We start from the raw sequence: 46,018 nt of genomic DNA, 5'->3' as shown, positions 1-46,018 counted from the left end.
CCCCCCCCCCCCCCCCCCCCCCCCCCCCCCCCCCCCCCCCCCCCCCCCCCCCCCCCCCCCCCCCCCCCCCCCCCCCCCCCCCCCCCCCCCCGGCGCCGTCTCCGGCGCCGGGAACCGGTCACCGCCGCAGGGGGGGGATCCGGACAACCACACACCGCTACGCCTTCCCCGGGCTTCCCCGCGACCTCGGGCGGACCTCGGGGAACAATGGCGGGAACGCCCCGTACCGCGTGCGGGGGAACAGAACGGACCGCCCGGTGGCCGGCGCGAAGTGCGGGGTCGGACCCGGTCCTGTGCGACGGCGACGTGACGGGCGCCTGAAACGGTGTGCCGAACATGCGTAGGGTGCAGACAACCCCACGGGGACACGCGCCGGGAACACCGGGGCGCCGGGCACGGGACGACGGGCGAAGGAGGGAGCCGGAGCGATGGGCGATCACAAAGAACAGCCCCTGCGGGTGGGCGCGGCGGTGCGGCGGCGACGCCGCGCGCTCGACCTCACCCTCGCCGTCGTGGCCGAGCGCAGCGGCCTGTCCGTGCCGTTCCTGAGCCAGATCGAGAACGAGCGGGCGCGACCCAGCCAGAACTCCCTGGAGAAGGTCGCCGACGCCCTGCGCACCACCGCCGTGGAGCTCCTCGCCGCGGCCGACCCGGCGTGCAGCGTCGACGTCGTCCGCGCCGAGGGACCCGGAGGGGCACCGGGGCCGGGGCCGCGGGTGCGCTCCCTGGTGCGCGGCCACCACCAGATGCACGCCTCCGAGTTCACCGGCGATCACGACGCGGGCCGCGAACTCCAGTTCCGCAACGACCAGTTGATGTACGTGGCGGACGGAGCGGTGGAGATCGAGGCGGAAGGGCGCGCCTACCGCCTCGGCCGCGGCGACACCCTGTACCTCACCGGAGGCGTCCGGCACCGCTGGCGTGCCACGGTCCCGGAGACGCGGCTCGTCGTCGTCGCCGTGGCCGAGCACATCGAGGCGGTGCGGGACGGACCGCGCCGGTGAGCGGCGTCCGGGTCGTCTCCCTCGTCCCGTCGCTGACGGAGGCAGTGGCGCTCTCCGCCCCCGGCCTGTTGGCCGGGGCCACCGACTGGTGCACGCACCCCGCGGAACTGGACGTCGTGCGCGTCGGCGGCACGAAGAACCCGGAGGTGGACCGGATCGTCGCCCTCGCCCCCGACCTGGTGCTCGCCAACGAGGAGGAGAACCGCGGGCCCGACCTCGCGGCCCTGCGCGCGGCGGGCCTCGAGGTGCTGGTGACGGAGGTGCGGACGCTGCCGCAGGCCTTCCGGGAGCTGGCCGGGGTGCTCACGGCGTGCGGGGTGCCCTCGCGGCCCCGGTGGCTGGACGAGGCCGAAGCCGCCTGGGACGCCCTGCCCGCGCCGCCGGACCGCCGGACGGCGGTGGTGCCCGTCTGGCGGCGGCCCTGGATGGTGCTGGGCCGGGACACCTTCGCCGGCGACCTGCTGTCCCGGCTCGGCGTCGGGCACCTGTACGCGACCCATCCGGAGCGCTATCCGCGGATCCCGCTCGACGCGCTGCGGGCGGCGGACCCGGACCTCGTCGTGCTCCCCGACGAGCCGTACCGCTTCACCGCGCACGACGGGCCGGAGGCGTTCCCCGGGCTGCCCTGCGCCCTGGTCAGCGGCCGCCACCTCACCTGGTACGGGCCGTCGCTGGCCGAGGCGCCGGCGGTGCTGGGCCGGGCCCTGCGCGCGGCGCGCCGCTGACCGGGCCCCGCGCGGTCGCACACCGCCGCGCGGCCGGCCGGCGCACTCGCGGGGCCCGCGGCCGCAGGGCCGGGCCGGGGAGGGCGGTGACCGGGGGGCGCCCCTCCACGGCGGCATAAGCTGGCCCGATGAGCAGGACGGACGATCACGCCGACGACCGGCCGCCGGCCACCGGGTCCCTGGCCCACCGGGTGCCGGACCTCGGAGCGCTGGAGCTGCTGCTGGCGGTGGCGCGCCGGGGGAGCCTGGGCGGGGCCGCGCGGGAGGTGGGCATCACCCAGCCCGCGGCGAGCAGCCGGATCCGGTCGATGGAGCGGCAGCTCGGGGTGGCGCTGGTGGACCGCTCGCCGCGGGGCTCGCGGCTGACCGACGCGGGAGCACTGGTCACCGACTGGGCGCGGCGGATCGTGGAGGCGGCGGAGGCCTTCGACGCGGGGGCGCAGGCCCTGCGGGACCGCAGGGACTCCCGGCTGCGGGTGGCGGCGAGCATGACGATCGCCGAGTACCTGCTGCCGGGCTGGCTGATCGCGCTGCGCACCGAGCGGCCGGACACGGCGGTGTCGCTGCTCGCCGGGAACTCGGCGGCGGTGGCGCGGCGGCTGCTGGCGGGCGAGGCGGACCTGGGGTTCGTGGAGGGGCTCACCGCGCCGGCCGGTCTGGACTCCGCGGTGATCGCCCACGACCGGCTGATCGTCGTGACGGCGCCGTCCCACGTCTGGGCCCGCCGCGGGCGCCCGCTCGCCGCGGAGGAACTGGCGGCCACCCCGCTGATCCTGCGGGAGACGGGCTCCGGCACCCGCCAGGTCCTGGACGCCGCCCTGGGCGGCCCGGCCCGCCCGCTGATCGAGCTGTCCTCCACGACCGCGGTGAAGGCGGCGGCGGTGAGCGGCGCCGGCCCGGCGGTCCTCAGCGAGCTGGCCGTGGGGGAGGAGCTGGCGATGCGCCGCCTGGTCCGCGTCCCCGTGAGCGGCATCGCGCTAGCCCGGGACCTGCGGGCGGTGTGGCCGACGGGCCACCGCCCCACCGGCCCGGCCCGGGACCTGCTGTCGCTGACCCGGGGGTGAGGGGGCGCCCTCGCCGCCCCGGCCGGCCACGGCGGGGACGGCGCTACCCCCGCGCCGCGCCCCGGCCGGCCGAGGCGGCCTCGACCAGGGCCCGCACCACCCGCACGTCGTCGTCCATCTCCGGGTGCCACTGGACGCCCAGGACCCAGGGGGCCGCCGGGAGCTCGACCGCCTCCACCGTTCCGTCCTCCGCGTGGGCCGCCGGGACCAGGCCCTCGCCCAGGCGGTCCACCGCCTGGTGGTGGAAGGCCGGCACGGAGGTCTCCTCCGGGACGAGCCCGGCGTAGCGCGTGCCGGGCACCGGCCCGACCGGGTGACGGCCGAAGGCGCCCGGCGGCCCGGCGTGGCCGTCGACGTGCTGGACGAGCGTGCCGCCGAGGGCGACGTTCAGCAGGTGCATGCCCCGGCAGATCCCCAGCAGCGGGAGGCCGGCCTCCAGGGCCGCCCCGATCAGCGCGAGTTCCCAGGCGTCGCGCGCCCGCGCGGGCGGCCCGGTGCGCGGGTCGGGGTCGGCGCCGTAGCGGACGGGTTCCACGTCCGGGCCGCCCGCGATCACCAGGCCGTCGAGCCGCGCCACCGCCGCCGCGGCGTGCTCCGGCGCGTCCGGCGGGAGCATCACGGCCAGTCCGCCCGCCCGCTGCACCAGCCGCGGGTAGCCGGCGGGCAGCAGCGCGGCGTCCAGCCGCCACCCGCCCCAGCGCACGCCGGACTCCGCGTAGGTGCTGATGCCGATCAGTGGCCGGACCGCCATGTCGCGCGCCTTTCGTCCGTGTCGGTCCCGGGAGGACGCCGGCCCCCGGCCGGCTCCGCCTCGGCCGCCGCCGGGACCGCGCGGGCCGGCGCCGGCGCGACCGACGGGGGAGAGCGTACTGCCCGGCGCGCGACGGGCCGCAGCGGACAGCGGCATCGGCCTCCGCGGTGCCCCGGGCCGGTCAGCACCCCGCTGCTGCGGGAGCTGCTCGCCCGGGACCCCGAGCGCGCGGCCCGCCGCCCGGTCCACGTCCCGCTCGGCCGGTTCGCCGCGGCCGAGGAGACCACCGCCGTCGCCTTCCTGGCCGGCGACGGCTCCTCCTTCGTCCACGCCACCGGCTTCCCGGTGGACGGCGGAATCCCGGGGGCGCACCCCACACCGCTGTGCGCCTCGCCCTACAGTGCCGGAATGAGCATGACGCCTCCGCCCGGCTGGTACCGCGACCCGCACGCCCCGCACCTGGAACGCTGGTGGGACGGCACGGCCTGGACCGGGCACCGGCGGGCCCCCGGGAGCGCCGGACCGGTGCCGGGGCCCCCGGACCCCGCCGGCGCCACCGGCCGCGCCAGGGCGGTGGCGCTCACCACCGCCGGAGCCGTGCTCGTCGCCGTGGTCGTCACCGCGGCGGTGTTCCTCGGCGGGGACGACGGCGGTCCGCGGGCGGGGACCGGCCCCACCGCGGCCACCTCCGCCCCCGCACCGCGGACCCCGCCCCCCTCGCCGTCCGCCGCCCCCTCGGGGCCCGCGGCCGACGACCCGGCCGTGGTCGAGGACCAGCTCAACGGCATCGCCTTCCCGCTCCTCGACGGCTGGGTCCGGCCGGAGCACGTCGCCGAGGACGACGCCGTCATGACCACCGACGGCACCTACGACTGCCCCGGCGAGGGCACCGTCTGCCGCCGCGGCCTCGTCCTCTCCCGCACGGTGACCGGATCCGACGAGACCTCGCCCGAGCGGCTCGCCGAGGAGGACATCCCGGAGGCGGCCGACGCCGCCTTCCACGAGGACGCCCTCGGCCGCCGCCCCTACGGGGGCCTGAAGTCCCACCGGGTCGTCAAGTCCGGGCCGGTCGCGGTGGCGGGGCGCGCCGGGTACCTCGTGCGCTGGCGCGTGACGACCGCCGAGGGCCCCGGCGGCTACGTGCAGTCGATGGTCTTCCCGTCCAGTACCGGCACCGAGTCGCCCGTCCTCGTCCGGTACGTCTTCGACGCGGGCGAGGACGGGCCCCCGCCGGCCGACATGGACCGCATCACCCGGGGCATCCGCCCCCTCGACGGCGCCGGTCCGGGCGGCGTCGGCAGCAGCATCGGCCCGGCGGGCTGAACGCTCACAGGAACGCGTGCCCCTCGCCGCGGTAGGTCGGCACCGTCGCCGTCACGGCGTCGCCCTCGACGAGGTGCAGCACGTCGAACCGCTCGCACAGTTCCCCCGCCTTGGCGTGCCGGAACCACACCCGGTCGCCGATCAGCAGGTCGTCGGCGGGCGGCCCCAGCAACGGCGTCTGCACCTCGCCGGCCCCCTCCCGGGGGTCGTAGCGCAGCCCCTCGGGCAGGTACGGCACCGGCAGCCGGTCGGCGCCGGGCGCGCCGGACGCCGGGTACCCCCCGCCGAGCACCGTCACCGCCCCCACGCCCGGCCGCCGCACGACGGGCTGGGCGAAGAGGGCCGCCGGACGCCCCGTGAACGACGTGTAGTGGTCGAACAGCCGCGGCACGTACAGCCCCGACCCGGCGGCGACCTCCGTGACCGCGTCCTCCGCGACGGTGTGCTGCACGCTGCCCGTGCCGCCGCCGTTGACGAACTCCAGGTCCGGCACGACGGCCCGCACCGCGCGCACGGCCGCCGCGCGCCGCTCGGCCAGCTCCCGCCGGGCCGCGGCCTGCATCAGCCGTACCGCCCGGGACCGCAGCGGCCGGCCGGCCACCGCGTCGCCGACACCGGCGACATGACCCTCGTACGCCATGACCCCCACGACCCTGAACCCGGGCCGCCGGGCCACCGCGCGCGCCGCGTCGGCGAGTTGCGCGGGGGAGTGCAGCGGGGAGCGCCGGGCGCCGACCCGCACCCGCCCGCCCAGCAGTTTCAGGGAGGTGTCCAACTCCAGGCAGACCCGCACGACTTCGCTGCCGCCGGCCCGCGCGGCGTCGATGAGGTCCAGCTGGGCCGGATCGTCGACCACGACCGTGACGGCGGCGGCGAGCGCGGGGTCGGACGCGAGCTCGGCGTACCGGGCGCGGTCGGCGGAGGGGTAGGCGAGCAGCACGTCGCCGAAGCCGGAACGGGCCAGCCACAGGGACTCGGCGAGCGTGAACGACATGACCCCCGCGAACCCCTCCCGGGCCAGGGCCCGTTCGAGCAGCGCCCGGCAGCGCACGGACTTGCTGGCCACCCGGACCGGCTTGCCCGCGGCCCGGCGGACCAGGTCGTCCGCGTTGGCGTCGAAGGCCTCCAGGTCCACGATCGCCAGGGGGGCGTCGAGGTGGGCGGTGGCCCGGTCGTAACGGGCCCGGTCCGAGGCGCGCGCAGTCATGGGCGCAGCCTGCCAGACGGGATCACCGCAGGGTAGGGGATGTTCCGGGCAGATGCCGCGGCCCCGCGGACCGGTTCCCGTCCGGGCGGGGGCACACCGTAGAGTGACGCGCACGCACGCACGGCGGAGCGGCGCCGGCCGGAGGCCCGGACCGGGATGACGCGCCGCCGGTGCGGGTATCCATGCCCGGGACGCGCCCGTGCCGGGCCCCTGGCAGGAGCACACCGGCCCGCACGTGAGGAACGGCCCGGACACGAGGAAACGGGGGGTGCATGAGCACGGAAGCGCGGCGCGCCTCCCCCCTCCCGCGTCCCACGCCCCCTCCGTCCGCGCCCCCGCGCCCGGCCACGCCTCCCCGCCCGGCCACGCCCCCGCCCCCGGCCGCACCCCCCCGCCCGGCGCATCCGCCGAGGACGGCGCAGGACGGCACGGCCGGTCCGGACCGCCGACGGCACCCCGTCCCGCAGGACCCCTCCCGCACGCCCCCCGCGCAGGGCCCGGTCGCGGGCGCCCCCTGGGGCGACCCGCCGGACGGCGGCGAGCCGGCGGGCCGGACCACGGGCGGGACCGGCGCGTTCGACGTGCGGGGGCCGGCCCGGGCCGCCGGCCGGCACTCCGCGGCACCACCGCCCCCGCGTGCCTCCGCCCGCTTCCCGGACGCGCCGCCCACCGTCGGCCGGGAGACCCGGTCCGCGGACGCCTCCCGCCCGGGCGGCGCCACCGCCGTGCCGCGACAGCCCGGTCACCGCCCCGCCGGGGACCGCACGGACACACCCCCGAAGACCCCGTCGGAGGAGACCACCCGCCTGCGCCCGGTCCCCGCGGACCGCCCGCACCCGTCCTCCGCGCCGGCGCCCGGCGCGCCCCGGCCGGGCGCCGGCGCCCCCGACCCCGCCCTCTCGTGGAGCGCCCCCGCGGCCCCGGGCGGCGCGCACCACGGGACCGGGCGGCCGACCGTGTCGTTCGGGGAGCCGGAAGGGTACGACGCGGACGCGCGGCCGCGTCCGCTCGGACGGCGCGGCCGGTCCCAGGCGGTCGCCGCCGCCGTCTGCCTCGTGCTGGGAGCGGGCCTGATCGGCGGCGCCACCACCGGGAGCTGGCTCGTCGGGGACTCCGGCGGGTCCGGGGACCGCGGCGGCTTCGCCGCCGCCGGGGCCCTGTGGCACAACGTCCCGGTCGACCGGCTCTTCCCGCCCACCGTGCGGGGCGGGGGCGCGGGCCCCGGCGGCGCCGACCGGACCTGGACCCGGATCGCGGTAGCCCCCGACGGCGGCTGCGAGGAGGCCTTCGACCCCCTGCTGCGCAAGGTCCTGGCCCCCGTCGGCTGCGCACGTCTGCTGCGCGCCACCTACACCGACGCCACGCAGAGCCACGTCACCACCGTCGGCCTGCTGTTCACCAAGGCCGACGCCGCCGGCATGGCCTCCCTCGCCCGCCGTTTCGACACCGAGCGCCTGGACCGCCGGACCGACCTGGTGCCCCTGCCGTACGCCGCGAAGGGCACGGCCGCCGCCGCGTTCGGCGCCCGGCAGCGGGCCTCCTGGACGATCTCCGTCCTCACGGACGCCCCCGTCGTCGTCTACGCCGTCTCCGGCTGGGCCGACGGCCGCACCGTCGACGCCCCGCAGCCCGCCGAGGAGGCCATGGAGTCCGACGCCACCACCGCCCCCGCGCAGGCCGGCCTCGGCCACGAGGCGCGGGGACTGGCCGACCGGGTCGAGCGCGGCGTGCGGGGGCACGCCGGCACCGCCACGGAGGGTCCGTCGTGAGGCCGGCCGCCGGCCGGGGCCCCGCCGCGGCCCTCGGCGTCCTGCTCGCCGCCTCCCTCGCCCTCCTGCCCGCCACCGCCGCGCACGCCGACGGCATCCGCGCCCGGCAGTGGGGCCTGGAGGCCCTGCACACCGAGGAGGCCTGGCGGACCACGAGGGGCGAGGGCGTCACCGTCGCCGTCCTGGACACCGGCGTCGAGGCCGACCATCCCGACCTCGAAGGCAACGTCCTCGCCGGCAAGGACCTGGTCGGCTTCGGCGCCGGGCCCGGCGACCGCGCCTGGGCCCGCCACGGCACCGCCATGGCCGGGATCATCGCCGGCCACGGACACGGCCCCGGGAACACCGAGGGCGTCATGGGCGTCGCGCCCGAGGCCAGGATCCTCCCCGTCCGCGTCATCCTCGAGGACGGCGACCCCGCCCGCGCCAAGGCCCGCAGCACCCGCGGCAACGCCCTCGCCGAGGGCATCCGCTGGGCCGCCGACCACGGGGCCGACGTCATCAACCTCTCCCTCGGCGACGACTCCGCCTCCGCGCACGCCGAACGCGGCGAGGACGAGGCCATCCAGTACGCCCTGGACAAGGGCGTGGTCGTCGTGGCCTCCGCCGGCAACGGCGGCGAGAAGGGCGACCGCGTCTCCTACCCGGCCGCCTACCCGGGCGTCATCACCGCCACCGCCGTGGACCGCTACGGCACCCGCGCCCCGTTCTCCACCCGCCGCTGGTACGCCACGGTCAGCGCCCCCGGGGTGGACGTGATCATCGCCGACCCCGACCGCAAGTACTACGAGGGCTGGGGCACCAGCGCCGCCGCCGCGTTCGTCTCCGGCGCCGTCGCCCTGGTCAGGTCGGCCCACCCGGACCTGACCCCGGCCCAGATCAAGCGGCTCCTGGAGGACACCGCCCGCAACGCCCCCGCCGACGGCCGGGACGACTCCCGAGGCTTCGGCTTCGTCGACCCGGCCGCCGCCCTCGAGGCCGCGGCCCGCACGGAACCCGAGGCCCTGGAGCCGGCGTCCTACGGCGAGGAGTACTTCGGCCCCGGCCCGGACACCGGCGCCCCCGACGACGGCACCGCCGCCTGGGCGGCCCCCCTCGCGGGCGGCGCCGGCGGCGTCCTGCTGGTCGCCGCGGTGGTCCTGTGGCGCGGGCGCCGCGCGCACGGCGAGGACCCGCGGGCCTGGGCCCCCGCGGGCGACCGGTGAGGGGGACGCCCCCGTCCGGGCGGGGCACGGGCGGCCGATAGGGTCGGTGACCGTGGCGAACAAGAACATCCCCGACCCCGCCTACCGCGACGACGACGGCTCCGCCGACCCCCGGCTGAGCGCGGCGCTCGCCGCCTGGGCCGAGGACCGCGAGGCCGTCGGCCCCGTCCTCGAGGCGCTCAAGGGCGCCCGGCTGCTCGTCCCGGTGGTGGCGATCCTCGGCGAGGTCGAGGAGGACGAGAACGGGCTGCGCCGCGAGAAGACCAGCGAGATGGCCGTCCCCACCCTCAAGGCGGGCACCCGCACCGCGCTGCCGGCCTTCACCTCCACCGACTCGCTCGCCCGCTGGGACCCGGCGGCCCGTCCCGTCGCCGTGCCCCTGCACCAGGCGCTGCAGGCCGCCGCGCACGAGAAGGCGGACACGGTGGTCCTGGACATGGCGGGGCCGGTGCCCTTCGAACTGACCGGTCCCGCGCTGCTCGCGCTCGCCGAGGGCCGTACCACCACCGACCCGCTCGCCGACCCGGCGGTCGTCGGGGCCGTGCGCGCGGTCGTCGCCGGGGAGCCCGCGGTCCTGCGCGCCCACCTGGGGCCGGGCCGGGCGGACGGCACCCTCGCCGTGGTCCTCGACCCCGCCGTGCCCGCCGCCGACGCCGTCCGTGCCGTGGCGCGGCGGCTGGCCGCCGACGAGACGCTGAGGGCCCGCCTGGTGCGCGGCCTCGACCTGGCGGTCCTGCCGGCCGGGGCGACGCCTCCGGGCGAGCCCCTGTACGTGCGCGCCTGAGACCGGCCCCCCGGGTCACCTGGGACCGGTCCCCGGGTCAGGCGTAGAGGGGACCCGTGTACTTCTCGCCCGGGCCCTGGCCCGGCTCGTCCGGGACCAGCGAGGCCTCGCGGAAGGCCAGCTGCAGCGACTTCAGGCCGTCCCGCAGCGGGGCCGCGTGGAACGAGCTGATCTCGGTCGCGCTCGCGTCCAGCAGACCGGCCAGCGCGTGCACCAGCTTGCGGGCCTCGTCCAGGTCCTTGTGCGTCTCGCCCTCCTCGGTCAGACCGAGCTTCACGGCGGCGGCACTCATCAGGTTGACGGCGACCGTCACGATCACCTCGACCGCCGGGACCTCGGCGATGTCGCGGGCCATGGTGTCGAAGTCGGGGCTGCCGGGGTTCTCGGGGGTGTCCGGGGCGGAGGTGTCACTCATGCCCCACACGATAGGCGTAGGGCGCGCGTCCCCCTGACGGCAGGAGGCCGGCACGGGGCGCGGGACGCGCGGTTAGCGCCCCCCCTCGGGGAGCTGCTAACCTTGTACAACGACCGGTCGGACCCGTATGCCTCACGGCTCGCGAGCCCGGCCCACAAGTGGAGGCTTTCGAACTCCCACCTGGCCGCCCTCAGGGCGGCGGGTCACCGGTCAGGCGGCGCCCTCCTCGCGACGGCGGTCCGCCCGAAAGCGCGCCCCGCGGTCCTCGCGGCGGTGCTCCGGTAGTTCGAGGAGCCCCGCCTGTGATCGTCCGGGGCATTTTTCGTGCTTCGGCGCGGTTAGGTCTAACGAACACAGACGTTACGCGGCTGTCCGCCAGACCGTCGCGTGGTGCTACCGAGGAGGATCCATCAGCGCCGAGCCCCGCATCAACGACCGGATTCGCGTTCCCGAGGTGCGACTTGTCGGTCCCAGTGGCGAGCAGGTCGGCATCGTGCCGCTCGCGAAGGCACTGGAGCTTGCGCAGGAGTACGACCTGGACCTGGTCGAGGTCGCGGCGAACGCCCGTCCGCCCGTGTGCAAGCTCATGGACTACGGGAAGTTCAAGTACGAGTCGGCCATGAAGGCCCGTGAGGCGCGCAAGAACCAGGCGCACACGGTCATCAAGGAGATGAAGCTCCGGCCGAAGATCGACCCGCACGACTACGACACCAAGAAGGGTCACGTCGTCCGGTTCCTCAAGCAGGGCGACAAGGTCAAGATCACGATCATGTTCCGCGGTCGCGAGCAGTCCCGGCCCGAGCTGGGCTACCGGCTGCTGCAGCGGCTCGCGGAGGACGTCCAGGACCTCGGGTTCGTCGAGTCGAACCCGAAGCAGGACGGCCGCAACATGATCATGGTCCTCGGTCCGCACAAGAAGAAGACCGAGGCGATGGCCGAGGCTCGCCAGGCACAGGAGGCCCGCAAGGCGGAGGCGAAGGCCAACCCCGGCCGCTCGCAGAACGCCGCGGACACCGAGGCCGCCCAGGCGGCCGAGGAGCCTGCCGAGGCGTGACTCCCCGGGGCGCGAGCCCCAGGAAGCAACCGAAACAAGAACGACGCTCCACCGTGCCCGGTTTCACGACCGGGCACCGGAGCGCCACCGACGAGGAGAGAACGGCGCTATGCCGAAGAACAAGTCGCACAGCGGTGCCAGCAAGCGCTTCAAGATCACCGGCTCCGGCAAGGTGCTCCGCGAGCGTGCCGGCAAGCGCCACCTGCTCGAGCACAAGTCGTCCCGTGTGACGCGTCGCCTCACCGGCAACGCCGAGATGGCCCCGGGCGACGCCGCGAAGATCAAGAAGCTTCTCGGCAAGTGACGCCCCGGCGCGCGAGCGCCGTCCGTACGTCAGACCGGGACCCAATCGATTTCGGGCCGTGTGAGCACCACCGCGGCCCCGCTACAAGGAGTTAAGAAGTGGCACGCGTCAAGCGGGCAGTCAACGCCCACAAGAAGCGCCGGGCGATCCTCGAGCAGGCCTCCGGCTACCGCGGTCAGCGTTCGCGCCTGTACCGCAAGGCCAAGGAGCAGGTCACCCACTCGCTGGTCTACAACTACAACGACCGCAAGAAGCGCAAGGGCGACTTCCGTCAGCTGTGGATCCAGCGCATCAACGCCGCCGCCCGCGCCAACGGCATCACGTACAACCGCTTCATCCAGGGCCTGAAGGCCGCGAACGTCGAGGTCGACCGCAAGATCCTCGCCGAGCTGGCCGTCAACGACGCCACCGCCTTCGCCGCGCTCGTCGAGGTCGCGCAGAAGGCGCTGCCGGCGGACGTGAACGCGCCCAAGGCCGCGTGACGCCGCATCGGCGTTAGGCCGAGGCAACCGAGGGACCCGCAGGCTCGCATGCTTGCGGGTCCTTCGCTGCGGTCGGTCGGCCGGCCGCGGCTCCGCCGCGCCCACGCGGCGGAGCCGCGTGCCGAAACAGCCCCGCGCCCCCGGGGAGCTGCTGTCCCGTTGCTCGGAACGTGCTGCGCGTTTGCGATCTCCTGAAGGTGAAGAAGAAGATGCCCCCCGTCGGCCCCGAGCTGATCTCCTCCCGCTCCCCCCGGATCCTGGCCGCGCGGAGGCTGGCCAAGCGGAACTTCCGGGGGAAGGAGCGGCTGTTCCTCGCCGAGGGGCCGCAGGCCGTGCGGGAGGCCGTCGCGCACCGGGAGGGGCCCGCCCCCACACTCGTCGAGCTGTTCGCCACGCCCGAGGCCGCCGAGCGGTACGCCGACATCATCGGCGGGGCCCGGGACGCCGGAGCCCGTGTCCACCTCGCCTCCGAGCAGGTCGTCGCCGACGTCTCCACCACCGTCACCCCGCAGGGGCTCGTCGGGGTCTGCCGGTTCCTGGACACCCCCTTCGAACAGATCCTCGCCGCCCGGCCCCGGCTCGTCGCCGTCCTCGCCCACGTGCGCGACCCCGGGAACGCCGGCACCGTGCTGCGCTGCGCCGACGCGGCCGGAGCCGAGGCCGTGGTGCTCACCGACGCCTCCGTCGACCTGTACAACCCCAAGGCCGTCCGCGCCTCCGTCGGCTCCCTGTTCCACCTGCCCGTCGCGGTCGGCGTCCCCGTCGAACGGGCCGTGGCCGGACTGCGGGACGCGGGCGTGCGGGTGCTCGCCGCCGACGGCGCCGGTGACCAGGACCTCGACGACGAGCTGGACAAGGGCACCATGGGCGGGCCGACCGCGTGGGTGTTCGGCAACGAGGCCTGGGGGCTCCCGGAGGAGACCCGCGCGCTCGCCGACGCCGTGGTGCGCGTCCCGATCCACGGAAAGGCGGAGAGCCTGAACCTGGCGACCGCCGCCGCCGTATGCCTCTACGCGTCGGCGCGTGCGCAGCGCGCTGCCGGAGGGTGCCGCCCGGTCACCGGCGGGCCGGGGCCCGCCTGACGGTCGCCCGCACGCCCCGCCGCGTCCGGCGCGCGCTTCCTCCGGGTCCTCCGCGCGGGGGGACCCGGCCGCGTCGCGGGGCCGCCCCGGTGGCTCCCCCTCGCTCCCGGCTCCGCCCGAGCGGGGCCCACGGCGCCGCGGGGCCCGCCCTTCGGGCGGACAACGGGAAATCGCCAGGCGGGCCCTAGTAGGGTGACCAGCTCGGGGACCCCCCCAAGCTCTCGGCCGGGCCCGGGCACGGGGCGCCCCGAGGAAGGTCCGAGAGGCGGGATACGGGGATGAGCGTCGGCACGAGCAGCGCACCGGGAACACGGCGGACGGCACGCCCGCCCGCGCCTCGGCCCGGTGACCACGCCGAGCTCGGCATCGACCCCGACCAGCTGCCCGACGGGCTCGTCGTCGCCGACGAGCACGGGCGGGTGATCTGCTTCAACGCGGCGGCCGTCCGCATCACGGCCGTCCCCGCCGAACGGGCCCTCGGGCAGCCGCTGGAGACGGCCCTGCCGTTAGAGGACCTGGAGGGCCGCCGCTGGTGGCGGCTCACCGACCCCTACGGCGGCCTCGCCATCCGGGTGGGCCAGCCCGAGCGCAACCTGCTGCTGCCCGGCGGACGCGAGGTCCTCGTCTCGGCGCGCTACGTCCGCACCCGGCCCACCGGACCGGTCCACCGCGTCGTCGTCACCCTGCGCGACACCGAGGCCCGGCGCCGCACCGAGCGCAGCCACGCCGAGCTGATCGCCACCGTCGCCCACGAACTGCGCTCCCCGCTCACCTCCGTCAAGGGCTTCACCGCCACCCTGCTCGCCAAGTGGGACCGGTTCACCGACGACCAGAAGCGGCTGATGCTGGAGACCGTCGACGCCGACGCGGACCGGGTCACCCGGCTCATCGCCGAGCTGCTCGACATATCGCGCATCGACTCCGGGCGCCTGGAGGTGCGGCGCCAGCCCGTCGACATCGGCGCCGCCGTCGCACGGCACATCCAGGCGCACGTCGCCGCCGGGCAGCCGACCGACCGGTTCCTGCTGCGGGTCCAGCACCCGCTGCCCGACCTGTGGGCCGACCCGGACAAGATCGACCAGGTGCTCGGCAACCTGCTGGAAAACGCGGTGCGCCACGGCGAGGGAACTGTCAGGATCGACGTCACGCCCACGGTGTCCCCGCGCGACCGGGACGGCGTCGAACACGCGGCCACCTCGGTCACCGTGAGCGACGAGGGGCCCGGCATCCCGGAGGAGTCCATGAACCGCGTCTTCACCCGCTTCTGGCGGGGCAGCAAACGCGGCGGGACGGGCCTGGGACTGTACATCGTCAAGGGCATCGTCGAGGCGCACGGCGGCACCATCACGGTCGGACGCGCCCCCGAGGGGGGCGCCCGGTTCCGATTCACCCTGCCCGTGGGGGCGCCGGCGTATCTCGCCTGACGAACCACGGGCGCATCCGCACACCCCCGCCCCGTTAGACTCGGCCTTTGGCACCTTTGTGTCCCGAAAACCGTGACGAGCCGTCCACGAGTCGGTGACGGGGACCATCAGCCAGCCAATCGGAAGCACGGGAAGAGATGTCGGCACCCAATAAGTCGTACGACCCAGTCGAGGTCGAGGCGTTGAAACCGGAAGAGATCGAGCGCATGCGGGACGAGGCGCTCGCCGCCTTCGCCGCCGCGGACTCCCTCGACGCGCTCCACGAGGCCAAGGTCGCCCACACCGGCCCCGCCTCACCGCTGGCCCTCGCCAACCGCGAGATCGGCGCCCTGCCCCCGCACGCCAAGGCCGAGGCCGGCAAGCGCGTGGGCCAGGCGCGCGGTGCCGTGAACAAGGGGCTCGCCGCCCGCCAGGCCGAGCTCGAGGCGGAGCGGGACGCCCGCGTGCTGGTCGAGGAGGCCGTGGACGTCACGCTGCCCTACGACCGCGTGCCGGCCGGCGCCCGCCACCCGCTGACCACCTTGTCGGAGCGCATCGAGGACGTCTTCGTGGCCATGGGCTACGAGGTCGCCGAGGGACCCGAGGTCGAGGCCGAGTGGTTCAACTTCGACGCCCTCAACATCGGCCCGGACCACCCGGCCCGCGGCGAGCACGACACCTTCTTCGTCCAGGGCCCCGAGGGCGGCACCGAGTCCGGCGTCGTGCTGCGCACCCACACCTCGCCCGTGCAGATCCGCTCCCTGCTCGACCGCGAGCTGCCGGTCTACGTGATCTGCCCCGGCCGCGTCTACCGCACCGACGAGCTGGACGCCACCCACACCCCCGTGTTCCACCAGGTCGAGCTCCTCGCCGTCGACGAGGGCCTGACCATGGCGGACCTCAAGGGCACCCTGGACCACATGGTGCAGTCGCTGTTCGGCGAGGGCATGAAGACCCGGCTGCGGCCGAACTTCTTCCCCTTCACCGAGCCGAGCGCCGAGATGGACATGCTCTGCTACGTCTGCAAGGGCGAGTCCGTCGGCGACCCCGACCGGCCCTGCCGCACCTGCTCGTCCGAGGGCTGGATCGAGCTCGGCGGTTGCGGCATGGTCAACCCGCGGGTGCTCACGGCCTGCGGCGTCGACCCGGAGAAGTACAGCGGGTTCGCCTTCGGGTTCGGCATCGAGCGGATGCTGATGTTCCGCCACAACGTCGAGGACATGCGAGACATGGTCGAGGGTGACGTCCGGTTCACCCGGCCGTTCGGGATGGAGATCTGATGCGGGTCCCGCTTTCTTGGCTGCGGGAGTACGTCGACCTGCCGGCGACGGAGACCGGGCGCGACGTCCAGGCCAAGCTCATTTCGGCCGGCCTCGAGGTCGAGACCGTCGACCGGCTCGGCGCCGACCTCAAGGGCCCCCTCGTGGTGGGGCAGGTCGCCACCGTCGAGGAGCTGGAGGGCTTCAAGAAGCCGATCCGCTTCTGCACCGTCGACGTCGGCCGGGCCAACGGAACCGGTGAGCCGCAGGAGATCATCTGCGGCGCCCGCAACTTCGCCGTCGGCGACAAGGTCGTCGTCGCGCTGCCCGGCGCCGTCCTGCCCGGCGACTTCCAGATCGCCGAGCGCAAGACCTACGGCCGGATGTCGCGCGGCATGATCTGCTCCAGCGACGAGCTGGGCATGGGCGACGACGGTTCCCAGGGCATCATCGTGCTGCCCCCGGAGACCGAGGTCGGCAAGGACGCGGTCGAGCTGCTGGAGCTGGTCGACGAGGTCCTCGACATCGCCGTCACCCCGGACCGCGGCTACTGCTTGTCGATGCGCGGCGTGGCCCGCGAGACCGCCATCGCCTACGGCCTGCCGCTGCGCGACCCGGCCCTGCTCGACGTGCCCGGCCCGAACGCCTTCGGCCACCCGGTGAAGGTCTCCGACCCCGTCGGCTGCGACCGCTTCACCGCCCGCACGGTGACCGGCCTCAGCCCCGAGGCGCGTTCCCCGATCTGGCTGAAGCGCCGGCTGCAGAAGGCCGGCATGCGCCCGGTCTCGCTCGCCGTCGACGTCACCAACTACGTGATGATGGAGCTCGGCCAGCCGCTGCACGCCTACGACCGCGACCTGGTCCGGGGCACCATCGGCGTGCGCCGGGCGGAGCCGGGCGAGAAGCTCACCACCCTCGACGGCGTCAAGCGGACGCTCGACCCCGAGGACCTGGTCATCACCGACGAGCGCGGCCCCATCGGCCTCGCCGGCGTCATGGGCGGCGCCGACACCGAGATCGCCGACCACGACGGCGCGGGGAACGCCACCACCGACGTGGTCATCGAGGCCGCGCACTTCGACGCGGTGTCGATCGCGCGCACGGCCCGGCGGCACAAGCTGTCCTCCGAGGCGTCCCGCCGCTTCGAGCGCGGCGTCGACCCGCAGGCCGCCGCCGCGGCCGCGCAGCGCACCGTCGACCTGCTGGTGCTGCTCGCCGGCGGCACCGCCGAGGCCGGCGTCACCGAGGTCGTCGCCCCGGCCGCGCCGCGCACCATCACCGTCCCGGCGGACCACCCGGACAAGGTCGCGGGCGTCGCCTACGGCCGGGAGACCGTCGTCCGCCGCCTCCAGGAGGTGGGCTGCGACGTCCACGGCCAGGACGAGCTGATCGTCACCGTGCCGTCCTGGCGGCCCGACCTCACCGACCCGAACGACCTGGCCGAAGAGGTCATCCGCCTGGAGGGCTACGAGAACCTGCCCTCCACGCTGCCCCGGCCGCCCGCCGGGCGCGGTCTGACCGGGCGGCAGCGGCTGCACCGCCGGATCGGCCGGGCCCTGGCCGGCGCCGGATACGTCGAGGCGCCGAACTACCCGTTCGTCGCCGAGCAGGTCTTCGACCAGCTCGGCCTGGACGCCGGTGACCCGGCCCGCCGTGTGGTGAAGCTGACCAACCCGCTCAGCGACGAGGAGCCGGCGCTGCGCACCTCGCTGCTGCCGGGCCTGCTCGGCGCGCTGCGCCGCAACGACGGACGCGGCAGCCACGACGTGGCGCTGTTCGAGACCGGTCTGGTCTTCCTCCCCCGCGAGGAGCAGCGCACCGCCGTCCGGCTGCCCGTCGACCGGCGGCCCACCGGCGAGGAGCTCGCCGGACTGGACGCCGCGCTGCCCGACCAGCCGCGGCACGTCGCGGTCGTCCTCGCCGGGGCCCGTGAGCAGGCCGGCTGGTGGGGCAGGGGCCGCCCGGCCGACTGGGCCGACGCGGTGGAGGCCGCCCGGACCGTCGCCCGCGAGGCCGGCGCCGAACTCGTCGTCCGCAAGGGCCAGTACGGTCCGTGGCACCCGGGCCGCTGCGCCGAGCTGCTGGTCACCGTCGACGGCACCGAGCGGGTCGTCGGCCACGCCGGTGAGCTGCACCCGGGCGTCCTGAAGACCCTGGGCCTGCCCGCGCGCACCTGCGCGATGGAGCTGGACCTGGACGTCCTGGAGCAGGTCGGCGACGACACCCCGCAGGCGCCGGGCATCTCCACCTTCCCGGTCGCCACGCAGGACGTCGCCCTGGTCGTCGACGCGTTCGTGCCCGCCGCGGACGTCGAGGCCGCGCTGCGCGAGGGCGCCGGCGAACTGCTGGAGTCCATCCGCCTGTTCGACGTGTACGAGAACGCCGAGCAGCTGGGCGAGGGCCGCAAGTCGCTGGCGTACGCGCTGCGGTTCCGCGCGGACGACCGGACGCTGACCGTCGACGAGGCGTCGGCGGCCCGGGAGGCGGCGGTCGCCCTCGCGGGCGAGCGCACCGGGGCCGTCCTGAGGAGCTAGCGCCACGAGGGACCGCGCCGAGCCGAGGGCACCCCGTGCCCCCGGGGCGGCGCGGTCCCTCGCGCTCCTTCCGGCGGCGCGCGCCCCTCACGTCCCCCCACCGCCGGTCACCTCACTCGTTCGGGTGACAATTCCGGGCGATACGTCCGGATCGGGGCATGTGGTCGACAGAATCGGACCGGCCTTTCCGGGCCGGTCCGCGCTGTCAGGGCCTACAGGGCCGTCAGGGCCTAAATGGGGGGCCATCGGCATGATCCGCTTCAAGGCTGGGACTCCCCGCGGGGTGCCGCCCCGGCCCGTCCCAGGGGCTCCCGCGCCCCTCCGTCTTCCGTTCGGCGCCCGCGCGGCGGGCCACCGTGCCGCCGTCCGGCGGGACGGCCGGCGTCCGCTGCGCCGGGTGCGCGACCTCGCCCTGCCCGTGGCCCTGGGCGCCGGCGCGGTGGCCTACCGGCTGACCTGTCCGCTGGCCCGGGACGACGCCCTCGGCGCGCGGCTCGTCAGCAGCGCCGTGCTGTGCGCGGTCTGCACCGGGCTGGTGCTGCACGTCCGGCACCGGATGCTGCGCGAACTGCGGCAGGCCCGCCGGGTCGCCGATGCCGCGCAGAGCGCGCTGCTGCGGACGCCGCCCCCGTACGTCGACGGACTGGCCGTCGCCGCCGTCCAGTTGCCCGCCGACCGGGGGGCCCGGATCGGCGGCGACCTGTACGAGGTGGTCGCCACCGAGCACGGCGTACGGGCCGTCATCGGTGACGTCCGCGGGCACGGGCTCGGCGCCGTCGGGACCGCCGCCGCCGTCCTCGGCAGCTTCCGCGAGGCCGCGCACGACGAGGCCGAACTGGCCGGGGTGCTGCGCCGGCTGGAGCGGGCGGTGGCCCGGCACCTGCGGGAGCGGGCCGGTGACGGGCACGCCCCCGCGGGCGCCGAGGACCCGTTCGCCGAGGAGTTCGTCACCGTACTGGTGCTGGAGATCCTCCCGGACGGGGAGATGCGGGCCCTGAACTGCGGGCACCCCTGGCCGTACCTGCTGAGCGGCGCCCGCGCCGACCGGCTCGCCCGGGCCGACCCGCTCCCGCCGCTCGGCCCGTTCCCGCTGCCGTCCGACCTCCCCGCCGTGCCCTGCGGACGCCTGCCGCCCGGCGACGTCCTCGTCCTGCACACGGACGGAGCCGAGGAGGCACGGGACGCCGGCGGCCGGTTCTTCCCCCTGGGCGACGTCCTCACTGGCGTCGCACGCGAGCACCCGGTCACCCCCCGGGCCGTGCTGCGGGCGGTCCTCGGGGCGCTGCTGCGCCACACGGTCGGGCCGCCCGGGGACGACGTGGCCCTGCTGGTCATCGGGAACGAGCGTCCGCCCCGGCGCGCCCCCGCCGGGGCGCGGGGGTCCGCGCACCCGGCCGCGGCGGACCTGCCCCCGGCCGGTCACCTGCGGTTCCCGGCGTGACGGGGACGACGGGGCCGTGCGCCGTCCGCCCCGCCACGGAGTGTCGGGCAGGCGGCGGGGCGGACGGCGCGGAAACGGGCCGCCGCACTGTACGAGGGGGAGCCGGCGGCCCGGCCGGCCTCTTTCGAGGCGCCCCAGTCAACCGGCCGGAAGCCCTCCGCGACAGCGCGCGCACGCCGCGGATCCGAGCACTGCGTTCACACCCCGTGTGAACGGGCGGCCACTACTCTGACGGCACCGACCCACCCGGGGGGCCGCATGCAGCCCAACACTCTGCTCGACGCGATCATGGACGAGGCGGGGATCTCGCACGCGGGTCTGGCCGCGCACGTCAACCGGGCCGGACGGGCACGCGGGCTGAGGCTGAGGTACGAGCACACGGCCGTCGCCCGGTGGCTGAAGGGGCAGCGGCCCCGGGGCCAGGTGCCCGACCTGATCTGCGAGGTGCTCGCCGCCCGGCTGCACCGCCCGGTCACCCTCGACGACGTCGGGCTCGGCGTGCCCGGCGGGCCGTCCCCCGCGCACACCGGCCCGCTCGGCGGACTCGTCGAGCGGGCCACCGCGCTGTGGCGCTCCGACCAGCGGCGGCGCCCCCACCTCCTCGACGCGCCCGCGCTCACCGGTACGCCCGCCGTGATGCCCGTGTGGGAGTGGGAGAACCCGCCCGAGGACACGGACGTCTCCCGCGACGGCCGGCACCGGGTCACGCCGGGCGACCTCGACGTGCTGCGCGCCGCCCGCACCCACTACGAGCAGATGTACCGCAAGGCCGGCGGCATCGCGACGCGCGCCCGGATCGTCGGCTTCCTCAACGCCGGGGCCGCCCCGCTGCTGCGCGGCGGGTACACCGACGCCACCGGCCGGCGACTGCACCGGGCCACCGGCGGGCTGGTGGCGATCGCCGGCATCTGCGCGTACGACTCCGACGCGCACGGCCTGGCCCAGCGCTACTTCCACCAGGCGCTGAGGCTCGCGAAGGCCAGCGGGGACCGGGGCTTCGGCGCGTACGTGACGGCGCTGCTGGTCAACCAGTCGCTGTACCTGCGGGAGTACCGGCAGGCCGTCGCGTTCGCGGAGGCGGCGCTGCGCGCGGCCGGCCGGCACGTCACCCCGGCGCTCGCCTCCGACCTGTACGCGATGCAGGCCAAGGCCTACGCGCACCTCGGCGACGGGGCGGGCGCGCTGGCCCGCATCCGGCGGGCCGAACAGGCGGCCGAGCGCATCCGGCGCGGGTGCGAGCCCGAGGAGACCGGCTACGTCCAGCCCGGCCTGGTCAACGTCCAGGTGGCGGAGGCGCTGCTGAGCCTCGGTGAACTGGCGGCGGCCGGCGAGCACGCAGCGGCGGCCGTGGAGACCCCCGCGCACGACCGGGGCCGGGTGCACCGGCTGGCCATGCTGAGCACCGTCGAACTGCGTCAGGGCAACGCCGACAGCGCGGCGGCCCTCGCGGTGCGGATGGCCGAACAGGCCCGCGGCATGGAGTCGCAGCGGCTGCGCGACCGGCTGCGGGCGGTGCGCGAGCACCTGGTGCGCAGCGGCTGCGCCGGCACGGTCGAGGCGGCCGAACTCATCGACGGGGCCCTGCGCGTACCGGTGTAGGGCGGGGCGCACCGCGGGGACACCGGACGCCCGGCCCGCGTCCCCTCCGCGCCTTCCGCCGCACCGCGGGCGGCCTCCCGTGCGCCTGCTGCCGGGCCCCTGCGCCACCTCCTGGGCGGAGCCGTCCAACGGCCTCACCGACGCCCGGCACCACGTCTTCCGGACCGACGAGGGCGAGTACGTCGGCCACCGCGTGGACGACTTCGAGTCGGACCGCCGGGAGTGGGTGCCCCTCGAGCCGGTCCCCGACCCGGTCGCCCCCGGCGAGGTCCCGGCCGCCACCATGGCGGCCGCGCTGCTCCTGCCGCACCACCTCGGGTTCGGGCGGGACGCCGTGCCCTGACGCCCGAGCGGCGGGCGGACGCAGCGGCCCGGCACCAAAGGTCCGGTGCCGGGCCGCGGCCGGGGCGTCAGCCGTACGTGTAGAAGCCCGAGCCCGTCTTGCGGCCCAGCCGGCCCGCGTCGACCATCCGCTGCAGCAGCGGCGGCGCGGCGTACAGGGGCTCCTTGTACTCCTCGTACATCGAGTACGCGACCGAGGCCACCGTGTCCAGGCCGATCAGGTCGGACAGCTTCAGCGGGCCCATCGGGTGGGCGCAGCCCATCTCCATGCCGTTGTCGATGTCCTCCCGGCTGGCGATGCCCGACTCGAACATCCGGATCGCCGAGAGCAGGTACGGGATCAGCAGCGCGTTGACCACGAAACCGGAACGGTCCTGGGCACGGATCGCGTGCTTGCCCAGCACCTTCTCGGTGAACACCTGGGCGCGGCTCAGCGTGCCCTCGGAGGTGGTGAGCGCCGGGATCAGCTCCACCAGCCGCTGCACCGGCGCCGGGTTGAAGAAGTGGATGCCGATCACGTGGTCGGGCCGCGAGGTGGCGACCGCCAGCTTCACCAGCGGGATGGAGGAGGTGTTGGAGGCCAGGATCGCGTCCGGCCGGGTCACCACCTGGTCCAGCACCTGGAAGATCTCTGTCTTGACCTGCTCGTTCTCGACGACGGCCTCGATCACCAGGTCACGGTCGGCGAACTCGCCGAGGTCCGTGGTGAAGCTCAGCCGGGCCTGCGTGGCCGCCAGCTCCTCCTCGGTGATCTTGCCGCGCCCGGCGGCCTTGGACAGCGAGTTGAACAGCCGGGTACGGCCTATCTCCAGGGCTTCGCCGGTGGTCTCGGCGACCTTGACGTCCAGTCCGGCCCGGGCGCACACCTCGGCGATCCCCGCGCCCATCTGACCGCAGCCCACCACTCCGACGCGTTCGATGTCGGTCACATCGTTCCCTTCGCTCCTGCTTACGGCTGTGGCAGGTCCGCCGGGTCCCGGTGCCTGCTCCGTCCGTGCACGTTACTCCGAAGTATCGATGATCGATCGCCGGGGTGGGGCATCCCGGACGCGGAGCGGACCGTGACCGAGGTGCGAGGGGCTCGGGAGCGTGCGGTGGGGCGCGTGTCGCGCGGAGTGTTCGCGGCGGCGGTCCGGGGCGGCCCGGCGGGGTCCGACCCGGCCGGGGCGAGGGCGCGGGCGGTCGCCGACCGCTGCCGGCAGACCGGCGCACTCCCCGCGCCGGTCTGCCGCGATCTACCGCTGGTGGGCCTTGTGCCGGATCTCGGAGTCGGGGCCGGGCGAGCACACGGCCTCGTGCCCGTCCTCGAAACGGACCCGGTAGGGCGGGTTGCCCTCGCGCCCCATCACTTCGACGATCTCGGCGACCTTGTCGTGCTGACCGACCACCCTGCCGTGCTGGACAAGCTGGTCACCCACGGTTGCGTGCATCGGGGCCTCCTCACGGATGCGGGAGCAGCGGTCCGTGGCATCGAGTCTACGGCGGAGCGCGCCGCCCGGCAGCGGGCCGCACGCACCCCTCAGACGCGGGCCCGCTGGGTGACGGCGATGCACACCAGCACCGCCGCGGCCGTCAGCGGGGCGGCCGCCGTCAGGTGCTCGTCCAGCAGCAGCACCGACCACACCAGCGTGAGCAGCGGCTGGGCCAGTTGCAGCTGGCTGGCCCGGGGGATGCCGATCGCCGCCATGCCCCGGTACCAGACGACCAGCCCGAGGAACTGCGACCCCGCGGCCACCCACAGCAGCCCGGCCACGCCGTGCGCGGTCAGCCGCACCGGCTCGAGGGCCAGCGCGACCGCCGCGGCGGGCACGGTGAGCGGCAGGCACAGCACCAGGGCCCAGCCGATCACCTGCCAGCCCGGCATCACCCGGGCCAGCCGGCCGCCCTCGGTGTACCCGGCCGCGCACACCAGCAGCGCCGCGAAGAGGTACAGGTCGGCCGTGGTCGGCGCGCCGCCGCTCTGCCGGAGGGTGAACGCCGCGACGGCGGCGGCCCCGGCCAGGGCCGCCGCCCAGAAGGTGCGCGAGGGACGGGAGCCGACGCGCAGGGCGGACAGCAGCGCCGTGGTCAGCGGGAGGAGGCCCACCACGACGGCCGCGTGCGCGGTGGTCGAGGTCCGCAGCGCCAGGGTGGTCAGCGTCGGGAAGCCGAGGACCACCCCGGCGCCGACCACCGCGAGCCCGGGCCAGTGGCGGCGGGCGGGCGGCGCCACGCGCAGGGCGAGCAGGCAGCCGCCCGCGATCAGCGCCGCGAGCACGCTGCGCACGGCCACCAGCGACCAGGGGCCGAAGCCCTCCAGCCCCCAGACGGTGGCCGGGAAGGTGAGGGAGAAGGCGACGACGCCGAGAGCGGCCTGGAGGGTGCCCGGGCCGGTGCGGTCCCGGCGGGCGGCGACCGTTATCGGGGGCGCGGGGGTAGCGCTACTCTGTGCTCTCATGCATGAGCGTAGCAGTGTCGGTGATCTGGCGGATCGGCTGCGACGTGAGCTCGACCGCTACTCTCCCGGTGAGAAGCTCCCGTCCAGCCGGGCCCTGGTGGAGCGGTTCCGGGTGAGCCCCGTGACCGTCTCCCGGGCGCTGGGGCGGCTCGCCGCCGAGGGCCTGGTCGTCACCCGGCCCGGGGCCGGCTCCTTCCGCGCCGGGCCCCGGGGCCCGGCCGCTCCCGCCGGGGACACCTCCTGGCAGGAGGTCGCCCTCAGCGCGGACGGCGCCGCCGACCTGGTGCCGCGCTCGGTGGACGCCTCCGGGGTGCTGGACTCGCTCGCCGCGCCGCCGCCCGGGGTGATCGAGTTCAACGGCGGTTACCCGCACCCCTGCCTGCAGCCGGAACGGGCGATGGCGGCGGCGCTGTCCCGGGCCGGGCGCAGGCCGGGCGCCTGGGGGAGGCCGCCCGTGGAAGGGCTGCCGGAGCTGCGCGAGTGGTTCGCGCGCAGCGTCGGGGGTCCGGTGACGGCGGCGGGGGTGCTGGTCACCTCGGGCGGGCAGTCCGCGCTGACCACCGCCCTGCGCGCGCTCGCGCCGCCCGGCGCGCCCGTCCTCGTGGAGTCGCCCACCTACCCGGGCATGCTGGCCGTCGCCCGCGCGGCCGGCCTGCGCCCGGTGCCCGTCCCGGTGGACGCGGACGGCGTGCGGCCCGCGCTGCTCGCGGACGCGTTCCGGGCGAGCGGCGCCCGGGTCTTCGTCTGCCAGCCCCTGTTCCAGAACCCCACGGGCGCCGTGCTCGCGCCCGGCCGGCGCGGCGAGGTGCTGGCCGCCGCCCGCGCGGCGGGCGCCTTCGTGATCGAGGACGACTTCGTCCGGCGGCTGGTGCACGAGGACGCGGGCCCGCTGCCCCGGCCGCTCGCCGCCGAGGATCCCGACGGGGTCGTGGTGCACGTCTGCTCGCTGACCAAGGCGACCTCGCCCAGCTTCCGGGTGGGCGCCCTCGTCGCCCACGGCCCGGTGCTGGAGCGGCTGCGGGCCATCCAGGTCGTCGACACCTTCTTCGTGCCCCGTCCGCTCCAGGAGGCCGCGCTGGAACTCGTCGGTTCGCCCGCCTGGCCGCGCCACCTGCGCGCGCTCTCGGCCGAGCTGCGGGCCCGCCGGGACGCGATGACCGCCGCGCTCCGCCTCCGCCTGCCGGAACTCGCCCTGCCGCACGTCCCCTCCGGCGGCTACCACCTGTGGCTGCGGCTGCCCGACGGCACGGCCGAACCCGCCCTGACGGCCGCCGCCCTGCGCGCCGGCGTCGCCCTCGCCCCCGGCCGCCCGTACTTCAGCGCCGAGCCCCCGGCCGGGCACCTCAGGCTGAGCTTCGCGGCGGTGGCGGGCGCCGGGGAGATCGCGGAGGGGGTGCGGCGCCTGCGGAGCGCCTGCGACGAGGTGCTGGGACGGCCGGACGGGGCGCCGGGGTGAGCGCTCGGCACCGCGCACCGTGGGCGACTTGTCCGTCAGGTCCTGACCTGGGTGAACCCTGAGTAACGTTCGGGGTGGCCCCTCTTGACCCGGGTCCTTGCGCGACTGACGATCGCCGCATGGCACTTCGGGTCACGTTCGTCGCCGCCGCGGGGAGCTCCTCGGTGCTCGCCGAACGCTTCGAGGACGACCGGCCGCTGGACCGGGCCGGCTGGGACGAGGTGCAGCGGGCCGCCCCCGAACTGCTGCCGCTCGCCGCGGCCGAACTGCGCTACTGCTCGCCGACCCCGCGCAGCCGCGCCACCGGGGAGGGCCTCGGATACGCCCCGCTGGTCCAGCTCGCCCTGCGCGACTGCGACATGGGCCGCTGGCGCGGGCTGACCCTGGGCGAGGCGATGGCCCGGGAGCCGGAGGCGGTGGACGCCTGGCTCGCCGACCCGCGGGCCACACCGCACGGCGGGGAGTCGCTGCTGGACTTCATCAGGCGCGTCGGCGGCTGGCTCGACACCCGGCCCGCGGAGGACGGCTGCGGGGTGGTGGCGGTGGCCGAGCCGTCCGTCATCCGCGCGGCCCTGGTGTACGTGCTGAAGGCGCCGCCGGCGACGTACTGGCACATCGACGTCCGCTCGTTGTCGGCGATCGGCGTGGCCGGCCGGGCGGGCCGCTGGAGCCTGTGCCTGGACGGGGGGCCCGCTCAGCCCACGCGTGCGTAACCGGTGGTCAGCTCCAGGTCCTTGGCCGGCCCGCGCACCCGCCAGACCGTGCGCCAGTGGTCCTCGTCGCGGACGGTGAACTCGCCCCGGTAGAGGTCCGCCGAGCACGGGTGGTCGGCGACGTGCCGGCCCGAGGCGAGGTCCAGGTCGTGGAACGGGCGGCCGTCCGCGAACCGCACGCGGGCCGTGCCGCCCGGTCCCGGCAGGAAGCGCAGGGTCCGCTCGGCGGGCCGGGCGACGCCCCGCCAGGTGAAGGTGCCGGACTCCCGGTGCAGCAGGCCGCCGCCCTCCGACGGGCCGAAAACGGTCGCCCCCTCGAAGTGGCCGCGCCCGCCGCTCGCCAGGTCGCGCACGGTGCGCTCCACCCGCCAGCGGCCCTCCAGGTAGGCCAGTACGTCGGGCACCGGCCAGAACTCGCCCATCCCGCCCCTTCCCGTCCGCTCTCCGCCGCCGCACGCCCCGTTGACGTGCTCCTGTCTCCTCCCTATCTTGCCGTTCGAAGTGCTGAATATTGGTCGATATACCGAACGACTCCGGAGTCCCCACGCCCAGAGAGCCGCGGAGCACCCATGTCACGCACCGCACGAAGGCGCGCCCGCCTCGGTCTCGGCCTCACCGCCCTGCTGACGGCCGCCGTCCTCGTCCCGGCCCCCGCGCACGCCGAGGACGTCACCGACTACACGCTCACCGTCGACCCGGACGCCCGGGGCGCGGCGATCGGCGACACGAGGTACGGCGTCTTCTTCGAGGACATCAACCGGGCCGCCGACGGCGGTCTGTACGCCGAACTCGTGCAGAACCGGTCCTTCGAGTACTCCACCGCCGACCACGGCTCCTACACACCCCTGACCTCCTGGACGGTCGGCGGCACGGCCGAGGTGGTGGACGACTCCGGCCGGCTGAACGAACGCAACCGCAACTACCTCTCCCTGGGCGCGGGTTCCTCGGTGAGGAACGCCGGCTACAACACCGGCGTCCGCGTGGAGAAGGGCAAGCGGTACGACTTCTCCGTGTGGGCGCGCGCGGAGAGCGGCACCACCCTCACCGTCACGCTCGAGGACGCGGCCGGCGCGCTCGCGAACGCCCGCGAGGTGGCGGTCGAGGGCGGCTGGGCGAAGTACCGGGCGACCTTCACGGCGTCCCGGACCAGCAACCGCGGCCGCCTCGCCGTCGCCACCGCGAACGCGGCCGCCCTCGACATGGTGTCGCTGTTCCCGCGCGACACCTACAAGAACCAGCCGAACGGCCTGCGCAAGGACCTCGCCGAGAAGATCGCCGCCCTGAAGCCGGGCTTCGTCCGCTTCCCCGGCGGCTGCCTGGTCAACACCGGCTCCATGGAGGACTACAGCGAGGCCAGCGGCTGGCAGCGCAAGCGCTCCTACCAGTGGAAGGACACCACAGGCCCGGTCGAGGAACGCGCCACCAACGCCAACTTCTGGGGTTACAACCAGAGTTACGGGCTCGGCTACTACGAGTACTTCCGCTTCGCCGAGGACGTCGGCGCGATGCCGCTGCCCGTCGTCCCCGCCCTGGTGACCGGCTGCGGCCAGAACAGGGCCACCGACGACGAGGCGCTGCTGGAGCGGCACCTCCAGGACACCCTCGACCTCATCGAGTTCGCCAACGGCCCGGCCACCTCCACCTGGGGCAAGGTCCGCGCCGGGATGGGCCACCCGAAGCCCTTCGGCCTCACCCACATCGGCGTCGGCAACGAGGAGAACCTGCCCGAGGAGTTCTTCGCCCGCTTCCAGCGGTTCCGGGCCGCCATCGAGGCGGAGCACCCGGACATCACCGTGATCTCCAACTCCGGCCCGGACGACACGGGCTCGACCTTCGACACCCTCTGGCGGCTCAACCGCGAGGGCGGGGTCGACATGGTCGACGAGCACTACTACAACAGCCCGCAGTGGTTCCTGCGGAACAACGACCGCTACGACTCCTACGACCGGCAGGGCCCCAAGGTCTTCCTCGGCGAGTACGCCTCCCAGGGCAACGCCTGGAGGAACGGCCTGGCCGAAGCCGCGTTCATGACCGGCCTGGAGCGCAACGCGGACGTCGTCGAGCTCGCCTCGTACGCGCCGCTGCTCGCCAACGAGGACCACGTCCGGTGGTCGCCGGACATGATCTGGTTCAACAACCGCGCGTCCTGGGGATCGGCCTCCTACGAGGTCCAGAAGCTGTTCATGAACAACACCGGCGACCGGGTGGTCCCGTCGGCGGCGAGCGCGACCCCGGACACCAGCGGCCCCGTCACCGGCGCCGTCGGCCTCTCGACCTGGGCGACCAGCGCCGCGTACGACGACGTGAGGGTCACCGCCGCCGACGGCTCGACGCTGCTGAGCGACGACTTCTCCGGCGACGCCTCGCAGTGGAGGCACGTCGGGGGCGGCGACTGGAGCGTCCGGGACGGCCAGTACGTCCAGACCGACGAGGCCGCCGAGAACACCCTGGTCACGGCCGGCGACCCGGCCTGGCACGACTACGACCTGCACGTGAGGGCCACCAAGAAGTCCGGCAAGGAGGGCTTCCTCGTCGCCTTCGGCGTCAAGGACACCGGCAACCACTACTGGTGGAACCTGGGCGGCTGGAACAACACCCGGTCCGCCGTCGAGCAGGCCGTGGACGGCGGCAGGTCGACCCTGGTCTCCCGGGCCGGGTCCGTCGAGACGGGCCGCGCCTACGACATCGACGTCAAGGTGCGCGGCCGCCAGGTCACCCTCTACCTCGACGGCGAGAAGTGGGGCGAGTTCACCGACGACCGGCCGGCCGAGCCGTTCCGCCAGGTGGTCACCGAGGACGACCGGACCGGTGAGCTGATCGTCAAGGTCGTCAACGCCCAGCCGGCCGAGGCCCGTACGGCGATCGACCTCGGCGGCGCGAGGGTCGCCCCCACGGCCCGCGTGACCGTGCTGGCCGCCGACGCGGACGCGGTGAACACGGAGACGGACACCCCGGTCACTCCGGTGACGTCCACCTTCCGGGGCGTCGCGGACGAGTTCACGTACACGTTCCCGGCGCACTCGGTGACGTTCCTGAGGATCAAGCAGCGGTAAGGGGCGGGGGAGGGGCGCGGGCCCGTCGTGCACGGCGGACCGCGCCCGTCCGGGGCGATCGGTGGCGGACCGTCGCCGTCGCTCCCTCTCCGGGGTCCGTCACCGGCCGTTCGTCGGGTCACCGGACGAGAAGGCGACTAGTCTCCCCAGGGCCGCAAGCCGAAGAATCGACGTCCGGGGGGCCGCCCAGCTCGCCACCCGGGCCCGCCACCCGCAGTACCGGGACTGGGGAGCTTTTTCGCTGATCAGCGCCCGTACCACGGATGAGGCAGACGCATGAACGTGACCACCCACCCCGTCGATCTCCTGCCGGAGCGCACGCTGGGCACGCCTCCGGACGCCGAGGCGTTGCGCGGCCGGCTGGCCCTCGGCTGGGACTGCTTCCCCCTCTCGGAGGCGCTGGCCCCCGATGCCTGGGCCGCGTACGCGACCGCGGTCCCGGGCCGCGACCTCGTGCATGTCGTGCTGGTGTGCTCCTTCCTCCCGGAAACGCCGCAGGCCCGTGGTGAGTTCGTGCGAGCGTCACTGGGCCTCTCACTGCGCGCCGGCGCGGCGGAGGGCCCACGCCCGGTGGCCAGGGCGATCGAGCCCGAGGAGCGGACCCGGGCCGTTCCGTCGGCCGACTCGAGGGTCATGCTGGGCATCAACGCGGGACTGCTGAACGTGGAAGCGGAACGCCAGGTGAGCAGTGCGGCACCGGATCGCGCCGAGTGGACGGTCCGGGGGTTCGGCGCCTCGCAGCCGACTCCGATGTGGCAGTTCCGCCGCGTACGGCACCGCCCCCTGGTCGGTGACCACGCGGTTGCCGCCCTGGTCGAGACGGTGCCCGGTCGTCTCAACGAGGCCGACGTCATGCTCGCCGCAGAGTTGCGGCACCGCACGCTGGGAATCCGCCGCTACCGGGCCCACCTGGCGCCCGCGCACGCGTCCTTCACGCTTGCCGGGCCGTCGAGTCCGGCCGGCGGATAGCCGGGCGACCGGGACCGGCGCGGGGCGCCCCGGAGTCCGGCCGCCCGGCGCGTCGGTCGCCGGGTGGCCGGGCCGGCCGGAGACGCGCCGCGCCGCCCCGCCGCGCACGTCCCTCCCGTGACCGGCTGCGGCAAGCCGGGGTGCCGCCACCGCCACATTGCATAAACCTGCGTCGGATCGTATAGTCATGCCATCCAGGAGGAGGGTTTTCCATGGCGGTACGTGCGGCAGTGGCCGGAGCGAGCGGATACGCGGGCGGGGAGCTGCTGCGCCTGCTCCTGGCCCACCCCGAGGTCGGGATCGGGGCCCTGACCGGAAACTCCAACGCCGGGCAGCCGCTCGGCGCGCTGCAGCCGCACCTGCTGCCGCTCGCCGACCGGATCCTGGAGCCGACCACCCCCGAGGCCCTCGCCGGGCACGACGTCGTCTTCCTCGCGCTGCCGCACGGGCAGTCCGCCGCGGTCGCCGAGCAGCTCGGCGAGGACGTGCTCGTGATCGACATGGGCGCCGACTTCCGGCTGCGGGACGCGTCCGACTGGGAGCGGTTCTACGGCTCCCCGCACGCCGGCACCTGGCCGTACGGCCTGCCCGAACTGCCGGGCGGCCGCGCCGCGCTGGAGGGGTCCAAGCGCGTCGCGGTGCCCGGCTGCTACCCGACCGCCGTCTCGCTGGCCCTCTTCCCGGCGTACGCGGCGGGACTCGCCGAGCCCGAGGCCGTGATCGTCGCCGCGTCCGGGACGTCCGGGGCCGGCAAGGCGCCCAAGCCGCACCTGCTGGGCTCCGAGGTGATGGGCTCCATGACGCCGTACGGCGTGGGCGGCGGGCACCGGCACACCCCCGAGATGATCCAGAACCTCTCCGCGGCGGCGGGCGAGCGGGTCTCCGTCTCCTTCACCCCCACCCTCGCGCCGATGCCCCGCGGCATCCTCGCCACGTGCAGCGCGCGGGCCGCGCCCGGCGTCACCGCCGAATCCGTCCGGGCCGCCTACGACAAGGCCCTCGCCGACGAGCCCTTCGTCCACCTGCTCCCGGAGGGGCGGTGGCCCGCCACCGCCTCCGTGTACGGCTCCAACGCCGTGCAGGTGCAGGTCGCGTACGACGCCACCGCCGGCCGGATCATCGCCATCAGCGCCCTCGACAACCTGACCAAGGGCACCGCGGGCGGTGCCGTCCAGAGCATGAACATCGCCCTGGGGCTCGACGAGACCACCGGGCTGACGACGATCGGAGTTGCGCCGTGAGTGTGACGGCAGCGAAGGGGTTCACGGCGGCGGGCATCGCCGCCGGGATCAAGGAGAACGGCAACCCCGACCTGGCCCTCGTGGTCAACAACGGCCCCCGCCGCGCCGCCGCCGGCGTGTTCACCTCCAACCGCGTCAAGGCCGCCCCCGTGCTCTGGTCCGAGCAGGTCCTCAAGGGCGGGCGGCTGTCCGCCGTGGTCCTCAACTCCGGCGGCGCCAACGCCTGCACCGGGCCCAAGGGCTTCCAGGACACCCACGCCACCGCCGAGAAGGCGGCCGAGGTGCTCGGCGTCGGCGCGGGCGAGGTCGCCGTCTGCTCCACGGGGCTCATCGGCGTCCTGCTCCCCATGGACAAGCTGCTGCCCGGCGTCGAGACCGCCGCCGGCCGGCTGTCCGAGCACGGCGGCGAGAAGGCCGCCATCGCCATCAAGACCACCGACACCGTGCACAAGACGTCCGTCGTCACCAAGGACGGCTGGACCGTCGGCGGCATGGCCAAGGGCGCCGGCATGCTCGCCCCCGGCCTCGCCACCATGCTCGTCGTCCTCACCACCGACGCCGACCTCGACAGCGCGGAGCTGGACCGGGCCCTGCGGGCCGCGACCCGGGTGACCTTCGACCGCGTCGACTCCGACGGCTGCATGTCCACCAACGACACCGTGCTGCTGCTCGCCTCCGGCGCCTCCGGGACCAGCCCGGAGTACGAGGAGTTCGCCGAGGCCGTACGGACCGTCTGCGACGACCTCGGGCAGCAGCTCGTCCGGGACGCCGAGGGCGCCAGCAAGGACATCAAGGTCGAGGTGGTGGGCGCCGCGACCGAGGACGACGCCGTCGAGGTGGGCCGCTCCATCGCCCGCAACAACCTCCTCAAGTGCGCGATCCACGGCGAGGACCCCAACTGGGGCCGCGTCCTGTCCGCGATCGGCACCACCGCCGCCGCCTTCGAACCCGACCGGCTGAACGTCGCCATCAACGGCGTCTGGGTGTGCAAGAACGGCGGTGTCGGCGAGGACCGCGAGAAGGTCGACATGCGCTACCGCGAGGTGCACATCGTCGCCGACCTGGCCGCCGGCGACGAGGGGGCCGTCATCTGGACCAACGACCTCACCGCCGACTACGTCCACGAGAACAGCGCGTACTCCTCATGACCACCACACGCAAGCACACCGCGCTGCCCAAGGCGCAGATCCTCATCGAGGCGCTGCCCTGGCTGACCCGGCACCGGGGCAAGACCGTCGTCATCAAGTTCGGCGGCAACGCCATGGTCGACGAGGAACTCAAGGCCGCCTTCGCCCAGGACGTGGTCTTCCTGCACCACGCCGGACTCAAGCCGGTCGTCGTGCACGGCGGCGGCCCGCAGATCAGCCGGGCGCTCGAGACGCACGGCATCGTCAGCGAGTTCAAGGCCGGCCTGCGCGTCACCACCGAGGACGCCATGGACGTCGTCCGCATGGTGCTGGCCGGACAGGTGCAGCGGGAGCTGGTCGGGCTGCTCAACCGGCACGGACCGCTCGCCGTCGGCCTCACCGGCGAGGACGCGCACACCCTCACCGCCACCAGGCACCGGCCCGAGATCGACGGCGAGCCGGTCGACATCGGACGGGTCGGCGAGATCACCGAGATCGACACGGGCGCCATCGAGGCGCTGCTCGCCGACGGCCGCATCCCGGTCGTCTCGTCGATCGCCCGTTCCCAGGACGATCACCATGTCTACAACGTCAATGCTGATACGGCGGCTGCGGCACTCGCTGCTGCACTGGGCGCCGAGACCCTCATGGTCCTCACGGACGTCGAGGGACTCTACGAGGACTGGCCGAACTCCGACGAGGTGATCAGCCGCCTCACCGCCTCCCAGCTCGAGAAGCTCCTGCCGGAGCTGGCCTCCGGGATGGTGCCGAAGATGGAGGGCTGCCTGCACGCCGTGCGGGGCGGGGTGACCACCGCCCGCGTCATCGACGGCCGGGTCCAGCACTCGATCCTGCTGGAGATCTTCACGGACGAGGGCATCGGCACGATGGTCGTGCCCGACGAACAGGGGGAGTCGTGAACAACGAGGAACTGAGCGCCCGGTGGCGGGGCGCTCTCATGAACAACTACGGCACCCCGCGGCTGGCCCTGGTCCGCGGTGAGGGCGCCCGGGTCTGGGACGCCGACGGCAACGCGTACCTCGACTTCGTCGGCGGCATCGCGGTCAACGCCCTCGGACACGCCCACCCGGCGGTCGTGGAGGCCGTCAGCGGGCAGATCGCGTCCCTCGGCCACGTCTCCAACCTCTTCGTCGCCGAGCCGCCGGTCGCCCTCGCCGAACGACTCCTGACGATCTTCGGCCGCGACGGCAGGGTGTACTTCTGCAACTCCGGTGCCGAGGCCAACGAGGGCGCCTTCAAGATCGGCCGGCTGACCGGGCGGAGCCGCATGGTCGCCACCGACGGCGGTTTCCACGGCCGCACCATGGGCGCCCTCGCGCTCACCGGGCAGCCCGGCAAGCGGGAGCCGTTCCTGCCGCTGCCCGGCGACGTCACCCACGTCCCGTACGGCGACGCGCAGGCGCTGGCCGCCGCGGTCACCGAGGACACGGCGCTGGTGATCATCGAGCCGATCCAGGGCGAGAACGGGGTCGTCGTCCCCCCGCCCGGCTACCTCAAGGCCGCCCGCGCCATCACGGCCGCCACGGGCGCGCTGCTGGTGCTGGACGAGGTGCAGACCGGCATCGGCCGCACCGGCACCTGGTTCGAGTACCAGGCCCACGAGGGCGTCCTGCCCGACGTCGTCACCCTCGCCAAGGGGCTCGGCGGCGGACTGCCGCTCGGCGCCACCGTCGCCTTCGGGCGCGCCGCCGACCTGCTCCGGCCCGGCCAGCACGGCACGACCTTCGGCGGCAACCCGGTCGCCTGCGCCGCCGGGCTCGCCGTCCTCGACACCATCGAGGACGAGGGGCTGCTGGAGAACGTCAAGCGGCAGGGGGAGAAGCTCCGCGACGGAATCGAGGCCGCCGGGCACCCCATGGCCGACCACGTCCGGGGTGCGGGCCTCCTGCTGGGTATCGTGCTCACCGAGCCGCTCGCGCCCCAGGTGCAACGGGCGGCTCAGGACGCCGGATTCCTCGTGAACGCGCCCGCTCCCGATGTCGTACGGCTCATGCCGCCGCTGACCCTCGGGGACGACGCGGTGGACGCCCTCCTCGGGGCGCTGCCCGGCATCCTGGACGAGGCCGGCCGGGCAGGCGCGGAAGGACGATCCGGAGAATGAGACGACGATGAGCCAGGAGCAGGGCCAGGGGCAGCACGCCGGGCCCGCCGTACCGCAGACCCGCACCGCGCGCCACCGCAGGATCGTGGACATCCTCAACCGGCAACCGGTGCGGAGTCAGAGCCAGTTGGCGAAGCTGCTCGCGGACGACGGGCTGAGCGTCACCCAGGCGACGCTCTCCCGGGACCTGGACGAACTGAACGCGGTGAAGATCCGCAACACCGACGGCGACCTCATCTACGCCGTGCCGAGCGAGGGGGGGTTCCGGACCCCGCGGGCGCCCCTGGGCGAGTCGGCGAAGGAGGAGCGGATGCGCAGGCTCTCCGCGGAGCTGCTGATCTCCGCGGAGGCGTCGGCCAACCTCGTGGTCCTGCGGACCCCTCCGGGAGCCGCCCAGTTCCTGGCCTCGGCGATCGACCAGGCCGAGCTGCACGACATCCTGGGGACGATCGCGGGGGACGACACGCTGTTGCTGATCAGCCGTGATCCCGAGGGAGGCCAGGCCCTGGCGGACCACCTGCTGAGGCTGGCGCAGAACGGCCACTGAGCGGCGCGGGGCGCGCCGCGGGGCGCGCGTCGCCGTGCGGCCCCGACCGCGCGGCGCCCCGCTCCCTCCGCGGCCCTCCTCTCGAACGCCCCCGGACGGCACGGCCCCTTGCGAAGGGCTCCGAAGGGGCTCCCCCTCGAACGGTGGCCCGGTCAGCCCAGCCGGGCGGCCAGCCCTCCGGTGCACCGCACCTCGTCCCCCGCCGTGATCAGCAGCGCCTCGACGTCCGGCAGGGACTCCAGCCAGTCCAGGGCCTGCCGCGACCCCATCGCGAAGGCGGCCGTGGCCCAGCAGTCGGCCCAGGTCAGACGGGGGGCCACCACGGTGACGGCGATCAGGTCGGTGACCGCCGAGCGGCCGGTGCGGGGATCCACGATGTGGTCGCCGCGCTCCGCCGTGCCGGAGGTGGCCACGGCCAGTTCGCCGGCGCCGGCGGCCGAGACGACGGCGGCGAGACCGCCGGGGCGCAGCGGGTCCGACACGCCCACCCGCCAGGGGCGCTGTGCTCCCGGCACCCCCAGCAGCTGGACGTCTCCGCCCCCGTTGACGCTCACCCCCGTCGCACCGGCCGCGGCGAGCGTCCGCGCCGCCCGCTCGGTGGCCCAGCCCTTGACGATCCCGGTGGGGTCGAGGCGGCCCCGGTAGCGCGGGCTGAACCAGCCGTCGCTCGTCCGCTCCGCCTCTGCGGCCAGCTCCAGCACCTCGGCGACCTCGGGATCGCACTCCCCGGCGGTCAGTTCACCGCGCGCCAGCCGGGAGACCTGACTGTCGTCGCGGTACGTGCTGAACACCTCGTCGGCCCGGTGCAGCCCGGCGACCGCCGTCTCCAGCGCCGCGCGCACCGCGCGGGGTTCCCCGCCGCGGACGTCGAAGGAGAAGACGGTCCCCATCGCCTCCTCCGCGTGACGCACCGCGGCGGGCGCTCCGGGGGATGCGGCCACGGGGTCAGCCCCCGGCCCTGTCCAGCGCCGACTGGAGCGACTGCCGGTAGCCCGCGCTGGTGTAGGTGGCCCCGGAGACCGCGTCGATCTCCGCGCTCTGTGCCGCGACGGCGGCCCGGTTGAGCCGGGGGACGGCGTCGGAGGTGATCCGGTCGCTCTGTCCGCCCGCGGGGGCCTGCACCGCCTCGGCCTTGGTGATCCTCCCGCCGCTGACGGTGATCCGGACCTGGACCGCGCCGTACTGGGTCTGTGCCGCGTCCCCGGTGACGGTCCGGGCCTGCGCGCTGCCCGGGCCCTGCCCGGAGCCGGCCGGGTCCGCCGCGCCGGAGGACCCGGCCGCGCGTGCCTTGTCCAGCGCCGACTGCAGGGACTTCTTGTACCCGGTGCTGGTGTAGGTGGCCCCGGAGACCGCGTCGATCTCCGCGCTCTGTGCCGCGACGGCGGCCCGGTTGAGCCGGGGGACGGCGTCGGAGGTGATCCGGTCGCTCTGTCCGCCCGCGGGGGCCTGCACCGCCTCGGCCTTGGTGATCCTCCCGCCGCTGACCGTCAGGCGGACCTGGACCGCGCCGTACTGGGTCTGCGCCGCGTCCCCGGTGACCGTGCCGTTCCCGATGGGCTGGGCGCCGCCCTGCGGGGACTGGGCCGCCGCGGGCGGGACCGCGCCGCCGGCGGCGGCCGAACCGGGGTCGGACGCCGGTTTCAGCGACAGCAGCAGCACGATGCCCGAGACGGTGGCGGCGGTGGCCAGCACGGCACGCCGGACGGGGTGACTCTTCCTCATCGCTTCTCAAGCTCCTGATGGGTGTGGACGGCCCGTCGCTCACATCTCGAACGACTCGTGATGGATACGGCGGGCGGGGACTCCCGCGCCGCGCAGTGCCTCGTAGACGGACTGCGCGAAGCCGGGCGGCCCGCACAGGAAGACGTCGTGGCGGTCGATGTCCGGGATCTTGCGCCGCAGGCTCTCCGCCGAGATGTCGGGGCGCGCCCCGTCGGGGCTGTTCACCGCGTACATCAGCCGGGCGCCGCGCTCGTCGGCGATCTTGGCCAGCTCGCCCCAGAGCGCCAGGTCCTGCGTGCTGTTGGCCCGGTAGAGCAGGGTGATGTCGCCGGAGGCGCCGGGCAGCGTCTCGAACAGCGCGCGCATCGGGGTGATGCCCACGCCGCCCGCGACCAGCAGCACCTTGCCGCGGCTGCGGCGCTGCGCGGTCAGCGCCCCGTAGGGGCCTTCCGCCCACACGCGCGTGCCGGGCTCCAGCTCGCGCAGCCGGGAGCTGTGGTCGCCGATCGCCTTCACCGTGATCCGCAGCATGCCCGGGCGGGGCGCCGCCGACAGCGAGTACGGGTGGGAGCTGAACCGCATCCCGGGCGCCAGGAACCGCCAGCGGAAGAACTGCCCGGCCTCCGCGCCCATCCGGTGCAGCCTGCGCCCGCCGATCAGCACCGACACCACGCCCGGCGTCTCCTCGACGACCGCCTCGACCCGCATCCGGTGCCGCAGGTTCAGCCGGACGGGGGTGATGATCCGGTACCACAGGACCAGCGCGGTCACGGTGCCGTAGAGCCCGTACCAGAAGGTCTTGGCGGACGGTTCGACGGCGAACTCGTTGCCGGTGGTGATCTGGTGCCAGAACGTCAGGTACACCGCCGCGTAGGTCAGCAGGTGCACGTGGTACCAGCCGTCGTACGGCAGCCGGCGCCGGACCGGGCCGACGGACAGGAGGGCGATCACGAACAGCAGACCGGTGCCGACGGCGGCCTTGCCCATGTCCGGCAGCGTGCCGACGGAGGCGATCGTCTGCTGCACGATGTCGCCGAGGCCCTTGCCCGCCTGGCGGGCGTAGCCCCACATGACGAGGAAGACGTGGGCGGCGACCAGGCTGACGGTGTAGCGGCCGCTCATCGCGTGCCAGCGGGCGACCCGGTCGGAGCCCACCCGGCGTTCCAGCGCGGGCACCCGCGCCATCTGCAGCACCACAAGGGCCATCAGGTAGCCGGCGAGCAGACCCGTGATCCGGCCCGCGGCGACGATCCTGCCCGTGGTGTCCGCGATGGACGGTGTACTGGTCCACCACAGCCACAGCACGGCCACCGCGCCCGCCGCCACGGCGAGCAGCAGGGGCACGGCGGGGGAGCGGCGCGGACGGATGCGGCGCATCGTCTGGCGGCGGGCGGCACGGCCGCCTGCGAGCGTGGTGGTCACGGTTCCTCCGTGGGACTCGGCCCTTGGCCCACACATACGTGCCGTGACGCGGGAGCGTTCAGAGGGGACGCCGTCGTGTTCCCGCCCCGGCGCCGGGCGGTCGCCGCGCGTCCGCCACCGGGGTTCCCCCGGTGGCCGCGGTGATGGTGGAGGGGTGGACCGGCCCCCGGGGCGGCGGCCGTGACCGGGCCGGGTGCCGCCCCGTGTCGCCGCCCGGCCCGGCAGCGCGGACGGCTGCCCGGAGCCGGGTGCGGACGGGGACGGGGAGGCGGGGGCCGGCGGGGGCGGCACCCGGGAGGGCGGGCCTCAGACCGTGGACGGGGGCAGCGGCAACGGCAGCCCGGGCAGTCCGTCCAGGCTGGTGGCGATGTGCTCCTTCTTGGTGAAGTACGCGTTCAGGGAGGCGTCGTCCTCCCGGGCGAACCGCTTGCCGTGCAGGTCACGCTCGGCCTCGTACGCCATGAAGGGCACCGCGTACCCGCACGTGTCGCGGATGAGCTCGGCCGTCACGACGACGATCGCGCGCAGGCCGTGGGGGGTGGGGTCGATGCCGGGGAAGCGGGCGAGGAGCTCCGGGAAGCGGGGGTCGTCGCGGAAGACGGGCTCACCGCGGCCGTGGACGCGCACGATGTTCGGCGGCCCTTGGAAGGCGCACCACATCAGGGTGATGCGCCCGTTCTCCCGCAGGTGGGCGATGGTCTCGGCGTTGGAGCCGGCGAAGTCCAGGTAGGCGACGGTGCGTTCGTCGAGGACGGCGAAGGAGCCCTTGAGGCCCTTGGGGGAGAGGTTGACCGTGCCGTCGGCGGCCAGGGGGGCGGTGGCGGTGAAGAAGAGGGGCTGTTCCTCGATGAACGTGCGGAGCCGGCCCTCGATGCGCTCATAAGTCTTTCCCATGCCTAACGATCGTAGGCGCAGGTCTTTCGACCGTCTAAGGAATTGAGAGGTTGGCGGAGGGGACCGCGGCCGCCCCGGCCGGCGCGTACACGGGGCGTCCGCGGCGCCTGTCACCTCGCTCGACGCGGGTGCAGGCGGCGAGGGGGGCGGGGCGGTGCGGCGCCCCGCCGTCCTCCGGAAGGTCCTGTGCGTGCGGGGTCCCGTCCGGCCGGGGCGTCCCGGACGGAGCGGCGCGGCACCCGCGTGCGACGGGTGGTACGGGAAGGAGGCCCCGCGCGTTCACGGGCCGTCGCGTTCCGGCCGCGGAGTGGCCGGAAGGCGTACCCCGAGGGGCGGATTGACGAATCATGCGGAGTGCTGCATACTCATGCATATCAGCGAATGCACTGTGAGGAGAAACCCGTGACCGAGCGCGTCGTACTCGCCTACTCGGGCGGTCTGGACACCTCCGTCGCCATCGGCTGGATCGCCGAGGAGACGGGCGCCGAGGTCATCGCCGTTGCGGTCGACGTCGGCCAGGGCGGCGAGGACCTGGACGTCATCCGCAAGCGCGCGCTCGCCTGCGGTGCCGTCGAGGCCGAGGTCGCGGACGCCAAGGACGAGTTCGCCGAGGAGTACTGCCTCCCGGCGATCAAGGCCAACGCCCTCTACATGGACCGCTACCCGCTGGTCTCCGCCCTCTCCCGGCCGACGATCGTCAAGCACCTCGTCGCCGCCGCCCAGAAGCACGGCGCCAGCACCGTCGCCCACGGCTGCACCGGCAAGGGCAACGACCAGGTCCGCTTCGAGGCCGGCATCGTCGCCCTCGCCCCCGACCTCAAGTGCATCGCCCCGGTCCGCGACTACGCCATGACCCGCGACAAGGCCATCGCCTTCTGCGAGGAGAAGGGCCTGCCGATCGCGACCACCAAGAAGTCCCCGTACTCGATCGACCAGAACGTCTTCGGCCGCGCCGTCGAGACCGGCTTCCTCGAGGACATCTGGAACGCGCCGATCGAGGACGTCTACGAGTACACCCAGAACCCCGCCCTGGCGCGGGAGCCCGACGAGGTCGTGATCACCTTCAAGCAGGGCGTGCCGGTCGCCCTCGACGGCAGGCCGGTCACCGTCCTCCAGGCGATCCAGCAGCTCAACGAGCGCGCGGGGGCCCAGGGCGTCGGCCGGATCGACATGGTCGAGGACCGCCTCGTCGGCATCAAGTCCCGCGAGGTGTACGAGGCGCCCGGCGCCATCGCCCTGATCACCGCCCACCAGGAGCTGGAGAACGTCACCGTCGAGCGCGAGCTCGCCCGCTACAAGCGCCAGGTCGAGCAGCGCTGGGGCGAACTGGTCTACGACGGCCAGTGGTTCTCCCCGCTCAAGCGCGCCCTGGACGGCTTCATCGCCGAGGCCAACGAGCACGTCAACGGCGACATCCGGATGACCCTGCACGGCGGCCGCGCCGTCGTCACCGGCCGGCGCTCGGAGTCCTCGCTGTACGACTTCAACCTGGCCACCTACGACACGGGCGACACCTTCGACCAGGCCGCCGCCAAGGGCTTCATCGACATCTACAGCCTGTCGGCGAAGATCGCCGCCAAGCGGGACCTGGCGTGAGCCGCACCCGTCTGACGACCCCTCACCCGTACTAGTCCGACGTCCGCCTCCCCACCACGGGTGGGGAGGCGGCGGCACATCCGGAACCCCTTCGAGGAGCACGCAAGTGAGCAGCAACAGCGGTGACGTACGGCTCTGGGGCGGCCGTTTCGCCGACGGTCCCGCCGAGGCCCTGGCGAAGCTGTCCGCGTCCGTCCACTTCGACTGGCGGCTCGCGCCCTACGACATCGCCGGCTCCCGCGCCCACGCGCGCGTGCTGCACCGGGCGGGGCTGCTCACCGAGGACGAGCTCACCCGCATGATCGCCGGCCTCGACCGGCTGGAGGCGGACGTCGCCGACGGCTCGTTCACCGGCACCCTCGCCGACGAGGACGTGCACACCGCCCTGGAGCGCGGCCTCCTGGAGCGCCTCGGTCCGGACCTCGGCGGCAAGCTGCGGGCCGGCCGGTCGCGCAACGACCAGGTGGCCACCCTCTTCCGCATGTACCTGCGCGACCACGCCCGCACCATCGGCGGCCTGATCGCCGACCTCCAGGACGCGCTGATCGGCCTCGCCGAGGCCCACCCGGACGTGGCCATGCCCGGCCGCACCCACCTCCAGCACGCCCAGCCGGTGCTCTTCGCCCACCACGTCCTGGCCCACGTCCAGGCGCTGTCCCGGGACGCCGAGCGGCTGCGCCAGTGGGACGAGCGCACGGCCGTCTCCCCGTACGGCTCGGGCGCGCTGGCCGGGTCCTCCCTCGGCCTCGACCCGGAGGCCGTCGCCGAGGACCTCGGCTTCGAGCGCGGCAGCGCGGCCAACTCCATCGACGGCACGGCCTCCCGGGACTTCGCCGCCGAGTTCGCCTTCATCACCGCGATGATCGGGGTGAACGTCTCCCGGATCGCCGAGGAGGTCATCATCTGGAACACGAAGGAGTTCTCCTTCGTGACCCTGCACGACGCCTTCTCCACCGGCTCGTCGATCATGCCGCAGAAGAAGAACCCGGACATCGCCGAGCTGGCGCGCGGCAAGTCCGGCCGGCTGATCGGCAACCTCACCGGCCTGATGGCGACCCTCAAGGCGCTGCCCCTCGCGTACAACCGCGACCTCCAGGAGGACAAGGAGCCGGTCTTCGACTCCATCGACCAGCTGGAGATCCTGCTGCCGGCCTTCACCGGCATGATGGCCACCCTCACCGTGCACCGCGAGCGCATGGAGGAGCTGGCCCCGGCCGGCTTCTCCCTCGCCACCGACATCGCCGAGTGGCTGGTCCGGCAGGGCGTGCCGTTCCGCGTCGCGCACGAGGTGGCCGGCGAGTGCGTCAAGGCCGCCGAGGCCGAGGGCAAGGAGCTGGACGAGCTGACCGACGAGCAGTTCGCCAAGATCTCCGCCCACCTCACCCCCGAGGTGCGCACCGTCCTCGACGTCCCCGGCGCCCTGGCCTCCCGCAGCGGCCGGGGCGGCACGGCGCCGAGCGCGGTCGCCGTCCAGCTCGCCGAGGTCAAGGCGGACGTGGCCGCCCAGCACGCGTGGGCGAACGCCGGGAGGTGACCGACCGGGTGCCCGGGGGCATCACGGGTTACGTTGGTCCGGCAGCCGCAAGGAGCCGACCGAACGGAGCCCGCGATGCCCTTCGCCCGACTGGCCTCGGCCACCACTCCTACGTGCCACATCGGCCTGGGACTCGCCGCCGTCGGCCGGCCCGGCTACATCAACCTGGGACGTGACGAGGACCTCGGCGCCGACCGCGGCGTCGACGCCCTGCGCGCCCGCACCCACGAGCTGCTCGACGCCGCCTACGCCCAGGGCGTGCGCTACTTCGACGCCGCCCGCTCCTACGGCCGCTCCGAGGAGTTCCTCGCCGACTGGCTGAAGAACCGGACCGACGCCGACGACGTGGTCGTCGGCAGCAAGTGGGGGTACGCCTACACCGCCGGCTGGACCACCGACGCCGAGCGGCACGAGGTCAAGGACCACTCGCTCGCCGCGTACGAGCGGCAGCGCGCCGAGTCCGAGGCGCTGCTCGGGGACCGGCTCGACCTCTACCAGATCCACTCGGTGACCCCGGACAGTCCGGCCCTCACCGACAAGGAGCTGCACGCCCGGCTCGCCGAGGCCGCAGCCCAGGGCCTGACCGTCGGCCTCTCCACCAGCGGCCCGGCACAGGCCGACGCCGTCCGCGCCGCCCTCGCCGTCACGGTCGGCGGCGAGCCGCTCTTCCGTACCGTCCAGGCCACGTACAACGTGCTGGAGACCTCCGCCGGGCCCGCGCTCGCCGAGGCGCACGACGCCGGACTGACGGTGATCGTCAAGGAGGGCATGGCCAACGGGCGGCTGGCCGCCCCGCATGCCCCCGAGGCGCTGCGGACCGTCGCCGAGGAGACCGGCCTGGGCTGCGACGCCGTCGCGCTCGCCTTCGTCCTCAGCCGGCCCTGGGCCGGCGTCGTCCTGTCCGGGGCGGCGACCGTCACCCAGCTCGCCTCCAACCTGCACGCCCCCGCCGTCGACCTCACCGACGACCACCTCTCCCGCCTCGCCGCCCTGGCCGAGGAGCCGCACGCCTACTGGGAGCGGCGCGGCCGGCTGCCCTGGCACTGAGCGCCCCGGGCGCCCCGGGGCGTCCCGGCCGCCCCGGGCGCTCCGGCGTGTCCGCATCCCCGCGCCGTATGAGACGTGCGCGCCCCGGGTGAGACATCATCGTCTCACATGGTTTATATTCGTCTCATGGCTGTCGATCGTGATCAGGTACTGCGCAGCGCCGCCGCCCTGCTGACCCGCAAATCGACCGCGACCATGGACGAGGTCGCCAAGGCGGCCGGGATCAGCCGGGCCACGCTCCACCGGCAGTTCGCCGGTCGGGACGCGCTGGTCAGGGCCCTGGAGGCGCTCGGCATCGCGGAGTGCGAGGCCGCCCTGGAGGCGGCCCGGCCCGAGGAGGGGCCGGCCGCCGACGCCGTGCGCCGGCTGGTGGCCGCGTGCGAACCGCACGCCCCCCTGCTCGCCTTCCTCTACACCGAGAACCAGCTCTTCGAGGGCGAGGAGCAGAACGAGGGCTGGACCAGGATCGACGAGCGGATCGCCGGTCTCTTCCGGCGCGGTCAGGTGAGCGGGGAGTTCCGCATCGACCTCACCCCGGCCTGGCTCACCGAGGCGCTCTACGGACTGCTCGCCTCCGCCGCCTGGGCCGTGGCGGAGGGCCGCGTCGCCCCCAGGGACTTCACCCACATGACCGTCGAACTGCTGCTCGGCGGCGCCCGACGGCAGAACGAGACGACACAGAGGTAAGGAACCATGACCAGCGCCCTGCGACCGGCGGGCCCCACCGAGGCGGCGGAGCGGCCGGGCCGGTGGCTCGCGCTCGCCGTCCTCGTGCTCGCCGTGCTGCTGGTGGCCGTCGACGCGACCGTCCTCGGTCTCGCCACCCCGTACATCAGCGAGGACCTGGCGCCCTCCGGCACCCAGCTGCTCTGGATCGGCGACGTCTACTCCTTCGTGATCGCCGGTCTGCTCGTCTCCATGGGCAGCCTCGGCGACCGTGTCGGCCGCAAGCGGATCCTGCTCCTCGGCGCCACCGCGTTCGGCGCGATATCCGTGCTCAACGCCTACGCCACCACGCCCGGGACGATGATCCTGGCGCGGGCCCTGCTCGGCGTCGCCGGGGCGACCCTGATGCCCGCCACCCTCGCCCTGATCCGCAACCTCTTCCACGACCCGCGCGAACGCAGCCTCGCCGTCGGCATCTGGGGCGCGACCGCCTCCGCGGGCACCGCGGTCGGGCCGGTCCTCGGCGGCTTCCTGCTCGAGCACTTCTGGTGGGGCTCGGTCTTCCTGATCAACCTGCCGGTGATGGCCGTCCTGGTGCTCGTCGGCGCCAAGCTGCTCCCCGAGTCCCGGACGCCGCACCCCGGCCCCTGGGACCTGGCCAGTGTCGTCCTGTCGCTGGTCGGCATGATCGGTGTCGTGTACGCGGTGAAGGAGGCCGCGGCGCACGGCCTCGGCCGGTCCGTTGCGGCCGCCGGACTGCTGGGCGCGGGCGCCCTGTACTCCTTCGGGCGCCGCCAACTCCGTCTCCCCGCGCCCCTGCTGGACATGCGGCTGTTCAAGCACCGCGGCTTCAGCGGTGCCGTGCTCGCGGATCTGCTGACCATCCTCGGACTGTCCGGACTGGTGTTCTTCCTCTCGCAGTACCTGCAACTCGTCCAGGGCAGGCGCCCGCTGGAGGCGGGGCTGGCCGAACTCCCGGCCGCGATCGGCGCGGTGGCGGCCGGTCTGGTCGCCGGCCGCGCCGCCCGGCGCTTCTCGGTGCGCTCCGTCGTCGCCGGCGGGCTCGCCGCCGTCGGCCTCGCGCTGGCGTCCCTCACCGTCATCGGCCAGTCCACCGGATACCCCCTGCTCGGGGCGGCGCTGCTGGTGGTCGGGACCGGCGCCGGATTCTCGTTCACCGTGACCGCCGACGTGATCCTCTCCAGCGTGCCCAAGGAGCAGGCGGGCGCCGCCTCGGCCGTCTCCGAGACGGCCTACGAACTCGGCGCGGCCCTCGGCATCGCCGTGCTCGGCTCCGTGGTCACCGGCGTCTACCGCGGCTTCACCGGTCCCGCGGGCACCCCCGCCGCCGCGCACGAGTCGCTGGGCGGGGCCGTCGAAGCCGCGTCCGGGCTGCCGGCCCGCACCGCCGAGCCGATGCTGGACGCGGCCCGGCAGGCCTTCGTCGACGGCCTGGCACTGGCGGCCGGCGTGGGCGCGGCCGTACTGCTGGCCGCGGCGGTGGCCGCCTGGTTCCTGCTGCGCGGCCAGCGGCTGGAGGACCTCGCCGGACACCCCTGACCCGTTGCCGCGCGAGGCCCGGGACCGTTCCCGCCCCCGTCCGGCGGCCGGGGCTTTGGGGGGGGGGGGGGGGGGGGGGAGGGGGGGGGGGGGAGGGGGGGGGGGGGGGGGGGAGGGGCGCGGCGCGCCCCGGCCCGCCCACTGGACTTGGGCGCCCAAGAAACC

At 75.0% G+C, this 46,018-nt stretch carries 41 protein-coding genes and 1 pseudogene; 31 read left to right on the top strand and 11 right to left on the bottom strand.

The window, feature by feature from the left end; genetic code table 11:
* The first annotated feature begins 428 nt into the window (after positions 1-428).
* From ACZ56B_RS24295 to ACZ56B_RS24285, 3 genes are all read left to right on the top strand, one after another.
* Complete coding sequence (locus tag ACZ56B_RS24295; protein ID WP_468794295.1) at positions 429-1,004, top strand: helix-turn-helix domain-containing protein; 576 nt, start codon at positions 429-431, stop codon at positions 1,002-1,004.
* Entirely contained in the window at positions 1,001-1,729 is a 729-nt protein-coding gene (locus ACZ56B_RS24290) for a helical backbone metal receptor (protein WP_468794292.1), read from the top strand. The genes ACZ56B_RS24295 and ACZ56B_RS24290 overlap by 4 nt, the downstream gene beginning before the upstream one ends.
* A gap of 128 nt (positions 1,730-1,857) precedes the next feature.
* The gene (locus ACZ56B_RS24285) at positions 1,858-2,793 is read left to right on the top strand and encodes a LysR family transcriptional regulator (RefSeq protein ID WP_468794289.1); all 936 of its coding nucleotides are present in this window, start codon (positions 1,858-1,860) and stop codon (positions 2,791-2,793) included.
* A gap of 43 nt (positions 2,794-2,836) precedes the next feature.
* Here ACZ56B_RS24285 and ACZ56B_RS24280 read toward each other — a convergent pair whose 3' ends face one another.
* Positions 2,837-3,544: a gamma-glutamyl-gamma-aminobutyrate hydrolase family protein gene (locus ACZ56B_RS24280; protein WP_468794286.1), complete on the bottom strand. Its 708-nt coding sequence runs from the start codon at positions 3,542-3,544 to the stop codon at positions 2,837-2,839.
* Between the two features lie 414 nt (positions 3,545-3,958).
* Here ACZ56B_RS24280 and ACZ56B_RS24275 point away from each other — a divergent pair, with 414 nt between their 5' ends.
* The gene (locus tag ACZ56B_RS24275; RefSeq protein WP_468794307.1) at positions 3,959-4,867 is read left to right on the top strand and encodes a DUF2510 domain-containing protein; all 909 of its coding nucleotides are present in this window, start codon (positions 3,959-3,961) and stop codon (positions 4,865-4,867) included.
* A gap of 4 nt (positions 4,868-4,871) precedes the next feature.
* On the opposite strand, the gene ACZ56B_RS24270 is transcribed toward ACZ56B_RS24275, so the two are convergent.
* Positions 4,872-6,074, bottom strand: coding sequence for an amino acid deaminase/aldolase (locus ACZ56B_RS24270; protein ID WP_468794283.1), 1,203 nt, complete (start codon positions 6,072-6,074; stop codon positions 4,872-4,874).
* Between the two features lie 956 nt (positions 6,075-7,030).
* Here ACZ56B_RS24270 and ACZ56B_RS24265 point away from each other — a divergent pair.
* From ACZ56B_RS24265 to ACZ56B_RS24255, 3 genes are read left to right on the top strand one after another with little or no spacing between them, the layout of a single operon-like run.
* The gene (locus ACZ56B_RS24265; RefSeq protein ID WP_468794280.1) at positions 7,031-7,843 is read left to right on the top strand and encodes a hypothetical protein; all 813 of its coding nucleotides are present in this window, start codon (positions 7,031-7,033) and stop codon (positions 7,841-7,843) included.
* Positions 7,840-9,048: a type VII secretion-associated serine protease mycosin gene (mycP, locus tag ACZ56B_RS24260; RefSeq protein ID WP_468794277.1), complete on the top strand. Its 1,209-nt coding sequence runs from the start codon at positions 7,840-7,842 to the stop codon at positions 9,046-9,048. The genes ACZ56B_RS24265 and mycP overlap by 4 nt, the downstream gene beginning before the upstream one ends.
* Positions 9,049-9,100: 52 nt before the next feature.
* On the top strand, positions 9,101-9,832 hold the full coding sequence (locus ACZ56B_RS24255) for an SseB family protein (protein WP_468794274.1): 732 nt from the start codon (positions 9,101-9,103) through the stop codon (positions 9,830-9,832).
* Positions 9,833-9,869: 37 nt separating this feature from the next.
* On the opposite strand, the gene ACZ56B_RS24250 is transcribed toward ACZ56B_RS24255, so the two are convergent.
* Positions 9,870-10,247 carry a DUF1844 domain-containing protein gene (locus tag ACZ56B_RS24250; protein ID WP_468794271.1) on the bottom strand — a complete coding sequence of 126 codons (378 nt, stop codon included), beginning with the start codon at positions 10,245-10,247 and terminating at the stop codon, positions 9,870-9,872.
* A 409-nt stretch (positions 10,248-10,656) separates the two neighbouring features.
* Here ACZ56B_RS24250 and infC point away from each other — a divergent pair, with 409 nt between their 5' ends.
* The 10 genes and pseudogenes from infC to ACZ56B_RS24200 all read left to right on the top strand — a co-directional run.
* Positions 10,657-11,301 (top strand): translation initiation factor IF-3, encoded by a 645-nt coding sequence (gene infC / locus ACZ56B_RS24245; protein WP_468794304.1) that lies wholly within the window; start codon positions 10,657-10,659, stop codon positions 11,299-11,301.
* 109 nt (positions 11,302-11,410) lie between these two features.
* A complete protein-coding gene (gene rpmI, locus ACZ56B_RS24240; RefSeq protein WP_003977225.1) occupies positions 11,411-11,605 on the top strand; it encodes a 50S ribosomal protein L35 in 195 nt (64 codons plus the stop codon).
* 98 nt (positions 11,606-11,703) lie between these two features.
* Entirely contained in the window at positions 11,704-12,087 is a 384-nt protein-coding gene (rplT, locus tag ACZ56B_RS24235) for a 50S ribosomal protein L20 (RefSeq protein ID WP_004933571.1), read from the top strand.
* Between the two features lie 209 nt (positions 12,088-12,296).
* Positions 12,297-13,169 (top strand): TrmH family RNA methyltransferase, encoded by an 873-nt coding sequence (locus ACZ56B_RS24230; protein WP_468794301.1) that lies wholly within the window; start codon positions 12,297-12,299, stop codon positions 13,167-13,169.
* A 278-nt stretch (positions 13,170-13,447) separates the two neighbouring features.
* Entirely contained in the window at positions 13,448-14,593 is a 1,146-nt protein-coding gene (locus ACZ56B_RS24225) for a sensor histidine kinase (RefSeq protein ID WP_468794268.1), read from the top strand.
* Between the two features lie 137 nt (positions 14,594-14,730).
* Positions 14,731-15,852: a phenylalanine--tRNA ligase subunit alpha gene (gene pheS / locus ACZ56B_RS24220; RefSeq protein WP_468794265.1), complete on the top strand. Its 1,122-nt coding sequence runs from the start codon at positions 14,731-14,733 to the stop codon at positions 15,850-15,852.
* The gene (gene pheT, locus ACZ56B_RS24215; RefSeq protein ID WP_468794262.1) at positions 15,852-18,365 is read left to right on the top strand and encodes a phenylalanine--tRNA ligase subunit beta; all 2,514 of its coding nucleotides are present in this window, start codon (positions 15,852-15,854) and stop codon (positions 18,363-18,365) included. Before pheS ends, pheT begins: the two co-directional genes overlap by 1 nt.
* Positions 18,366-18,762: 397 nt before the next feature.
* On the top strand, positions 18,763-19,806 hold the full coding sequence (locus tag ACZ56B_RS24210) for a PP2C family protein-serine/threonine phosphatase (protein WP_468794259.1): 1,044 nt from the start codon (positions 18,763-18,765) through the stop codon (positions 19,804-19,806).
* 258 nt (positions 19,807-20,064) lie between these two features.
* Positions 20,065-21,405 carry a transcriptional regulator gene (locus ACZ56B_RS24205; protein ID WP_468794256.1) on the top strand — a complete coding sequence of 447 codons (1,341 nt, stop codon included), beginning with the start codon at positions 20,065-20,067 and terminating at the stop codon, positions 21,403-21,405.
* A 93-nt stretch (positions 21,406-21,498) separates the two neighbouring features.
* Positions 21,499-21,748 (top strand): annotated as a pseudogene (locus tag ACZ56B_RS24200) (NUDIX hydrolase); the annotation flags it as partial.
* Positions 21,749-21,815: 67 nt separating this feature from the next.
* Here the strand turns inward: ACZ56B_RS24200 and ACZ56B_RS24195 are convergent.
* From ACZ56B_RS24195 to ACZ56B_RS24185, 3 genes are all read right to left on the bottom strand, one after another.
* Entirely contained in the window at positions 21,816-22,676 is an 861-nt protein-coding gene (locus ACZ56B_RS24195) for a 3-hydroxybutyryl-CoA dehydrogenase (RefSeq protein ID WP_468794253.1), read from the bottom strand.
* A gap of 306 nt (positions 22,677-22,982) precedes the next feature.
* Positions 22,983-23,177: a DUF1918 domain-containing protein gene (locus ACZ56B_RS24190; RefSeq protein WP_468794250.1), complete on the bottom strand. Its 195-nt coding sequence runs from the start codon at positions 23,175-23,177 to the stop codon at positions 22,983-22,985.
* Positions 23,178-23,266: 89 nt separating this feature from the next.
* Positions 23,267-24,184, bottom strand: a complete 918-nt coding sequence (locus ACZ56B_RS24185) for a DMT family transporter (protein WP_468794247.1) — start codon at positions 24,182-24,184, stop codon at positions 23,267-23,269.
* Here ACZ56B_RS24185 and ACZ56B_RS24180 point away from each other — a divergent pair.
* Both ACZ56B_RS24180 and ACZ56B_RS24175 read left to right on the top strand, forming a co-directional pair.
* Complete coding sequence (locus ACZ56B_RS24180) at positions 24,183-25,640, top strand: aminotransferase-like domain-containing protein (protein WP_468794244.1); 1,458 nt, start codon at positions 24,183-24,185, stop codon at positions 25,638-25,640. The genes ACZ56B_RS24185 and ACZ56B_RS24180 overlap by 2 nt on opposite strands.
* Positions 25,641-25,759: 119 nt before the next feature.
* Complete coding sequence (locus ACZ56B_RS24175; RefSeq protein WP_468794241.1) at positions 25,760-26,353, top strand: histidine phosphatase family protein; 594 nt, start codon at positions 25,760-25,762, stop codon at positions 26,351-26,353.
* Here the strand turns inward: ACZ56B_RS24175 and ACZ56B_RS24170 are convergent.
* Positions 26,335-26,775, bottom strand: a complete 441-nt coding sequence (locus ACZ56B_RS24170; protein ID WP_468794238.1) for a DUF6314 family protein — start codon at positions 26,773-26,775, stop codon at positions 26,335-26,337. The two genes, ACZ56B_RS24175 and ACZ56B_RS24170, sit on opposite strands and share 19 nt — an antisense overlap.
* A 147-nt stretch (positions 26,776-26,922) precedes the next feature.
* Here ACZ56B_RS24170 and ACZ56B_RS24165 point away from each other — a divergent pair, with 147 nt between their 5' ends.
* From ACZ56B_RS24165 to ACZ56B_RS24135, 7 genes are all read left to right on the top strand, one after another.
* The gene (locus ACZ56B_RS24165; protein WP_468794235.1) at positions 26,923-29,406 is read left to right on the top strand and encodes an alpha-L-arabinofuranosidase C-terminal domain-containing protein; all 2,484 of its coding nucleotides are present in this window, start codon (positions 26,923-26,925) and stop codon (positions 29,404-29,406) included.
* Positions 29,407-29,682: 276 nt separating this feature from the next.
* The gene (locus tag ACZ56B_RS24160) at positions 29,683-30,375 is read left to right on the top strand and encodes a hypothetical protein (RefSeq protein WP_468794232.1); all 693 of its coding nucleotides are present in this window, start codon (positions 29,683-29,685) and stop codon (positions 30,373-30,375) included.
* Between the two features lie 212 nt (positions 30,376-30,587).
* Positions 30,588-31,616, top strand: coding sequence for an N-acetyl-gamma-glutamyl-phosphate reductase (gene argC, locus ACZ56B_RS24155; protein ID WP_468794229.1), 1,029 nt, complete (start codon positions 30,588-30,590; stop codon positions 31,614-31,616).
* The gene (gene argJ / locus ACZ56B_RS24150; RefSeq protein ID WP_468794226.1) at positions 31,613-32,764 is read left to right on the top strand and encodes a bifunctional glutamate N-acetyltransferase/amino-acid acetyltransferase ArgJ; all 1,152 of its coding nucleotides are present in this window, start codon (positions 31,613-31,615) and stop codon (positions 32,762-32,764) included. The genes argC and argJ overlap by 4 nt, the downstream gene beginning before the upstream one ends.
* Entirely contained in the window at positions 32,761-33,663 is a 903-nt protein-coding gene (argB, locus tag ACZ56B_RS24145; protein WP_468794223.1) for an acetylglutamate kinase, read from the top strand. Before argJ ends, argB begins: the two co-directional genes overlap by 4 nt.
* Complete coding sequence (locus tag ACZ56B_RS24140; RefSeq protein WP_468794220.1) at positions 33,660-34,865, top strand: acetylornithine transaminase; 1,206 nt, start codon at positions 33,660-33,662, stop codon at positions 34,863-34,865. Before argB ends, ACZ56B_RS24140 begins: the two co-directional genes overlap by 4 nt.
* Positions 34,866-34,872: 7 nt before the next feature.
* Positions 34,873-35,412 carry an arginine repressor gene (locus ACZ56B_RS24135; RefSeq protein ID WP_468794217.1) on the top strand — a complete coding sequence of 180 codons (540 nt, stop codon included), beginning with the start codon at positions 34,873-34,875 and terminating at the stop codon, positions 35,410-35,412.
* A gap of 152 nt (positions 35,413-35,564) precedes the next feature.
* On the opposite strand, the gene ACZ56B_RS24130 is transcribed toward ACZ56B_RS24135, so the two are convergent.
* The 4 genes from ACZ56B_RS24130 to ACZ56B_RS24115 all read right to left on the bottom strand — a co-directional run bounded on the left by ACZ56B_RS24130 (position 35,565) and on the right by ACZ56B_RS24115 (position 39,450).
* Positions 35,565-36,302 carry an FAD:protein FMN transferase gene (locus tag ACZ56B_RS24130; RefSeq protein ID WP_468794214.1) on the bottom strand — a complete coding sequence of 246 codons (738 nt, stop codon included), beginning with the start codon at positions 36,300-36,302 and terminating at the stop codon, positions 35,565-35,567.
* A 55-nt stretch (positions 36,303-36,357) separates the two neighbouring features.
* Positions 36,358-37,134 (bottom strand): FMN-binding protein, encoded by a 777-nt coding sequence (locus ACZ56B_RS24125; protein WP_468794211.1) that lies wholly within the window; start codon positions 37,132-37,134, stop codon positions 36,358-36,360.
* Positions 37,135-37,173: 39 nt separating this feature from the next.
* Positions 37,174-38,556, bottom strand: coding sequence for a ferredoxin reductase family protein (locus ACZ56B_RS24120; protein ID WP_468794208.1), 1,383 nt, complete (start codon positions 38,554-38,556; stop codon positions 37,174-37,176).
* 306 nt (positions 38,557-38,862) lie between these two features.
* On the bottom strand, positions 38,863-39,450 hold the full coding sequence (locus tag ACZ56B_RS24115; protein WP_468794205.1) for a pyridoxamine 5'-phosphate oxidase family protein: 588 nt from the start codon (positions 39,448-39,450) through the stop codon (positions 38,863-38,865).
* Between the two features lie 402 nt (positions 39,451-39,852).
* On the opposite strand from ACZ56B_RS24115, the gene ACZ56B_RS24110 reads away from it, so the two are divergent.
* The 5 genes from ACZ56B_RS24110 to ACZ56B_RS24090 all read left to right on the top strand — a co-directional run bounded on the left by ACZ56B_RS24110 (position 39,853) and on the right by ACZ56B_RS24090 (position 45,853).
* Positions 39,853-41,046 carry an argininosuccinate synthase gene (locus ACZ56B_RS24110; protein WP_468794202.1) on the top strand — a complete coding sequence of 398 codons (1,194 nt, stop codon included), beginning with the start codon at positions 39,853-39,855 and terminating at the stop codon, positions 41,044-41,046.
* Positions 41,047-41,152: 106 nt separating this feature from the next.
* Positions 41,153-42,580 (top strand): argininosuccinate lyase, encoded by a 1,428-nt coding sequence (argH, locus tag ACZ56B_RS24105; RefSeq protein ID WP_468794199.1) that lies wholly within the window; start codon positions 41,153-41,155, stop codon positions 42,578-42,580.
* Between the two features lie 75 nt (positions 42,581-42,655).
* Positions 42,656-43,627, top strand: coding sequence for an aldo/keto reductase (locus ACZ56B_RS24100; RefSeq protein ID WP_468794196.1), 972 nt, complete (start codon positions 42,656-42,658; stop codon positions 43,625-43,627).
* Between the two features lie 126 nt (positions 43,628-43,753).
* Positions 43,754-44,314, top strand: coding sequence for a TetR/AcrR family transcriptional regulator (locus tag ACZ56B_RS24095; protein WP_468794193.1), 561 nt, complete (start codon positions 43,754-43,756; stop codon positions 44,312-44,314).
* 6 nt (positions 44,315-44,320) lie between these two features.
* Positions 44,321-45,853 carry an MFS transporter gene (locus ACZ56B_RS24090; RefSeq protein WP_468794190.1) on the top strand — a complete coding sequence of 511 codons (1,533 nt, stop codon included), beginning with the start codon at positions 44,321-44,323 and terminating at the stop codon, positions 45,851-45,853.
* Positions 45,854-46,018: the final 165 nt, after the last annotated feature.

The organism is Streptomyces sp. NPDC034670 (assembly GCF_055574875.1).
The sequence above is the reverse complement of the archived record's forward strand: the minus strand, read 5'-3'. Positions and strand labels throughout refer to the sequence as shown.

Excerpts from the sequence above, each read along its gene's own strand:
- ACZ56B_RS24295 (WP_468794295.1), top strand. The coding sequence starts at position 429 with ATGGGCGATCACAAAGAACAGCCCCTGCGGGTGGGCGCGGCGGTGCGG.
- ACZ56B_RS24285 (WP_468794289.1), top strand. The coding sequence starts at position 1,858 with ATGAGCAGGACGGACGATCACGCCGACGACCGGCCGCCGGCCACCGGG.
- ACZ56B_RS24280 (WP_468794286.1), bottom strand. The coding sequence starts at position 3,544 with ATGGCGGTCCGGCCACTGATCGGCATCAGCACCTACGCGGAGTCCGGC.
- ACZ56B_RS24275 (WP_468794307.1), top strand. The coding sequence starts at position 3,959 with ATGACGCCTCCGCCCGGCTGGTACCGCGACCCGCACGCCCCGCACCTG.
- ACZ56B_RS24270 (WP_468794283.1), bottom strand. The coding sequence starts at position 6,074 with ATGACTGCGCGCGCCTCGGACCGGGCCCGTTACGACCGGGCCACCGCC.
- ACZ56B_RS24250 (WP_468794271.1), bottom strand. The coding sequence starts at position 10,247 with ATGAGTGACACCTCCGCCCCGGACACCCCCGAGAACCCCGGCAGCCCC.
- rpmI (WP_003977225.1), top strand. The coding sequence starts at position 11,411 with ATGCCGAAGAACAAGTCGCACAGCGGTGCCAGCAAGCGCTTCAAGATC.
- ACZ56B_RS24230 (WP_468794301.1), top strand. The coding sequence starts at position 12,297 with ATGCCCCCCGTCGGCCCCGAGCTGATCTCCTCCCGCTCCCCCCGGATC.
- ACZ56B_RS24225 (WP_468794268.1), top strand. The coding sequence starts at position 13,448 with ATGAGCGTCGGCACGAGCAGCGCACCGGGAACACGGCGGACGGCACGC.
- pheS (WP_468794265.1), top strand. The coding sequence starts at position 14,731 with ATGTCGGCACCCAATAAGTCGTACGACCCAGTCGAGGTCGAGGCGTTG.
- pheT (WP_468794262.1), top strand. The coding sequence starts at position 15,852 with ATGCGGGTCCCGCTTTCTTGGCTGCGGGAGTACGTCGACCTGCCGGCG.
- ACZ56B_RS24205 (WP_468794256.1), top strand. The coding sequence starts at position 20,065 with ATGCAGCCCAACACTCTGCTCGACGCGATCATGGACGAGGCGGGGATC.
- ACZ56B_RS24190 (WP_468794250.1), bottom strand. The coding sequence starts at position 23,177 with ATGCACGCAACCGTGGGTGACCAGCTTGTCCAGCACGGCAGGGTGGTC.
- ACZ56B_RS24180 (WP_468794244.1), top strand. The coding sequence starts at position 24,183 with ATGCATGAGCGTAGCAGTGTCGGTGATCTGGCGGATCGGCTGCGACGT.
- ACZ56B_RS24185 (WP_468794247.1), bottom strand. The coding sequence starts at position 24,184 with ATGAGAGCACAGAGTAGCGCTACCCCCGCGCCCCCGATAACGGTCGCC.
- ACZ56B_RS24175 (WP_468794241.1), top strand. The coding sequence starts at position 25,760 with ATGGCACTTCGGGTCACGTTCGTCGCCGCCGCGGGGAGCTCCTCGGTG.
- ACZ56B_RS24170 (WP_468794238.1), bottom strand. The coding sequence starts at position 26,775 with ATGGGCGAGTTCTGGCCGGTGCCCGACGTACTGGCCTACCTGGAGGGC.
- ACZ56B_RS24165 (WP_468794235.1), top strand. The coding sequence starts at position 26,923 with ATGTCACGCACCGCACGAAGGCGCGCCCGCCTCGGTCTCGGCCTCACC.
- ACZ56B_RS24160 (WP_468794232.1), top strand. The coding sequence starts at position 29,683 with ATGAACGTGACCACCCACCCCGTCGATCTCCTGCCGGAGCGCACGCTG.
- argC (WP_468794229.1), top strand. The coding sequence starts at position 30,588 with ATGGCGGTACGTGCGGCAGTGGCCGGAGCGAGCGGATACGCGGGCGGG.
- argB (WP_468794223.1), top strand. The coding sequence starts at position 32,761 with ATGACCACCACACGCAAGCACACCGCGCTGCCCAAGGCGCAGATCCTC.
- ACZ56B_RS24135 (WP_468794217.1), top strand. The coding sequence starts at position 34,873 with ATGAGCCAGGAGCAGGGCCAGGGGCAGCACGCCGGGCCCGCCGTACCG.
- ACZ56B_RS24130 (WP_468794214.1), bottom strand. The coding sequence starts at position 36,302 with ATGGGGACCGTCTTCTCCTTCGACGTCCGCGGCGGGGAACCCCGCGCG.
- ACZ56B_RS24125 (WP_468794211.1), bottom strand. The coding sequence starts at position 37,134 with ATGAGGAAGAGTCACCCCGTCCGGCGTGCCGTGCTGGCCACCGCCGCC.
- ACZ56B_RS24115 (WP_468794205.1), bottom strand. The coding sequence starts at position 39,450 with ATGGGAAAGACTTATGAGCGCATCGAGGGCCGGCTCCGCACGTTCATC.
- ACZ56B_RS24100 (WP_468794196.1), top strand. The coding sequence starts at position 42,656 with ATGCCCTTCGCCCGACTGGCCTCGGCCACCACTCCTACGTGCCACATC.
- ACZ56B_RS24095 (WP_468794193.1), top strand. The coding sequence starts at position 43,754 with ATGGCTGTCGATCGTGATCAGGTACTGCGCAGCGCCGCCGCCCTGCTG.
- ACZ56B_RS24090 (WP_468794190.1), top strand. The coding sequence starts at position 44,321 with ATGACCAGCGCCCTGCGACCGGCGGGCCCCACCGAGGCGGCGGAGCGG.